This is a genomic window from Paracoccus sp. (in: a-proteobacteria), from assembly GCF_046289755.1.
Classification (GTDB): domain Bacteria; phylum Pseudomonadota; class Alphaproteobacteria; order Rhodobacterales; family Rhodobacteraceae; genus Paracoccus.
On sequence record NZ_JBKBVD010000027.1, the window covers coordinates 1 to 50,002 of the forward strand.

The 50,002-nt window shown below is 67.2% G+C and carries 50 protein-coding genes, 1 tRNA gene and 1 CRISPR repeat array; of the genes, 22 read left to right on the top strand and 29 right to left on the bottom strand.

Features of this window, described 5'->3' with window-relative positions; translation table 11 throughout:
* Positions 1 to 110 precede the first annotated feature (110 nt).
* Positions 111 to 1,991: direct repeats of the CRISPR family, unit length 32 nt; unit sequence GTTTCGATCCACGCCCCCGTGAAGGGGGCGAC.
* A 195-nt stretch (positions 1,992 to 2,186) separates the two neighbouring features.
* The 12 genes from cas2 to ACK41U_RS11325 form a co-directional block, all read right to left on the bottom strand.
* The gene (gene cas2, locus ACK41U_RS11270; RefSeq protein WP_409679912.1) at positions 2,187 to 2,477 is read right to left on the bottom strand and encodes a CRISPR-associated endonuclease Cas2; all 291 of its coding nucleotides are present in this window, start codon (positions 2,475 to 2,477) and stop codon (positions 2,187 to 2,189) included.
* A gap of 1 nt (position 2,478) precedes the next feature.
* A complete protein-coding gene (gene cas1c, locus ACK41U_RS11275; protein WP_409679915.1) occupies positions 2,479 to 3,513 on the bottom strand; it encodes a type I-C CRISPR-associated endonuclease Cas1c in 1,035 nt (344 codons plus the stop codon).
* A complete protein-coding gene (gene cas4, locus ACK41U_RS11280; RefSeq protein ID WP_409679918.1) occupies positions 3,510 to 4,145 on the bottom strand; it encodes a CRISPR-associated protein Cas4 in 636 nt (211 codons plus the stop codon). Before cas4 ends, cas1c begins: the two co-directional genes overlap by 4 nt.
* Before the next feature lie 2 nt (positions 4,146 to 4,147).
* A complete protein-coding gene (gene cas7c / locus ACK41U_RS11285) occupies positions 4,148 to 5,101 on the bottom strand; it encodes a type I-C CRISPR-associated protein Cas7/Csd2 (protein WP_409679921.1) in 954 nt (317 codons plus the stop codon).
* On the bottom strand, positions 5,098 to 6,825 hold the full coding sequence (gene cas8c, locus ACK41U_RS11290) for a type I-C CRISPR-associated protein Cas8c/Csd1 (RefSeq protein ID WP_409679924.1): 1,728 nt from the start codon (positions 6,823 to 6,825) through the stop codon (positions 5,098 to 5,100). Before cas8c ends, cas7c begins: the two co-directional genes overlap by 4 nt.
* Complete coding sequence (cas5c, locus tag ACK41U_RS11295; RefSeq protein ID WP_409679927.1) at positions 6,822 to 7,520, bottom strand: type I-C CRISPR-associated protein Cas5c; 699 nt, start codon at positions 7,518 to 7,520, stop codon at positions 6,822 to 6,824. The genes cas8c and cas5c overlap by 4 nt, the downstream gene beginning before the upstream one ends.
* A gap of 392 nt (positions 7,521 to 7,912) precedes the next feature.
* Positions 7,913 to 10,132, bottom strand: a complete 2,220-nt coding sequence (locus ACK41U_RS11300) for a CRISPR-associated endonuclease Cas3'' (protein WP_409679930.1) — start codon at positions 10,130 to 10,132, stop codon at positions 7,913 to 7,915.
* Positions 10,133 to 10,532: 400 nt separating this feature from the next.
* Positions 10,533 to 10,811 (bottom strand): cell division topological specificity factor MinE, encoded by a 279-nt coding sequence (gene minE / locus ACK41U_RS11305; RefSeq protein ID WP_409679933.1) that lies wholly within the window; start codon positions 10,809 to 10,811, stop codon positions 10,533 to 10,535.
* The gene (minD, locus tag ACK41U_RS11310; RefSeq protein WP_409679936.1) at positions 10,808 to 11,656 is read right to left on the bottom strand and encodes a septum site-determining protein MinD; all 849 of its coding nucleotides are present in this window, start codon (positions 11,654 to 11,656) and stop codon (positions 10,808 to 10,810) included. The genes minE and minD overlap by 4 nt, the downstream gene beginning before the upstream one ends.
* Entirely contained in the window at positions 11,653 to 12,378 is a 726-nt protein-coding gene (minC, locus tag ACK41U_RS11315) for a septum site-determining protein MinC (RefSeq protein ID WP_409679939.1), read from the bottom strand. The genes minD and minC overlap by 4 nt, the downstream gene beginning before the upstream one ends.
* Positions 12,379 to 12,642: 264 nt before the next feature.
* A tRNA-Glu gene (locus ACK41U_RS11320) sits at positions 12,643 to 12,717 on the bottom strand.
* A 410-nt stretch (positions 12,718 to 13,127) separates the two neighbouring features.
* Positions 13,128 to 13,442: a TIGR02300 family protein gene (locus ACK41U_RS11325; RefSeq protein ID WP_409679942.1), complete on the bottom strand. Its 315-nt coding sequence runs from the start codon at positions 13,440 to 13,442 to the stop codon at positions 13,128 to 13,130.
* A gap of 108 nt (positions 13,443 to 13,550) precedes the next feature.
* On the opposite strand from ACK41U_RS11325, the gene ACK41U_RS11330 reads away from it, so the two are divergent.
* Positions 13,551 to 14,237: a M48 family metallopeptidase gene (locus ACK41U_RS11330; protein ID WP_409679945.1), complete on the top strand. Its 687-nt coding sequence runs from the start codon at positions 13,551 to 13,553 to the stop codon at positions 14,235 to 14,237.
* A 33-nt stretch (positions 14,238 to 14,270) separates the two neighbouring features.
* Complete coding sequence (locus ACK41U_RS11335) at positions 14,271 to 14,930, top strand: GntR family transcriptional regulator (protein WP_409679948.1); 660 nt, start codon at positions 14,271 to 14,273, stop codon at positions 14,928 to 14,930.
* A 36-nt stretch (positions 14,931 to 14,966) separates the two neighbouring features.
* On the opposite strand, the gene ACK41U_RS11340 is transcribed toward ACK41U_RS11335, so the two are convergent.
* Together ACK41U_RS11340 and hemB are read right to left on the bottom strand one after the other, a co-directional pair.
* Positions 14,967 to 15,581, bottom strand: a complete 615-nt coding sequence (locus ACK41U_RS11340; RefSeq protein ID WP_409679950.1) for a YSC84-related protein — start codon at positions 15,579 to 15,581, stop codon at positions 14,967 to 14,969.
* Positions 15,582 to 15,648: 67 nt separating this feature from the next.
* Positions 15,649 to 16,647: a porphobilinogen synthase gene (hemB, locus tag ACK41U_RS11345; protein ID WP_409679953.1), complete on the bottom strand. Its 999-nt coding sequence runs from the start codon at positions 16,645 to 16,647 to the stop codon at positions 15,649 to 15,651.
* A 98-nt stretch (positions 16,648 to 16,745) separates the two neighbouring features.
* On the opposite strand from hemB, the gene ACK41U_RS11350 reads away from it, so the two are divergent.
* Together ACK41U_RS11350 and ACK41U_RS11355 are read left to right on the top strand one after the other, a co-directional pair.
* Positions 16,746 to 17,318, top strand: a complete 573-nt coding sequence (locus tag ACK41U_RS11350) for a hypothetical protein (protein ID WP_409679956.1) — start codon at positions 16,746 to 16,748, stop codon at positions 17,316 to 17,318.
* Positions 17,319 to 17,482: 164 nt separating this feature from the next.
* Complete coding sequence (locus tag ACK41U_RS11355) at positions 17,483 to 18,181, top strand: hypothetical protein (protein WP_409679959.1); 699 nt, start codon at positions 17,483 to 17,485, stop codon at positions 18,179 to 18,181.
* A 169-nt stretch (positions 18,182 to 18,350) separates the two neighbouring features.
* On the opposite strand, the gene hisH is transcribed toward ACK41U_RS11355, so the two are convergent.
* Together hisH and hisB are read right to left on the bottom strand one after the other, a co-directional pair.
* Positions 18,351 to 18,980 (bottom strand): imidazole glycerol phosphate synthase subunit HisH, encoded by a 630-nt coding sequence (gene hisH / locus ACK41U_RS11360; protein WP_409679961.1) that lies wholly within the window; start codon positions 18,978 to 18,980, stop codon positions 18,351 to 18,353.
* Positions 18,980 to 19,567 carry an imidazoleglycerol-phosphate dehydratase HisB gene (hisB, locus tag ACK41U_RS11365; RefSeq protein ID WP_409679964.1) on the bottom strand — a complete coding sequence of 196 codons (588 nt, stop codon included), beginning with the start codon at positions 19,565 to 19,567 and terminating at the stop codon, positions 18,980 to 18,982. Before hisB ends, hisH begins: the two co-directional genes overlap by 1 nt.
* A 301-nt stretch (positions 19,568 to 19,868) precedes the next feature.
* On the opposite strand from hisB, the gene ACK41U_RS11370 reads away from it, so the two are divergent.
* From ACK41U_RS11370 to zapA, 3 genes are all read left to right on the top strand, one after another.
* On the top strand, positions 19,869 to 21,524 hold the full coding sequence (locus ACK41U_RS11370; RefSeq protein ID WP_409680052.1) for a BCCT family transporter: 1,656 nt from the start codon (positions 19,869 to 19,871) through the stop codon (positions 21,522 to 21,524).
* A gap of 95 nt (positions 21,525 to 21,619) precedes the next feature.
* On the top strand, positions 21,620 to 22,108 hold the full coding sequence (locus tag ACK41U_RS11375) for a hypothetical protein (protein ID WP_409679967.1): 489 nt from the start codon (positions 21,620 to 21,622) through the stop codon (positions 22,106 to 22,108).
* 1 nt (position 22,109) lies between these two features.
* Positions 22,110 to 22,472 carry a cell division protein ZapA gene (gene zapA / locus ACK41U_RS11380; RefSeq protein ID WP_409679970.1) on the top strand — a complete coding sequence of 121 codons (363 nt, stop codon included), beginning with the start codon at positions 22,110 to 22,112 and terminating at the stop codon, positions 22,470 to 22,472.
* An 18-nt stretch (positions 22,473 to 22,490) separates the two neighbouring features.
* Here zapA and ACK41U_RS11385 read toward each other — a convergent pair whose 3' ends face one another.
* On the bottom strand, positions 22,491 to 23,264 hold the full coding sequence (locus ACK41U_RS11385) for an alpha/beta fold hydrolase (RefSeq protein ID WP_409679973.1): 774 nt from the start codon (positions 23,262 to 23,264) through the stop codon (positions 22,491 to 22,493).
* Between ACK41U_RS11385 and ACK41U_RS11390 the strand changes: the two genes are divergently transcribed.
* Both ACK41U_RS11390 and ACK41U_RS11395 read left to right on the top strand, forming a co-directional pair.
* Positions 23,250 to 23,717: a hypothetical protein gene (locus ACK41U_RS11390; RefSeq protein WP_409679976.1), complete on the top strand. Its 468-nt coding sequence runs from the start codon at positions 23,250 to 23,252 to the stop codon at positions 23,715 to 23,717. The genes ACK41U_RS11385 and ACK41U_RS11390 overlap by 15 nt on opposite strands.
* Before the next feature lie 115 nt (positions 23,718 to 23,832).
* Complete coding sequence (locus ACK41U_RS11395; RefSeq protein WP_409679979.1) at positions 23,833 to 25,020, top strand: MFS transporter; 1,188 nt, start codon at positions 23,833 to 23,835, stop codon at positions 25,018 to 25,020.
* On the opposite strand, the gene ACK41U_RS11400 is transcribed toward ACK41U_RS11395, so the two are convergent.
* On the bottom strand, positions 24,938 to 25,699 hold the full coding sequence (locus ACK41U_RS11400) for a DUF599 domain-containing protein (protein WP_409679982.1): 762 nt from the start codon (positions 25,697 to 25,699) through the stop codon (positions 24,938 to 24,940). The genes ACK41U_RS11395 and ACK41U_RS11400 overlap by 83 nt on opposite strands.
* A 105-nt stretch (positions 25,700 to 25,804) precedes the next feature.
* Here ACK41U_RS11400 and ACK41U_RS11405 point away from each other — a divergent pair, with 105 nt between their 5' ends.
* The 4 genes from ACK41U_RS11405 to ACK41U_RS11420 all read left to right on the top strand — a co-directional run bounded on the left by ACK41U_RS11405 (position 25,805) and on the right by ACK41U_RS11420 (position 30,194).
* Positions 25,805 to 27,277, top strand: coding sequence for an FAD-linked oxidase C-terminal domain-containing protein (locus tag ACK41U_RS11405; RefSeq protein ID WP_409679985.1), 1,473 nt, complete (start codon positions 25,805 to 25,807; stop codon positions 27,275 to 27,277).
* Positions 27,267 to 28,310: an FAD-binding protein gene (locus ACK41U_RS11410; RefSeq protein WP_409679988.1), complete on the top strand. Its 1,044-nt coding sequence runs from the start codon at positions 27,267 to 27,269 to the stop codon at positions 28,308 to 28,310. Before ACK41U_RS11405 ends, ACK41U_RS11410 begins: the two co-directional genes overlap by 11 nt.
* Positions 28,311 to 29,621 carry a glycolate oxidase subunit GlcF gene (glcF, locus tag ACK41U_RS11415; protein ID WP_409679991.1) on the top strand — a complete coding sequence of 437 codons (1,311 nt, stop codon included), beginning with the start codon at positions 28,311 to 28,313 and terminating at the stop codon, positions 29,619 to 29,621. It abuts the gene before it with no gap.
* A 120-nt stretch (positions 29,622 to 29,741) separates the two neighbouring features.
* Entirely contained in the window at positions 29,742 to 30,194 is a 453-nt protein-coding gene (locus ACK41U_RS11420) for an Hsp20 family protein (RefSeq protein ID WP_409679993.1), read from the top strand.
* Positions 30,195 to 30,320: 126 nt separating this feature from the next.
* Here ACK41U_RS11420 and recR read toward each other — a convergent pair whose 3' ends face one another.
* From recR to ACK41U_RS11440, 4 genes are all read right to left on the bottom strand, one after another.
* Complete coding sequence (recR, locus tag ACK41U_RS11425) at positions 30,321 to 30,920, bottom strand: recombination mediator RecR (RefSeq protein ID WP_409679996.1); 600 nt, start codon at positions 30,918 to 30,920, stop codon at positions 30,321 to 30,323.
* Positions 30,921 to 30,924: 4 nt separating this feature from the next.
* Positions 30,925 to 31,269 (bottom strand): YbaB/EbfC family nucleoid-associated protein, encoded by a 345-nt coding sequence (locus ACK41U_RS11430; protein ID WP_409679999.1) that lies wholly within the window; start codon positions 31,267 to 31,269, stop codon positions 30,925 to 30,927.
* 3 nt (positions 31,270 to 31,272) lie between these two features.
* Positions 31,273 to 33,063, bottom strand: coding sequence for a DNA polymerase III subunit gamma/tau (locus tag ACK41U_RS11435; RefSeq protein WP_409680002.1), 1,791 nt, complete (start codon positions 33,061 to 33,063; stop codon positions 31,273 to 31,275).
* 67 nt (positions 33,064 to 33,130) lie between these two features.
* Positions 33,131 to 33,625 carry a hypothetical protein gene (locus tag ACK41U_RS11440; RefSeq protein ID WP_409680005.1) on the bottom strand — a complete coding sequence of 165 codons (495 nt, stop codon included), beginning with the start codon at positions 33,623 to 33,625 and terminating at the stop codon, positions 33,131 to 33,133.
* Positions 33,626 to 33,740: 115 nt separating this feature from the next.
* Here ACK41U_RS11440 and ACK41U_RS11445 point away from each other — a divergent pair, with 115 nt between their 5' ends.
* Positions 33,741 to 34,151: a SufE family protein gene (locus ACK41U_RS11445; protein WP_409680008.1), complete on the top strand. Its 411-nt coding sequence runs from the start codon at positions 33,741 to 33,743 to the stop codon at positions 34,149 to 34,151.
* Here the strand turns inward: ACK41U_RS11445 and mnmA are convergent.
* A complete protein-coding gene (gene mnmA, locus ACK41U_RS11450; protein ID WP_409680055.1) occupies positions 34,123 to 35,265 on the bottom strand; it encodes a tRNA 2-thiouridine(34) synthase MnmA in 1,143 nt (380 codons plus the stop codon). The genes ACK41U_RS11445 and mnmA overlap by 29 nt on opposite strands.
* Before the next feature lie 206 nt (positions 35,266 to 35,471).
* On the opposite strand from mnmA, the gene ACK41U_RS11455 reads away from it, so the two are divergent.
* From ACK41U_RS11455 to recG, 4 genes are all read left to right on the top strand, one after another.
* Positions 35,472 to 35,756 carry a DUF1153 domain-containing protein gene (locus ACK41U_RS11455; protein ID WP_409680011.1) on the top strand — a complete coding sequence of 95 codons (285 nt, stop codon included), beginning with the start codon at positions 35,472 to 35,474 and terminating at the stop codon, positions 35,754 to 35,756.
* Between the two features lie 91 nt (positions 35,757 to 35,847).
* On the top strand, positions 35,848 to 36,558 hold the full coding sequence (gene ctrA, locus ACK41U_RS11460) for a response regulator transcription factor CtrA (protein WP_409680014.1): 711 nt from the start codon (positions 35,848 to 35,850) through the stop codon (positions 36,556 to 36,558).
* Positions 36,559 to 36,757: 199 nt separating this feature from the next.
* Positions 36,758 to 39,088: an NAD-dependent DNA ligase LigA gene (gene ligA / locus ACK41U_RS11465; RefSeq protein ID WP_409680017.1), complete on the top strand. Its 2,331-nt coding sequence runs from the start codon at positions 36,758 to 36,760 to the stop codon at positions 39,086 to 39,088.
* The gene (gene recG, locus ACK41U_RS11470; RefSeq protein ID WP_409680020.1) at positions 39,085 to 41,184 is read left to right on the top strand and encodes an ATP-dependent DNA helicase RecG; all 2,100 of its coding nucleotides are present in this window, start codon (positions 39,085 to 39,087) and stop codon (positions 41,182 to 41,184) included. Before ligA ends, recG begins: the two co-directional genes overlap by 4 nt.
* Positions 41,185 to 41,542: 358 nt before the next feature.
* Here recG and ACK41U_RS11475 read toward each other — a convergent pair whose 3' ends face one another.
* Complete coding sequence (locus ACK41U_RS11475; RefSeq protein ID WP_409680023.1) at positions 41,543 to 41,986, bottom strand: iron-sulfur cluster assembly scaffold protein; 444 nt, start codon at positions 41,984 to 41,986, stop codon at positions 41,543 to 41,545.
* Between the two features lie 61 nt (positions 41,987 to 42,047).
* Here ACK41U_RS11475 and hisI point away from each other — a divergent pair, with 61 nt between their 5' ends.
* Complete coding sequence (hisI, locus tag ACK41U_RS11480; RefSeq protein ID WP_409680026.1) at positions 42,048 to 42,404, top strand: phosphoribosyl-AMP cyclohydrolase; 357 nt, start codon at positions 42,048 to 42,050, stop codon at positions 42,402 to 42,404.
* Between the two features lie 63 nt (positions 42,405 to 42,467).
* Here hisI and gluQRS read toward each other — a convergent pair whose 3' ends face one another.
* The 5 genes from gluQRS to ACK41U_RS11505 all read right to left on the bottom strand — a co-directional run bounded on the left by gluQRS (position 42,468) and on the right by ACK41U_RS11505 (position 47,007).
* On the bottom strand, positions 42,468 to 43,307 hold the full coding sequence (gluQRS, locus tag ACK41U_RS11485) for a tRNA glutamyl-Q(34) synthetase GluQRS (RefSeq protein ID WP_409680028.1): 840 nt from the start codon (positions 43,305 to 43,307) through the stop codon (positions 42,468 to 42,470).
* Positions 43,289 to 44,626 carry a methylenetetrahydrofolate--tRNA-(uracil(54)-C(5))-methyltransferase (FADH(2)-oxidizing) TrmFO gene (trmFO, locus tag ACK41U_RS11490; RefSeq protein WP_409680031.1) on the bottom strand — a complete coding sequence of 446 codons (1,338 nt, stop codon included), beginning with the start codon at positions 44,624 to 44,626 and terminating at the stop codon, positions 43,289 to 43,291. The genes gluQRS and trmFO overlap by 19 nt, the downstream gene beginning before the upstream one ends.
* 137 nt (positions 44,627 to 44,763) lie before the next feature.
* Positions 44,764 to 45,390 (bottom strand): 50S ribosomal protein L25/general stress protein Ctc, encoded by a 627-nt coding sequence (locus ACK41U_RS11495; RefSeq protein WP_409680034.1) that lies wholly within the window; start codon positions 45,388 to 45,390, stop codon positions 44,764 to 44,766.
* A gap of 110 nt (positions 45,391 to 45,500) precedes the next feature.
* Positions 45,501 to 46,667, bottom strand: a complete 1,167-nt coding sequence (locus ACK41U_RS11500) for an L-lactate dehydrogenase (protein WP_409680037.1) — start codon at positions 46,665 to 46,667, stop codon at positions 45,501 to 45,503.
* 58 nt (positions 46,668 to 46,725) lie between these two features.
* A complete protein-coding gene (locus ACK41U_RS11505; RefSeq protein ID WP_409680040.1) occupies positions 46,726 to 47,007 on the bottom strand; it encodes a hypothetical protein in 282 nt (93 codons plus the stop codon).
* 85 nt (positions 47,008 to 47,092) lie between these two features.
* Here ACK41U_RS11505 and ACK41U_RS11510 point away from each other — a divergent pair, with 85 nt between their 5' ends.
* From ACK41U_RS11510 to ACK41U_RS11520, 3 genes are all read left to right on the top strand, one after another.
* Positions 47,093 to 47,677: a TetR family transcriptional regulator gene (locus tag ACK41U_RS11510; protein WP_409680043.1), complete on the top strand. Its 585-nt coding sequence runs from the start codon at positions 47,093 to 47,095 to the stop codon at positions 47,675 to 47,677.
* A gap of 67 nt (positions 47,678 to 47,744) precedes the next feature.
* A complete protein-coding gene (gene dnaG / locus ACK41U_RS11515; RefSeq protein ID WP_409680046.1) occupies positions 47,745 to 49,658 on the top strand; it encodes a DNA primase in 1,914 nt (637 codons plus the stop codon).
* A 160-nt stretch (positions 49,659 to 49,818) separates the two neighbouring features.
* Positions 49,819 to 50,002: RNA polymerase sigma factor region1.1 domain-containing protein (locus ACK41U_RS11520; RefSeq protein WP_409680049.1), on the top strand; the 184-nt coding region annotated here is incomplete at its 3' end.

Sequence of the window (50,002 nt, forward strand, 5' to 3'; positions counted from 1 at the left end):
AGCGCTTCTACAACCCGCGTAGACGGCATTCGAAACTGGGCTATCTCAGCCCCATGGAGTTCGAGACCCGCGCTATGCTAGCTGAACCCGCTGTCCACGAAACCGGCGGCAGCTCAGGCCACGCCCCCGTGAAGGGGGCGACCCCGACACGACCAGGGCATTGTTCAGGGCTTCCGTGTTTCGATCCACGCCCCCGTGAAGGGGGCGACGGAGGCGTGTTGAAAACGGTATCAACACCACGGGTTTCGATCCACGCCCCCGTGAAGGGGGCGACCATCCATGCCGGTATATTGCTCACGCAATTTAGCGTTTCGATCCACGCCCCCGTGAAGGGGGCGACGCGTGTCCCCCAATTGATGCACAGCATCCCAAAGTTTCGATCCACGCCCCCGTGAAGGGGGCGACCCGTCATGGTGCGCGCCGCGACTGCCCCGGCAGTGTTTCGATCCACGCCCCCGTGAAGGGGGCGACCACGGGGTTCCTTCCTTCCCCTCTTGTCGGTCGGGTTTCGATCCACGCCCCCGTGAAGGGGGCGACGGAGAAGCCGCAGGAGAGGTCACCGACCGGACGGTTTCGATCCACGCCCCCGTGAAGGGGGCGACTAGAGTTCACCAATGTTCACGGGGAACCACTGACGTTTCGATCCACGCCCCCGTGAAGGGGGCGACCTGATCGCAGGTCCGCAAATAGCGCTAATACGATGTTTCGATCCACGCCCCCGTGAAGGGGGCGACTGTCGGCAATACTGTGTTTGGTCAGGCTCTTGTTGTTTCGATCCACGCCCCCGTGAAGGGGGCGACGATGTCGGCGCGCGGCGTCTATGCCGTGGGTGAGTTTCGATCCACGCCCCCGTGAAGGGGGCGACTCGGATTGATCTATAACGATGACGGGCGGTTCATGTTTCGATCCACGCCCCCGTGAAGGGGGCGACATTTGTGGGTCAGGCATCACCGACCTGACGCGCTGTTTCGATCCACGCCCCCGTGAAGGGGGCGACATGCCAGCGTTCCAGCCACGCGGGTCCACGGGGATGTTTCGATCCACGCCCCCGTGAAGGGGGCGACGGCTTGAGGCGCTGCACAAAATCATCCAGCACCTGTTTCGATCCACGCCCCCGTGAAGGGGGCGACTCCGTCTGGCACTGCCCGAAGAGACGCTTCCAGAGTTTCGATCCACGCCCCCGTGAAGGGGGCGACTTCGACGGGGTGCCGTCTTTCTTGGGGGCGACAAGTTTCGATCCACGCCCCCGTGAAGGGGGCGACGCGGGGCCAATGAGTGCGACCGCTATGCGATCTGGTTTCGATCCACGCCCCCGTGAAGGGGGCGACGTGTATTCAGGGGCGTCCCACCATGGATAGAAGTGGTTTCGATCCACGCCCCCGTGAAGGGGGCGACATGCCTGCGTTCCAGCCGATACCAACGCCCGTGGCGTTTCGATCCACGCCCCCGTGAAGGGGGCGACGGTCCGACCCCCGCACGACTGCCGACCATGACGCGGTTTCGATCCACGCCCCCGTGAAGGGGGCGACGCGCGATCACAACCCCGCGCTGCTGCATTTGGTTGTTTCGATCCACGCCCCCGTGAAGGGGGCGACATGTAGGAAAAACTGATGCCGCTGGTGATCAGCGGTTTCGATCCACGCCCCCGTGAAGGGGGCGACGGGTCATAGATGCAGTGATCGGCGTTGGGCAGTCGTTTCGATCCACGCCCCCGTGAAGGGGGCGACCAGCGGCCATTGTCTGCGCCCCCACGTCTCTCGTTGTTTCGATCCACGCCCCCGTGAAGGGGGCGACGTCCAGCGTTACCTGGGTGGCTGAGGTGTAAGCCGTTTCGATCCACGCCCCCGTGAAGGGGGCGACAAGAGCCTGTTTGGTGGCCCGACGCATGAGCCTGTTTCGATCCACGCCCCCGTGAAGGGGGCGACCTCGCCCGGCGCGCAACCAGTCATAGAGCCAATTGTTTCGATCCACGCCCCCGTGAAGGGGGCGACTCCGGGGAGTATAAGATGTTTTGAGACATGCATAAATCCGCGTCGGTCTGCGGATGTGCCAAAATTATCAGCCCTCGGCAGTCCGTGACGCTGCAGCGACTGCGCTTGTTTAACGATTTCAAAGAGCTGTGAGATATGCGAACCTTGGCCGTATTCCAGCACGCTTGGGGTTCGCGCAAATCGGGCGGGCGGGTGTCAGATAATGAGCGGGCCGTTCAGGTCGGTTGCCGGTTTTGCACCGACATGTTCGATCTTGCGCGTCCAGTTCGCGCCCAGATAATAATACCGCAAGCTGTCATGGGATGGCTTGATGATCCCTTCCAGCCGCGCCTTCAGCCTGGTCCATTGCGCCGGATCCACCTCGATCTCGAAGACCGAGAACTGCACACGCTGGCCGAAATCCTCGCAGGCGCGGGCGACCTGGCGCAAGCGCTTTTTGCCGCCCTCCTCCAATGTGCTGACATCATAGGTGACCAGAACCAGCATCTCAGCTCCAGAACCACGGGGGATAGGCGTCGATGTCGCCGCGCAGATGGCGGGCCAGCATCTGCGCCTGAAGATAGGGGACAAGGCCGAAGGGGGCCTTTTCGGCCAGAAACGGGTGCAGGCGTTCCTCTTTCTTGCGCTCTTGCCAGGCGGTCAGGACCAGTTTGCGGGCATCATCGGTCAGCAGCACGGCGCCGCCCTCCATCTGGCGGAAATCGCCGGCGCGCAGCTGGCGGCGGTTGACCAGCGACAAGGCAAGACGGTCCGCCAGCGGCGCGCGCAGTTCCTCCATCAGATCCAGCGCCAGACTGGGGCGGCCGGGGCGGTCGCGATGCAGGAAGCCCACCGCAGGGTCCAGCCCCACCGCCTCGCAGGCAGAGCGGCAGTCATGGGTCAGCAGGGTGTAGAGGAAGGACAAGAGCGCGTTCATCGCATCCAGCGGCGGGCGGCGCGAGCGCCCGGTCCAGCGCAGCTCGGCATCCGGCGAGCGGATGAGATGGTCGAAGCCTGCGAAATAGAGGTTTGCGGCCTCACCTTCGGACCCGCGCATCTCGTCGACAGAGCGGTCCGACAGCTGGACCCGGCGCAGGATCATCGCCATGCGATCGCTTGCAGCCTCCAGCGCGGCCCGCGCCGCAGGGTCCATGTCCGAGCCGTAATCGCGCAGGCTGCGGCGGATCACGGCGCGCTGGTTGGCAACCTTGCCGATGACGATCGAGCGGACGATGTCCTCGGCGCTGTCGGCCAGCCGGTATTGCGCGCGGCGCAGCAGGACATTGCCCGAGACCGGGCCCTCGATCCGGGCCTGAAAGCGGCCGATCCGGTCCAGAAGGGCGATGGTGATGCCACGTTCGGCGCAGATGCCGATCAGCGCGGGCGAGATCAGGATCGGCCCGAAGGCCACCACCGAGGCCAGCATGTGCAGCGGCACCTGAGCCTTCGCCACGCCCTCGACCTCGGCCACCAGGGTTTCGCCGTCCTTCTTCAGCGCGGCGCCTTCGGTGGTGACATAGACCGTGTTCAGCAGCTTTTTCATGGCGCCTCCAAGGCCTTGGCCAGCATCCGGTCGCGCCATTGCCGCACCGGCCGGGCAAAGGTATCGGGGCGGCACAATTCCAGCAGGGAACAGGCGCGGCAGCGCGCGCGATGCGGGGTGGGCTTTGGGGTCTGGCGGCTGGCCAGCACGGCGGCAAGATCGGCGACGGTGGCTTCGGTCAGCGCGCGCAGATCCGCGTCGAACGGCACGGTCACCCGGCGCTTGGTCTGGGCATAGAACAGCGCGCCCATGGCGACGGGCTGGCCGGTCATCTCTTCCAGACACAGCGCCTGCGCACATAGCTGCACCTCGTCGGCGCGGTGCAGCTTGGGCTTGCCGCGCTTGTATTCGACCGGAAACGGCACATCGCCCTGAAACTCGACCAGATCGGCGATGCCGGTCAGGTTCAGCCGGGCCGAGGCCAGCGGCAGCGACAACACCCGCCGCACCCCACGCCCCTTGCGGCTGCCCCCCTTGTCGGCCACCGCGTGCAGAACGTCCCCCTCGGCGGTAAAGCGGTTCTCGGCCCAGAGCCGCTCCAGATGGATCAGCGCCGCCTGCCGCAGGCAATAGACCGCATGCTGCACCGCCGAGAGCGGGATCGGTTCCGTCTCGGCGGGCAGGGCGGGCATGGTCAGAGCAGTTCCAGGATGTCGACGCCCGCAGGCAGATCCGTGCGGTCGATGTCGATCATGTAATCGCTGAACCGCCGGGCCGGACGAAGGTTGCCAAGGCCCCGGTCGTCGACGGCGCGAAACTCGCCATCGACATTGCGACCGATTTTGACCCGGTCGAACAGCACATGCGCGGGGGCATTGCCAAGGGCATTGTCGTGACGAAAGACGATCAGCTTGCGCGTGGTCATCTCGCCCCGCGCGGCGGAACGGTCATGTTCGAACATGCTGGCCAGCGCCTCGAACAGCAGATCCAGATCGGCCTCGGAAAAGCCGGTGCGTTCGGCGAATTTGGCCGAGATGAAGCCATGGGCGACATACAGGCCATAGGGCACGATATGCTTGCGCCCCATGGTCCGGTTGTCGGTGCGGGTGTCGGTGTCCTCCGCCCCTTCGGCGCGCTTTTTCTGCTCGGCCTCGTTGGTGGCGGCCATCCGGGTGATCGAGATCTCGACCGGCAGCACCGGCTCGACCGAGTTTGCAAAGGTGATCTGCACCGGGCCCTTGACCTGACCGCAATTGATGCCGGTGGACATGACAGCCCCAAAGGTGCGCACGTCGAAGAAGTTCCGGCACATCCAGTCGCGCAGCGCCGTCGCCTCGGCATCATCCTTGGGGTTCAGCTTGGCCTCTTTCTTGCCGGTGCTTTCGCCGCGCAGGGCGATATAGGCCTGGCGGTGTTTTTCATTCAGGATCGAGCCTTCCTGAACATAAATGTGATGCCCCGCCTCGCCGGTGCGGGCCAGATCGACATAGTTACGGATTTTCCGTTTCAGGCTGACATCGGTGACCAGACCGTGGTTGGTTTCCGGGTCAAGGCGCGGCAGGTTGCCCGCATCTGGGTCGCCGTTGGGATTGCCATTGGTGACGTCGAAAACCAGCACGAAATCGTGGCGGCGGGAAAGCGTGGTCATGCGGTCACCTCGGGGCTTTTGTCGTCATGCTTGCGGAAAAAGTCGCTGCGCTGGTGGTAATAGCCAAGCCCGAACAGGGCCTGTTCGGCAGAGCTCAAGGACGCAGGGATCGGATCGTTGCCGGGCTCCATCAGATCGGTGATCGAGGTCAGCAGCTTTTCCAGATTGACCGCCCGTCCGGGCGACAGCTTGCGCAGCTTGGAAAAATGGTTCTGCGATCCCGCATCCAACGTGCGGTAAACCTTCTGTGGCGTGGCCGAGGCGGCGCCATAGAACTTGTCCTTGATGGTGGCATTCACGTTGCCGCCCAAGGCGGCGCGCTGCACCTCTTCATAGACGGCGAACAGCCGCCCGAGCATATAGCCCTTGTTGGTGTTGGCGGGATCGAGCGCCACGGGCGCCTCCTTTGAGTTGAAATTGCGGATAAGAACGGATTTCAGAATGCCTGCGCGCAGCGCGTTGACCTCGCCATCCGCGCGGATGCGCATCAGCGTGGTGGACAAAAGTGTCAGCGGATAGGCCCCCCCGGTCAGGATCGCGCGCATCCAGTCGCCCGCGATCAGGGGCGGCACATTTTCACGTTTGCCCTGCACGGCCAGTTCGATCAGATAGCGCCACAACGGCGGCCAGCCATTGCGGGGCGGCGGCAGCACGTCCGTATCGCTGAGATATCTTTGATAATTTTCGGTCAGTGTGCCGAAATCGCCGGTCCAGTAGAACCTGACCGAAAGACGTGCGGCATTGGGCGCCAGCCCCAGCACATAAAAGCGCACACCCTGCGACAGGCTGGGCAGGACCTCTGCAAGGCGGGATCCGGTGCGGATCGCCTCCAGCTTGTCGCCGACCTTGGCGGTTGCCAGACGGTCGTCGGCTGCGGGGTCGAAAAAGGCGCTGAAGATGCTCTCGGCCAGTTCCGCCGCCTCCGGGTCCGCATCCGCCCAGAACACCGTCGAGGCATCGCCGATCTGGATGCGGTGCGCCTTGTCGGCCAGAAAGCGGTTCAGCGCGGTGGTATAGGCAAAGGCTGTGGCCTCGGAGACCGGGGCGTTGTCGCCTTGATCATGGCCGTAGGAGGTAAAGGCATCGAGATTGAACGAGATCAGGCTGGCGCCTGAGGATTGTGCGCCCCAGACGCCTTTGATCGACGGGTGCAGCCGGGCCACCGGGCCGGAGGTTCCGGTCACAAGGCAGATCTGCGGGTCAGAGGCGGATGCCGCCCCGATCTGACCCCACAGCGCGCGGGCGGCGGGGCGGTCGTGCAGGAACGCGAATTCTCCGCTCAGGCGGAAAACGATGTTCTGGTCGCGGGCGTCTTCATCCCACAGGGGCGCGCCAAACGAGGCGGGCTCCCAGCTTTCCAGAAAGTGGCGCAAGGCCATCAGCCCGGCATCGGTGGTGCCGTCCAGCCATTCCAGATGCTTGTCGCGGAACTTCGCATGTTCCTCGGCGGTGCGCTTGCCCTCTGCTGCGGTCACACCAAGCACATAGGCCGATTTGTCCCACAGGAAATTCGGCGCGATCCCGGCGGTGCGCTTGACCGCCTGCGGCACCAACATCAACTTCGGGCTGCGCTTCTTGTCATCACCGCGCAGGTCGATGACCTCGGCCACAGAACCATCCGGGTTCAGCACCACGCAAAACCCGATCTTCTCGGTGGAGAACCCATAGGGCGGGGCGTCGGGCAGGCGGTCATAGGCGCGGGTGAGGGCGGCGAGCAGGCTCATCGTTTCACCTCCGCGCTGCCCGGCTGCGGCACCTCCATCACGCCATCGCGCAGGCTGGCGCGGAACAGCAGCGACGGGCGGCCGGGGGCGGCGTGGTCGATGTCCCACAGCATGAACCCCAGATCGCGCGGGGTGCCAAAGCCAAGGTCAGAGGTTTCCGCCTTGGGGTTGCGGGCGGGCAGGGCGGCGTCGGGGGGGATCAGCGCGAAATGTGCGGCGAATTCGCGGGTGCCCAGACAGGGCTGGTGAAAGCACTGACCCCTGGCCGCGCGACGGTTGAAAATGTCCAGATGCTTGCCCTCGGTCTCACCTGCCTCGGCCCGTGCGGTCAGCACGAAATGCGCCTCGATCACGTAAGCAGGTGCGACCAGCACGGTCGAGGCGCGCTGCTGGCGGTCCTCATCGACCAGCAGTTGCACGCCTTCCAGATCGCCCCGGTTCATCGCCCGCTTGAGGGTGCCCGCCGGGGCCTTGTGCCCCACCTCATTGCGGCGGATTGACTGAAAGCGGATGGGCTCCAGCACATGGATGCGGTCGATCACCCAGGTGATCGCAGGCTTCCAGTGGATCGCCTCAAGGATGCCGCGCGCGGCCGAGGGGGTCATCACATCATAGCTGTGGCGTTCGACCTTCAGCTCGGGGCGGGTGAACAGGCCATGCTGGCCCCAGACGTGCAGACGAATGCCAAATGCCATGTTATTCCTCGAAACTTTTTTCAGCCTATCGCGCGGCGAGTGTCGATCAAGCTGATTCTTGCCAAAGATGTTTTGTGTGGTGGCATGTGGTGCCCGCTATGACGGCGGGCACCATCTTTGCTGTAAAATCATCACCTAGGTTTCTATCCACGCCCACCGTGCAGGGGGGCGACCAGTTGAGGAAAATAGCTTTCCCGTCGGGCCGAGCGAAGTTTAAGGCAGCAGCCTCAGTATCAAGCGCAAGGCGAGCACTGATAGCTCCATCGTCAACTCCATCCAGCGTGGGAACTTGGGCGGGGGGATGTGCATGGTCTGCCTCTTCTTTCTCACCATGGAAAGATAGGTCGCTCACGACTGCGAGTCAACTCCTTCCTAGGAGATGAATTTATAACTCACCAGACCCCATCCCCCAGATACTCCGCATCCTCCCACCGCAACCCGCTGTCCTCGTGATAGAGCGACTCGGTCTTCAGCACACAGAACTGATCGCCGCGCAGATGAGGGGCGTGGAACCGGGCATGGCCGTTCTGAACCAGCAGGGCGCGCGCCCGTTCGGGCACCTGCACGGTATAGGGCTGCAAGGCGCGGGCGATGGGGCCGGAATGCAGGTTTTCCAGCCCGAGACGGGCGACTTCGGCCGCCGCGACGGGGTCGATGGCGATGATCACCGGCACCATGATGCTGTCGATCATGCGATAGTCTGCGGCGGTCGTGCGATACGGGAAATCGGTGCCGCCAGCGCCGAAAACGAACGCATCGACCATCTGCTGACCCATCCGTTCGGGGCCGCGGGTCCAGTAGACCTGTTCGAACCAGTCGCGGATCGCCTCGGGGGACAACAGATCCTCAAAGCGTCCGGCGGTGCTGCGCATGGCGGCGATCAGGGGTTTCAGCGGCGCGGGCACCGGCTGGCCCGGCGCCTCGAACACGGTCAGGGTGCTGTCCTTTAGCGCGCGCCGGCCCTCGCGGTTCACCCGGCCCGCCGATTGCACGATGCTGTCCAGCCCGGTCCCGGCCCGCCAGCCCTTTGGAAAGTCCACATCCACACCGGCCTCGATCAGGCTGGTGGCGATCAGGCGGCAGGGCGCGCCGTTCTGCAGCCGCTGGCGGATGTCGGCCAGGATGCGGCGGCGATGCGCGGGGTAGTGCCGGGTGGTCAGATGCACGGCCCCGTCCAGCCCCTCGGCCTGCACGGCCTGAAACAGCTCCAGCGCGTGTTTGCGGCTGTTCACGATCACCATGGCCTGCGGCGTGCCCTGCAAGGCACCGATCAGCGCGGCATCGTCCATCGCGCCGCCCTGCACGATCCGGGCGCGGCGCAGGCGGCGGGCCAAGGCCACCGGATCGGGGGCCAGCTCGCGCCCCTCCAGCGGCAGGCCCTGTGTCAGCTGGCGGCTGTCGAAGGCGGGCTGCGTGGCGGTGCACAGCACGACGCTGCAGCCATAAAGCCCGGCCAGCGTGTCGATCATCCGCAATGTCGGCAGCAGCAGGTCGCGCGGCAGGCTTTGCGCCTCGTCCAGCACGATCACCGATCCGGCGATGTTGTGCAGCTTTCGGCAGCGCGAGGGGCGGGCGGCGAACAGGCTTTCGAACAGCTGCACATTGGTGGTGACGACCAGCGGCGCGGCCCAGTCCTCCATCGCCAGAGCGGCCTTCTCGCGGCCCTCCTGACCCGTCTTGCGCGTGTCGATGGCCGAGTGATGCTCCAGCACGATATCGCCGAACAACTCGCGGAAGGCCTGCGCCGTCTGGTCGATGATCGAGGTATAGGGGATGGCATAGATGATCCGCCGATGCCCGTGCAGGGCCGCGTGATCCAGCGCAAATCCAAGGCTTGCCAGTGTCTTGCCGCCGCCGGTCGGCACGGTCAGGGTGAACAGTCCGGGCGCAAGTGCAGCCCTGGCGCGGATATGGCCCAGCACCCCGGCGCGCAGCTGGTTGAGGTCGGTGGTGGCCGTAAAGCCTGCCATGCGGGCGTCAAAGCGCGCCCGCAGATCGGGCAGCAGATCGGGCAAGGCGGGCCAGTCGCGATCGCGACTGCGACCCTCCAGCCGGTCATAAAAGCCCTCGGTGTCGCGGAAATCGGCATCCACCAGACAGGAAAAGGCCATCCGCCCGGCAACCGACAGATCGAACCCCGGCGGACCGTCCCGGCGCAGCTTGGCCATGATCTCGGGCAGCAGCGGTGCCAGATCCACCTGTGCGGCTGCGGTGACATCGGGCGGGATGGGGTCACGAAACCCGTCCAGCCGACGGGCCATGCTGGCCTCCGATCCCGCAGCATCGGGCAGCCCGGCGTGATGGCCAAGGATCGCATAGGCCAGCAACTGGGCCGCGACATGCTCGGCCCCTTTGGCGCGGTCGCGCAGCAGAACCGCCCCGGCGGTGGAATGATCCACGCTGTCGGTCGCTCCGCGCAGGCGCCGCTGGAACGCCGGATCGTGCTTGCCGAAATCGTGCCAGGCCCCGGCGAGGCGGGCGGTATGTTCCAGTCCGATCCGCGCCCCGCGCCCCGCCGCCAGATCTGCCGTTTCGCGCAAATGATCGGCAAGGGTTTGCCAATCGCTGTGATCATCGGGCGAGCCGGAATGGGCAAAAGGAGCGACTGTCATGCCTGCAATCCTGAATGGTTCAGTATGGTGCAAGCATCATTCATTCCCTGATGAGAAATCCACTGGAAATGATGGTCTTATTGACAATGCATGGTCTGCAAGCAGCCGTTTTGCGCACGCCTGTCTGGAAACGGGGCAGCATTGAGGATGTGACACCGGACACCTGAGCACAGCCAGATTATTGCGGTTGCTCGGCCCGGCTCTGTTCGTGTCCGCGCAGCCGAGCGTCCTGAACCAGATCATCCGCCTCGGCCCGGTCGCGCGGCGGAGCGAAGGCATGGCGCCGCGCGTTGGCCCGCTGGACCGGGGCGGTGGCATGGCGGGATCGCTTGAGGCCGCGATCAGGCACCCCGCCGCCGGTCGTCACACCCGTGGGCACGGGCGCGCGTTTCGGGTCTGATCAGCCCGCTTTCGACGGAGGGGCGCCAGGCAGTTCGATGTTGATCTCAAGGCTCGACATCTGATCGCCGCGCTCCATGCGGACTTCCACGTCCTGCTCACCGATCGGGACATGTTTGCGGATCGCCGCGACGATGTCGCGCTGCAGCATCGGCAGGTAGTCGGCTTCTGCGGACCCGCTGCTGCTGCGCTCGTGCGCCAGAAGGATCTGCAGCCGGTCCTTTGCCGTCTGCGCGGTCTTGGGCGGGTGCTTCTTGCGGGCAAAACCGAACAGGTTCATGACGCGCGCCCGAACAGACGTTGGAACAGGCCGGGACGGCGCTCGCCGGCGATGCGCATCTCGACCTGGGTGCCGGTCAGGCGCGACACGGCATCCTCATAGGCCTGCGCCGCAGCCGACGGCCCGTCCAGCGTGACGGGCGTGCCGACGTTCGAGGCCTTGAGGATCGCCTTGCTTTCGGGAACCACCCCCAGCAGGGGCACGGCCAGAATTTCCAGCACGTCATCGACCGTCATCATCTCGCCCTTGTCGACGCGCTCCTGATCATAGCGGGTGATCAGAACCTGCGCCTTGATCGGCTCGGCGCCTTCGGTCTCGGCCCGCTTGGTCTGGCTGCTCAGCAGGCCCAGCACCCGGTCGCTGTCGCGCACCGACGACACTTCGGGGTTGGTGACGACCACGGCCTCGTCGGCGAAATACATCGCCATCTGGGCGCCATGTTCGATCCCCGCGGGGCTGTCGCAGACGATATAGTCGAATTCGCCCTTCAGCTCGGCCAGCACTTTTTCGACGCCGTCCTTGGTCAGGGCGTCCTTGTCGCGGGTCTGCGAGGTCGGCAGGATCGACAGTGTGTCCAGCCGCTTGTCCTTGATCAGCGCCTGTTTCAGCCGCGCATCGCCCTGAATGACGTTGATGAAGTCAAAGACGACCCGGCGCTCGCAGCCCATGGTCATATCCAGATTGCGCAGGCCCACGTCGAAATCGACCACGACCGTCTTGAAGCCCTGCTTGGCCAGCCCCGCCGAGATCGCCGCGGAAGATGTCGTCTTGCCCACGCCCCCCTTGCCCGAGGTGATCACGATGACCCGCCCGAGGGGCGGATTGCTTTTGGGTTCTGTCGTCATGCGATCACCTCCATGCGAAGTTTTTCATCCTCCAGGTATATGTGCGTGCAGCGTTGGCGGGCGGCGTCCTCGATCGTCTCGCTGGTCTGGTAAAGTCCGGCGATGGCGACCAGTTCGGCGTTCAGGCTCTGGCAGAAGATATGCGCGTTCTCGTCGCCGTGGCAGCCCGCCATGGCACGGCCCAGCAGGCGGCCATAGACGTGGATGTTGCCTGCCGCGATCAGCTCTGCCCCCGAGGCGACCGAGCCGATGACGGTCAGATCGCCATGTTCGGCGACAACCATCTGGCCCGAACGGACGGGCGAGCGGATCACCTTGTTCTGCGCCGGGCGTGGCGCGGTCTTGGCGGCGGCTGTGGTGGCGGCGCGTGCAGGGCCGTGATCGCGGGGCACGGGCGCATCGCGGCCCGTGGTGACGGGGATCAGGCCGAGGGCTTGCAGCGCCGCTGCATCCATGCCGCGGGCGTTCTGCACGCCAAAGACCCGCAGCTGGCGCTGGCGCAGGTTCTCGACCAGATCGCGCATGCGCTCGGGGTCGGCAAAGGCGGGGGCATTGACGAGATCCAGCACCACAGGTGCGCCGGAAAAGAACTGCGGCGTCTTGCGCAGTTGTTCGTCCAGTTGGGCGTAGAACGGATCACCGGCCATTTCGGTGTCGATGCGAAGCGCCAGCGCAGTCAGAAAGCGACCGCGCACCTGAAACGCGGCGACGGTTGCCGGCATGGGATCATGCCGCGTCCGGGCGTACCGATCTGACACGTCGAAACTCTGCTCCTGCTCTGTGGCGGATGGCGACTCGGGGGCGCACCGCTCTTCTTGGATTCCCCTTTTTCACGAACCGGCGCCCGGCGAAAGGGGCCGTGGGCGTTTTCAGCAGGAACCTGCCGCTCTGTGGGGGTTTTGGGCTTTCGGCATGGGGAAATGGCCCAGGCTCCAAGGAACGCAGCGGGAAATCGCCACGCGCAAGTCATTGAAAGAAAGGAAAAATGGCAGCCCGTAGGGGAATCGAACCCCTCTTTCCAGGTTGAAAACCTGGCGTCCTAACCGATAGACGAACGGGCCACTTTTTCAGCGCTGCCAGTCTTCCCGGCGGCGTGAGGCGGGTTCTAGGCAAAGCCGTCGGGTGCTGCAAGTGGAAAAAACGCCCGTCGGTGAAAATTCTGAATGTCGGGCGCGGCGATGGGGGGCACCGCATGTACACCGGCTGTGCACCGCGCGTACACCGGCTGTACACAGCACCGGAAGGCAGGCGGTGTGGCGGTGAGGGGCCTGCGGTGGACACCGCACCGCGCGCATGGATTTCAACAGATCGGGGTGGTCCTGCCCAATGGCATCGGGAAGAGGCCGGGGCGCGCATGACAGGGCCGGGGGCGCAAAGGGCTGGGCGCGCAAAGGGCTGGGCGCGCAAAGGGCTGGGCGCGCAAAGGGGGGCAAAAGAAAAGGGCCGCGCTGGTGGCGCGGCCCTTTGACGGTCAGTCTTCGTCGTCGCTGGCGACATCGGCGATGTCGTCAAGCGACACATCGCCGTCGTCATCGTCTTCTTCCAGCAGATCATCGTCGAGTTCGGCGGCATCGTCGACGATGTCTTCCTCGTCATCGACAACATCTTCATCGTCGCGCGCTGCGGTCTTTTCAGCGACCAGAGCCTTGCCGCGCCCATCGTTCATGCTTTCCATCGTAAAGCTGTTCCCGCAGGCCGGGCAGGTCATGGGATCATTGCGCAGATCGTAAAAGCGCGTGGCGCAGGACGGGCACAGGCGTTTCGTGCCCCATTCCTCTTTGGGCATGGTCATCTCCTTCAGCCGCGATTAGGGGAAATCGGGCGACCCCGTGCCACAGTGGCAAAGTGGTGTCAAAGACTTTATCTGGCAGGCTATGTCAACCAAGGCAAGAGCGTGGAGAGAAGCTTTACCATCGAAGAGGGGCTGACCGTGCGTCTCAGACGCTCGGACCGGGCGCGGCGGATGATCCTGCGCGTCCCGCGCGAGGGGGGTGCGGCGGTGCTGACGCTGCCTGCACGGGTGCCGCTGGCCGAGGGGATGGCCTTTGCGCAGGCCCGAAGCGACTGGCTGCGGCAGGCGATGGCGCGCAGGCCCGAGGTGCAGACCGTGCAGCCCGGCGCCCTGCTGCCGGTCGAGGGGCAGGCGCTGTGCGTCACGCCCGCGGCGGTGCGCATGGTGCAGATGTCACCCGGCGCGCTGCTGATCCCCGAGGGGCGGCCCGCGGGTGCGGTGGTCGCGGTATGGTTGCGCCATCTGGCGGCGACCCGTCTGCGCGCGGCCTGCGACCGCCATGCCGGGGCGCTGGGGCGCAGTTGGCGGGCGATGGCGCTGCGCGACACGCGGTCGCGCTGGGGCAGCTGCACTCATGACGGGCGGCTGATGTTCTCGTGGCGGCTGGCGATGGCCCCGCCCGAGGTGCTGGACTATGTGGCGGCCCACGAGGTCGCGCATCTGGCGCATATGGACCACTCGCCCCGGTTCTGGGCCACGGTCGAGGCGCTGCTGCCCGGTCATGCGCCGCAACGCGCCTGGCTGAAGGCCCATGGCGGCAGCCTGATGCTGTGGCAATTCCGCGATTGACGCGGCCCGCATTTGTGATCACAGCATGCCGTCATGACAGTGACACCTTCGCGCCCCGCCGATCCTGCCGCCCATGAACGCCTCTATCGGGGGCTGCGTTCCCGGATCATGCTGGGCGAGGTGCCGCCGGGCAAGGCGATGACCCTGCGCGGGATCGCGCAGGAATATCACTTGTCGATGACCCCCGCGCGCGAGGCGGTGCGGCGGCTGGTGGCCGAGGGGGCGCTGACGCTGTCAGGTTCGGGCCGGGTGGCGACGCCGGAACTGTCGGATGAGCGGATCGAGGAGCTGGCCGCGCTGCGCGCCCTGATCGAGCCGGAGCTGGCGGCCCGCGCCCTGCCGCGCGCGCATTTCGCGCTGATCGACCGGCTGACGGTGATGAACGGGCAGATCGCCGATGCGGTCGAGCGTCACGATGCGGTCGGCTATATCCGCTGTAATCTGGATTTCCACCGGATGCTGTATCTGCGTGCGCAGGCGCCCGCGATGCTGGCCATGCTGGAGACGATCTGGCTGCAGCTGGGGCCGACGATGCGGGCGCTGTACGGGCGCGTGAAAAGGAATGAACCGCCGCGCCATCACCGGATGATTCTGGCGGCGCTGCGCGCGGGGGACGAACCTGCGCTGCGGCTGGCGGTGCGGGCCGATGTGACGCATGGTCTGCGCCATCTGACCGGGCCCGCCGCCTCTTAGGGCCTGCGGCCTCTTAGGGCACGCAGCCGCGCAGGATCAGCCGGGGGGCAGGCCGGTGCCGCCAAAGCGGACATTGGCAAGCGTCGAGGGGATGACGCGGGAATATTTCGTGCCCTCGATCGCGGCACCGGCCATCAGGCCCGCCTGACCGAAGATCATCGCCACGATCGGGAACTGGGCGCTGAACGTATCGGTGCCCACCGACATGCCGCCCGCCGGGATCGCATAGAAGGCGCCCGCGCCCGCGACCCAGCCCGGCGCGCCCCGGAAGGCCGCCAGCGATTCGTCGGTCTGGAAGATCAGCACATGCGCATATTGCTGCGCGCCCGCCTGAAAGCCCACGGTGGCGCGGGTGGCCGAATAGTAATCGACCGTCTGCCCGCCGATGCGCAGCGCGCCCTGACCGTAAGCGCCGCCAAAGCCAAGCGCAGCCTCGGTCATCAGCGGCATGTACAGCACGCCGCGCGCCTGTTCGATCAGCGGCGCCGCCGCCGGATAGCTGCCGGTCAGAAACTGATGGGTCTGATCGACGCGCGCATCCAGCTGCGCCGCCGCATTGCTGCCGACCGCATTGGTGCAGCCTGCCAGCATCAGCGAGGCCGCGCCGCCCGCCAGAAGATTCCGGCGGGTCAGGATATTGGAATTGCTCATCTGTCGCCTCGTGTGGTTGGTCAGGGCTCTCACCGGCCCGTTGGCGGGCATGATAGCCCCGCGCGGGCTATCGCGCCAGCATCTCGGCCACGGTGGGCGCGAAATAGCTGAGCACCCCGTCGCAGCCTGCCCGGCGGAAGCCCAGCAGGCTTTCCAGCATCGCCTCGCGCGACAGCCAGCCGTTGCGGATGGCGCCTTCCAGCATCGCGTATTCGCCGCTGACCTGATAGGCGAATGTCGGCGCGCCGAACTCGTCTTTCACCGCGCGGCAGATGTCCAGATAGGGCATGCCCGGCTTGACCATGACCATATCCGCGCCCTCGGCCAGATCGCGGGCGACGCAGCGGATCGCCTCGCCGCGATTGGCGGGGTTGATCTGATAGGTTTTCTTGTCGCCCACCAGCCGCCCCGAGGCGCCCACCGCATCGCGGAACGGGCCGTAAAAGGCGGAGGCGAATTTGGCCGCGTAGGACAGGATCGAGACATGTTTGTGGCCCTCGGCCTCCAGCGCGCGGCGCAGGGCGCCGATGCGGCCGTCCATCATGTCCGAGGGGCCCAGCACATCGGCGCCGCATTCGGCCTGCACCAGCGCCATGCGGACCAGCGCCTCGATGGTTTCGTCGTTCAGGATCTCTCCGTTCACGACCAGCCCGTCATGGCCGTTGGCGTTATAGGGGTCCAGCGCGATGTCGGTCATCACCACCAGATCGGGCGCGACCTCCTTGACGGCGCGGATGGCGCGGTTGCCGATATTGTCGGGGTCCCAGGCGCGGGCGCAATCGTCGGTGCGCAGGGCCTGATCGGAATGGGGAAAGATGCAGATGGCGGGGATGTTCAGCCGCGCCGCGCGTTCGGCGGCACGCTTCGCGCCGTCCAGCGTCAGCCGTTCGACGCCGGGCATCGAGGCGATCTCTCCGTCGGCGCCCGGGACTTCGGTCACGAAGATGGGCCAGATCAGGTTGGCGGGGGTCAGGCTGGTCTCGGCCACCATGGCGCGGATATTGGCGGTGCGGCGCAGGCGGCGCAGGCGGGTGGCGGGGAAGGGGGCGATGATCGGGCTGGCCATGGGGCCTCCTGTCTGGCTGGGTTGCGGCGTGAGGGCGGCTTTCCCTTCGCCGAAACCCGTTCTAAGGTCAGCGGCAGCCAAGAACAAGGAACCACCCCTTGCCGCCATTCGACAGCCTGATCGGGGTGCTTTCCAGCCGGTCCTTCAGCACGATCTGGTTCTGGCTGGCCCTGATCGGCATGTGGTCGGCGGCAGGCCGCACCGTGCTGGGCGTGCCCGCCGAGGTGCTGACCCGCGCCCGCACAGCCATCCGGCGCGGCGAGGCCGAGGGCGCCCCCGTCATCACGCTGCTGGACTGGCTGTCGCTGACCCTGCCGCGCTGGCGCCTTGGGCCGCGCGAGGGGGCGATCTTTCTGGCCGTGACCAGCTTTCTGCTGACCTCGCTGGCGATCATGGGGTTCGGCTTCGGGCTGGAGCTGGCACAGGCGCTGACGCTGGTGGGGTTGCCGTTCTGGCTGCTGTTCTGGATGCGGGTCAGGCTGGCCCGGCGTCTGGTGCCGCTGCTGGCCGCCGCGCAGGAGGGGCAGACCCCGCTGGCCGAGGCGGCGGCGGGCACGCTGCGGCACATGACCCGCCACCGGCTGTGGGTCACGCTGCTGTCGATGGCCGCCGTGCTGGTCACGCTGCTCTGGGGGATGCTGTGGGTCCTGCTGCACCCGTTCGGCATCTGACCGCCGCGAGGCGGTCGCAGGGTGACGGGCGATGTGTCCGGCCCGGATGAGGGGATGAGGGGGGAGAGGATCAAAGTGGACTGATGCGTTGTGAGGGCGTGCATGCAAAATCGAATGCAGCACCCGGTTCTGATTCCCGAGTTATCGCCCGATAGTTGACTGGATTGGAGATTCTTGTGACAGATGTTCACCTTCAGCGATTTGACGATACCGTCGACCGCATTGATCGGCAGCAAGCCTTTGGTTTATCTTGCTATGCCTTTCTTTCGGGGATTGTGGACAATTCAGGTCGTCAGGCGAAATATAGAAACAGCTATGCCGGGCATGCTCTGGATCTTTGTATCCGCAGCGTACAATCTGGTTTAATTCTCTTTTGTAGTCGCCACTGGGACGCAAATGATGACTGCCAATCCATTCCTGCCGCAAAAGCTAATGCTGAGCGCGCTTTGGATGAAATAGTTTGCAGGCATCGCGAGTACTTCGCGGCGAACAGTATCCAGCGAGATGCCCATGATTTCTATAGCTACTTTAATGAGCTATCCTCGGAAATTGAAAGTGTCGGGGCATCTCCAACTCGGAGTCAAATCCGAGTTCTTCGGACTGAGTATTACGCCCATTTGATCACAAACAGTAAGGACCGAGACAGAGCCTTACGTGAGCATCCTTCCTTCGATATGGATGGCCTGACCATCAACTCACTCCTTGATTTTTCAAGACAGACAATCGAATTGAGTAATCGCTTTCTGTACCTGAAACAAAGGCAGTCCCAGAAGTTTGATGAGCGGGTGGCTCTGCTGTCAGGATACTATGACAAGTTCTGGGATAACTTGCCAATATTCTCAGAAATTGAGCACCTACCATGAGCGGTCACCGCCAAAGTCCGCTTGGTCCCGCAATGCTGCCCCTCGGCCGCCTCCTGCCAAATAAATCCGATGACCAGCCAGCGCACTGCTGCTGTGAAATCGGGACAGCACCTTGCCTTTTCCATCGGCCCCCGCCCAGAGGCGTGGCGGACGCGGCGCTGGGCGGGGGCTATGGGGTCCAGCGCAGGAAGTTGGCGATCAGGCGCAGGCCGATGGTCTGGGATTTTTCCGGGTGGAACTGGGTGCCGATGAGGTTGTCGCGGCCCACGACGGCGGTGACCGGGCCGCCGTAATCGACATGGGCCAGAAGATGCGCCGGATCGGCGGTCTGGAACTGCCAGCTGTGCACGAAATAGGCGTGATCGCCGGTGGCGATGCCCTCCAGCACCGGGTGGGGGTGGTCGATGACCAGATCGTTCCAGCCCATATGCGGCACCTTGAGGCCGGGGGCGGTGATCGGGCGGATCTCGCCGCCGATCCAGTTCAGGCCGGGGGTTTCGCGGTATTCATGCCCGGTCGTGGCCAGCATCTGCATGCCGACGCAGATGCCCATGAAGGGCACGCCGCGGGTCAGCACGGCATGGTGCAGCGCCTCGGCCATGCCGTCGACCTCGCCCAGGGCCGCGCGGCAGGCGGGAAAGGCGCCGTCGCCCGGCAGCACGATGCGGTCGGCGCGCGCGGCCAGATCGGGGTCCGAGGTCACCACCACCTCGGCGCCCGTCTCGCGGCCCATCAGCTGGAACGCCTTTTCCGCCGAATGCAGGTTGCCGCTGTCGTAATCGACCAGCACCACGCGCATCACAGCGCGCCCTTGGTCGAGGGCAGCACGCCCGCCATGCGCGGGTCAGGCTCGACCGCCTCGCGCAGGGCGCGGGCCACGGATTTGAAGGCGGCCTCGGCGATGTGGTGGCTGTTCATGCCGTGGATGCGGTCGATATGCAGGGTGATGCCGCCATGGGTGGACAGGGCCTGAAAGAACTCGCGCACCAGTTCGGTGTCGAATGTGCCGATCTTTTCGGACGGGAAATCGACGTTCCAGACCAGATAGGGCCGCGCGCACAGGTCCAGCGCGCAGCGGACCAGCGTGTCGTCCATCGCCAGCAGGAAGCTGCCATAGCGGCGGATGCCCTTCTTGTCGCCAAGGGCCGCGACGAGGGCCTGACCGAGGGCGATGCCGGTATCCTCGACCGTGTGGTGGTCGTCGATATGCAGGTCGCCATCCGCGCGGATGGTCATGTCGATCAGCGAGTGCCGCGACAGCTGGTCCAGCATGTGATCGAAGAACCCCACGCCCGTCTTGTTGTCATAGACCCCGGTGCCGTCGAGGTTCAGCGTGACCTCGATCCGGGTTTCCGAGGTGCTGCGGGTGATCGTCGCCTGGCGCATGGGATGTCCTTCCTGCTTGCCGCGCCTTATAGGCGGCGGCGGCGCGCAGGCCAAGATGGCGCCGCGATCTGTCTGATCATCCGGTGCGAAAACCGGGCCCTGCCGCTGCCGGTGGGCATTCTGGTCCCGCCATGCAATAACATCATCGTTACCAAGGCAGGTTCCTGCCAGGGGTCTGCGGACCTGACCCCGAAACCGCCTCATATGAGAAAGGGACAGGATGTCACAAAATCCCCCCAAAAAACCCGGCTCCAAAGGGTATCCCGGTCGTCCGGGCGACCCCCGGCGCGAACAACAGGCGCTGGCCGGGCGCCACGATCCCGAACCCGATCCCGGTGTCGAGCCACTGCCCGAACCCGAGGGTGTGACCGAGATCATCGAGACCGACTATACCATCGGTCAGGACAATATCGAGCGCAGCGGGCTGGTGCCGTTCGACATTCACAACCCGGTCTTTGGCATCTCGGCTGTGGCCGTGGTGCTGTTCACGGTGGTCACGCTGCTGTTTCCGGCCCAGCTTGAGCCGGTCTTTTCCGGTCTGCGCAACACGCTGACCTCGCAACTGGACTGGTTCTTCCTGCTGGCGGGCAATGTGTTCGTGCTGCTGTGCCTGGCGCTGATCGTGTCGCCGCTTGGGTCGATCCGGCTTGGTGGCCCCGATTCCAGTGCGGATTTCAGCCTGACCGGCTGGTTTGCGATGCTGTTTGCGGCGGGCATGGGCATCGGGCTGATGTTTTATGGCGTCAGCGAGCCTCTGGGCCATTTCGAGGCCGCGCTGGCCGGGACGGCATCGGAGGGCGGTGCGCGCACGGACTGGGCGCCTCTGGGCGGTGCGGCAGGTGATGCCGTGGCGGCCGAGCGGCTGGCGATGGCGGCGACGATCTTTCATTGGGGGCTGCACCCCTGGGCGATCTATGCCGTGGTGGCGCTGGCGCTGGCGCTGTTTTCCTACAACAAGGGCCTGCCGCTGACGCTGCGGTCGGTCTTTTATCCGATCTTCGGCGAGCGGATCTGGGGCTGGCCGGGCCATGTCATCGACATTCTGGCGGTGCTGGCGACGATCTTCGGTCTGGCGACATCGCTGGGGCTGGGGGCCGAACAGGCGACTGCCGGGCTGGCCTTTCTGTTCGGGGCCGAGAACAGCGACCTGCTGAAGGTCGGGCTGATCGTGGCGATCACCTGCGTTGCGGGCATCTCGGTCATGCTGGGGGTCGAAAAGGGCGTCAAGCGCCTGTCCGAGGTGAACATGGTTCTGGCGCTGGTGCTGCTGGGCTTTGTCATTCTGGTCGGGCCGACGCTGGCCATCATCACCGGGTTCTTCACCAATCTGGGCGGCTATCTGCGCGAACTGGTGCCGCTGTCGAACCCGTTCGGGCGCGATGACGACAACTTCCGTCAGGGCTGGACGGCGTTCTACTGGGCGTGGTGGATCAGCTGGTCGCCCTTTGTCGGCATGTTCATTGCCCGCGTCTCGCGCGGGCGGACCGTGCGGCAGTTGCTGACCGCGGTGCTGATCGTGCCCTCGCTGATCTCGGTTCTGTGGATGACGGCGCTTGGCGGCACCGCGATCTCGCTGACCGAGGGCGGCTTTGGCGGCATTCTGGCCGCACCGCTCGAATTGCAGCTGTTCGAGATGCTGGGCGCATTGCCGCTGGCCTCGATCACCTCGCTGGTGGGGATCGTGCTGGTGATCGTGTTCTTCGTGACCTCGTCGGACAGCGGCTCGCTGGTGATCGACACGATTGCGGCAGGCGGCAAGGTCAATGCGCCGGTGCCGCAGCGCATCTTCTGGGTGGGCATCGAAGGCGCTGTTGCCATTGCCCTTTTGCTGGGCGGCGGGCTGGTCGCGCTGCAGGCGATGGCGGTCTCGACCGGGTTGCCGTTCACGATTGTGCTGCTGGGGGCCTGCTATGCGATCGTGCGCGGGCTGATGGCCGAGCGGCGCGAACTGTCCTGAAAATGGCGTCTGGCCGGGCTTTGGCCCGGCCACGCTTGTATTGCAGGTCCGTGTCATGCGAAAACCGGGGCAGACAGCAACGGAAAACGGGCCTCATGACCGAGATCACAGCCAGCGAACGCAGGCTCAGCGCCGCGCTTGACCGCATCGACCGGGTGCTGGAGGCGGGAACGCAGCCCGCCGCTGCGCCTTTGCCTGACACCGGGTCTGCCGCCGACCGCGACGCCTTGCAGGCCAGCGCCGACGCGCTGGCGCAGGCCCTGGCCGAGGCCCGCGACCGGCAGCGTCAAAGCGCCGAAGAGGCCGCGCGCCTGTCCGCCGCCAACGAAGATCTGGCCGCCGCCAACCGCCTGCTGATCGAGGCGCGCGACACCGGCGGCATCACCGGTGACGAGGTGGCGCAGGCGCTGGAGGCCGAGATTGCCGCCCTGCGCGCCGCCCGTGCCGCCGAGATGGCGCAGATGGGCGACATCATGGCTGAACTGGAACGTCTGCTGGCGCCGGAGGCCGAGGCTGAGGCTGGTGCTGGTGCGGATGACGCGGATGGCGCCGGGCCTGATGCGCCCCTGAACGGAGATCGCTGACATGGCCGAGGTCGAATTCACCATCGGGCACAAGGAATACCGCGTCGGTGCCGCCGAGGGGCAGGAACGCATGGTCGAACGTGCCGCCCAGCTTCTGGATGCCGAGGCGCAGTCGATTCTGGAACAGGCGGGGCGGATGCCTGAACCGCGCCTGCTGCTGATGGCGGCGCTGATGCTGGCCGACCGCTATGCCACCGTCGAAGAGCGGGCCGAGCGGGCCGAGCGTCACGTCGCCCGGCTTCAGGCCAACCCGCCGCGGGTCGAGGTGCCGGTGATCCCCGCCGACCTGAAAGAGGCGATGGCCGAACTGGCCGCGCGCGCCGAATCGCTGGCCGACCGGCTGGAAGATCAGCAACAGGGCTGAGGCGCGGGGAGGGGGCTTTCAGCCCTCGCCCAGAAAGACCGCCAGCGTTTCGGCCACGGCTTCGGGCGCATCGGCATGCAGCCAGTGGCCCGCGTCCTTCAGCGTCACGATCCGCGCCTGCGGGAAAGAGCGGCGCAGCGCGGCCTCGCCCGCATCGGTGACGTAATCCGACCGCGCGCCGCGCAGGGCCATGACCGGGCCGGTGAAGGCGCCCTCGGGCAGACCATCCGGCCAGCCGGTGATGTCCGGCATGTGCTGGCGCAGCGCGGGCAGGTTCAGCCGCCAGCGGGCGGGCTGCGATTTCAGATCGAGGCTTTGCAGCAGGAAGGCCCGCGTGCCGGGGTCGGGCACGGTCCCGCTCAGGGCGCGGTCGGCATCGCTGCGGCGGGTGAGGCTGGGCAGGTCCAGCGCCTCCATCGCGTCGATATGGCCGGACTGGTCGTGGTCATAGGCCAGCGGCGCGATGTCCATCACCACCAGCTTGCGGATCAGGTCGGGACGGGTCAGCGCCAGCACCATCGCGGCCTTGCCGCCCATGGAGTGGCCGACCAGATCGACGCGCCCGCCCAGAGCGGCGATCAGTTCGGCCAGATCCCCGGCCAGCGCGGGATATGAGGCATCCGCGTCCTGCGGGCTGTCGCCATGATTGCGCAGATCGACGCTGACGGTGCGGCGCGTCTGCGCCAGACGGCGGGCCTGTGCGCCCAGATTGCGGCCCTGACCGAACAGGCCATGGACCAGCAACACGGGCAGACCCTGATCGGGACCGGTGACGGTGTGATTGAGCTTCATGGCCGCAGGTTACGGTGTCTGGCGCGCCGCCGCCATCCCGTCTATTCTGCCGCCATGACCCGCGAGACGCGCAGCTTTGAAGATATTCGCCAGATGGCCGACGACGTGGCCGATCTGATGGCCTCGCGGCTTGGCGGCGCCGGACGGGCCGAGCGTCCGACGCTGGAGCAGATGCTGCGCCGCCGGGGGGCCGCCCTGCCGGGCCGGCTGCGCAAACAGGCCGCGCGTCTGGCGCGGGCCGACCGGCTGGCCTGTCAGCCGCGCATCGCCCGGCAACTGCCGCTGGCCGATCTGACCCGCGCCCATGCCGCGCTGAGCGCGCATCTGAAGCCTCTGGGCGAGATCAGCCGCTTTCAGGGCCGGGTGACCGGTCTGGCCGCGCGGCTGGCGCTGGCCCTGCTGATGATCGGGGCAGTCACGGTCTGGCTGATGGTGCAGCGCGGCCACATCTGAGGCATTGCAGGCTGTGCAACCCTGCCTGCCACCCGGCGGGCCTTGCCAAGTCGCGGCCAAGCTGGTGTCAGGGCGGGACATGCCCCTCCCCACCGACCCCGCGACAGGACAGCCCATGACCCAGACCCGCGATCTGCGCGCCGCCATTCTTGCGCTGGCGCTTGGCGCCTTTGCCATTGGCACGTCCGAATTTGCGGCCATGGGGCTGCTGCCCTTCTTCGCCGCCGACCTGCTGCTGACCGAGCCGCAGGCGGGCCATGTCATCAGCGCCTATGCGTTGGGCGTGGTGATCGGCGCGCCGCTGACCTCGCTGATGGGGGCGCGGCTGCCCCGGCGGCGGTTTCTGGCGGCGCTGATGGCCTATTACGGGCTGATGAACCTGATCGCGGCGGGGATGCCGGGCTTTGCCTCGCTGACCGCGACGCGGTTTCTGGCCGGGCTGCCGCATGGCGGCTTTCTGGGCGTCGCGATGCTGTATGCCGCTGATGCGCTGCCGCAGGGCCAGCGGGCGCGGGGGGCGGCACAGGTCATCATGGGGCTGACGGTGGCCAATATCGTGGGCGTGCCGCTGGCCGGATGGATGGGGCAGACGATCGGCTGGCGCTGGGGCTTTGCGATGCCGGGACTGCTGGCGCTGGCCTCGGCCGTGGCGATCCTGCGGGTGGCGCCGCGCGTGGGCGGCAACCCTCATGCGCGCCCGTGGGACGAGCTGGCGGCCCTGCGCAATCCGCGCGTGCTGTGGACGCTGGCGGTCAGCGCCATCGGCTTTGGCGGGCTGTTTTCGGTCTATGCCTTCCTGACGGCGGCGATTCTGGCGACCACCGATGCGCCGGGCTATGTCATCCCGCTGGCGCTGGCGATGTTCGGCGTGGGCGGCACTTTGGGGACATGGGGCGCCGGGCGCTATACCGAGCGGCTGGGCACCGAGCGTGCGGCCTATGTCAGCCTTGCGGCCATGGCCGTGACGCAGGGCTTTGCGGCGCTGGTGGTGGGCAACTGGCCGCTGATGGTGGTGTCGTCCTTCCTGATCGCGGCGGGGGCGGGGCTGGTGATCCCGCTGCAGACGCGGCTGATGGATGTGGCGGGATCGGCGCAGAACATGGCCGCCGCGATGAACCACGCGGCCTTTAACGCGGCCAATGCGATCGGCCCGCTGCTGGCGGGCTTAGCGCTGGCGGCGGGCTGGGGCTGGCGCGCGCCGGGTCTGGTGGGCATGGGCCTTACGGCTGCGGGGGCTGTCGTTCTGACAATCTCTGTCTGGCAGGATCGGACAGCTCGGGCGCGGGCAGCGACCGCAGGATAACCTGCCGCGAGGTCGAGGCAAACTCGCGCCGCCAGGTCACGAGCAGCACGACCGCCGTGCCCGCCATCAGCCCGTAGGGCCCCGCCAGCCATGTCAGCGAGGCCAGCGCGAAATAGACGCTGCGCAGCCCGGCATTGAAGTTGCGCGCGGCCGTGATGTTCAGGTCGGCGGCCTGCATGGCGCGCTGAAGGGCGGTCGGATCGTCGGGCCGGTTGGGCACCGAGGCCATCATGATCGCGCAATAGCCAAACAGCCGGTGCGCCCAGACGAATTTCAGGAAGGCGTTGACAATAAAGAACATCGTCACCAGCAGCCGCATCTCGTAGCCGGTGCTGGCAAGCTCTTCGATCTCGAATTCGCGCGCGATGCCGCGCAACCGCTCGCCATTGCCGATCAGGGCCAGCAGACCGCCGGTGGCGATCATGCAGGCGCTGGCGAAAAACGCCGTCCCCTCGCGCAGGCTGGCCAGAATATTGCCGTCAAAGATGCGGTTGTCGCGCCCGACGAACTGGCGCATCCACTCGCGCCGGAACCGCACCATCAGCACCGAGACCGAGGGCCGCCCGACCGGGGGCCGCTCGGTCACCCAGCCGATGCCCAGCCACGCGACAAACAGCAGCGCGACCGCGATCAGGTCGGGCAGGGACAGGCGGGCGGACAAAAGCGTTTCCAGGGTCATGGGCCTGTTCTAGGCTCCGGTCGCGCGCCTTGAAAGGAAAACCCGCAGCCCCTATCGTCGCAATGTCCGCACCCGGCCCTGCGGACATGAGGGAGGAGACCGGCCATGATCCAACTGCCCCCGCCCGATGCAGGCGTGCTGTCGCGGCGCGCAGACATCGTCGCCGCCCTGCGCGCGGAACTGCCCGGCGCCGTCATCGACGATCCCGCCGAAACGCGGGCCTATGAATGCGACGCGCTGTCGGCCTATCGCTGCGCGCCGCTGGCGGTGGCGCTGCCGCGCTCGACCGATGAGGTGTCGCGCCTGCTGCGGCTGTGCCACGATCTGCGCGTGCCGGTGGTGCCGCGCGGCGCGGGCACCAGCCTTGCGGGCGGCTCGATGCCCACATCGGACGCGGTGGTGATCGGTCTGTCGCGGATGACCGAAGTGCTGGAGATCGCGCCTGAAGATCGCATGATCCGGGTGCAGGCGGGGCGCACGAACCTGTCCGTGTCGGGCGCGGTCGATCATCTGGGGTTCTTCTATGCGCCCGACCCCTCCAGCCAGCTGGCCTGCGCCATCGGCGGCAATATCGCGATGAATTCGGGCGGCGCGCATTGCCTGAAATACGGCGTCACCACGAACAACCTGCTGGGCGTGACGCTGGTGCTGATGGATGGCAGCGTGGTCGAACTGGGCGGCCCGATGGGCGAGGCGCCGGGCCTCGATCTGCTGGGCGTCGTCTGCGGGTCCGAGGGGCAGCTGGGCATCGTGACCGAGGCCACGCTGCGCATCCTGCCCAAGCCTGCGGGCGCGCGCCCGGTGCTGGTGGCCTTTGATGCGGCAGAAACCGCAGGCGCCTGCGTCGCGGCGATCATCCGCGCCGGCGTGCTGCCGGTCGCGATCGAGTTCATGGACCGCCCCTGCATCCGCGCGACCGAGGCGCATTCCGGCGCGGGCTATCCCGATTGCGCAGCGCTGCTGATCATCGAGGTCGAGGGCACGCCCCCCGAAATCGACGAACAGCTGGCCCTGATCCGCGCCATCGCGATGCGCTTTGATCCGGTCGAATTCCGCGAAAGCCGGTCCGATGACGAATCGCGCCGCATCTGGCTGGGCCGCAAATCGGCCTTTGGCGCGATGGGGCAGCTGGGCGATTACATCTGTCTGGACGGCACGATCCCCGTCTCGTCCCTGCCTTTGGTGCTGGCGCGGATCGGCGAGTTGTCGCGCGATTACGGGCTGGCCGTGGCCAATGTGTTCCATGCGGGCGACGGCAATATGCACCCGCTGATCATCTATGACGCCAACACGCCCGGCGATCTGGACCGGGCCGAGGCGCTTGGCGCCGACATCCTGCGGCTCTGCGTCGATATGGGCGGCTGCCTGACCGGCGAACATGGTGTGGGCATCGAAAAGCGCGACCTGATGACGGCGCAGTTCGACCCCCCGGACCTCGAGGCGCAGATGCGGGTCAAGGACGCCTTTGACCCGCATTGGCTGCTGAACGCGGCCAAGGTCTTTCCGCTGCACATCTCGGCTTCGCGCCGCGAGCGCCGCCTGAACCGGCCCCTGAATGACCGGCCCGATGCGGCCTGAGACCGAGGCCGATCTGGCCCGCATCATCCGCGCGGCGCGCGCGCCCCTGCGGATCACCGGCGGCGCCACCCGCCGCTGGCCGGGCGAGGGCAGGGGCGAGGTGCTCGACATCACCGGCCTCAGCGGCGTGACGCTCTATGAACCCGAGGCGCTGACCCTGACAGTGCGCGCGGGCACGCCGCTGGACGTGGTGCAGCAGACGCTGGCGGCCGAGGGCCAGATGCTGGGGTTCGAGCCGCCGGGCGATCCCGGCTCGACCATGGGCGGGGTGGTGGCGACCAATGCCTCGGGGCCGCGCCGGGTGCAGCTGGGGGCCGCGCGCGACGCGCTGATCGGGCTGCGCATGATCGACGGGCAGGGCAATCTCATCCGCAATGGCGGGCGGGTGATGAAGAACGTGACCGGCTATGATCTGGTCAAGCTGATGGCGGGCAGCCGCGGACGGCTGGGCGTGCTGACCGAACTGACCTTCCGCACCGCCCCGCTCCCCCCCGTCCGCGCCACCCTGTGCCTGCCCGATCTGGACGCCCCCGCCGCGATCCCGGCGCTGACCCTCGCCCTGTCCGGCGCCTTCGATGTGGCGGGCGCCGCATGGTCGCCCCGGCACGGCGCCCTGATCCGCCTCGAAGGGCTGGCCGGTTCCGTGGCCGGACGCGCGACCGCCCTCAGCGACCGCCTGTCCCGCTTCGGCACGCTCACCCGCCGCGACGACGATCCATGGCCATGTCTTCTTCATCCAAATATCCACGATCCCGCCCTCGACACCTGGCGCATCATCTGCCGCCCCAGCGCCGCCACAGCCCTGCTGACCCATCTGCCCGAACCGCTGCTGCTGGACTGGGGCGGCGCGCTGATCCATATCGCCCTGCCCGCAGGCGAGCTGCCGCCTCTGCCCCCCTTCGCGGGCCATGCCCGGCGCATCACCGGGGCCATCCCGGCCGTCCTCCCCGCCCCCGACCCGGTCACCGCCCGGCTGGAGCGCGACCTGCGCGCAGGCTTTGACCCGCGCGGTATCTTTCAGGGGGATGACTGAATGCAGACCCGTTTCACGCCCGATCAACTGACCGACCCGCTGACCGCCCGCAGCAACAGGATCCTGCGGAACTGCGTGCATTGCGGCTTTTGCACCGCGACCTGCCCGACCTATCAGGTGCTGGGCGACGAGTTGGACAGCCCCCGGGGCCGCATCTATCTGATCAAGGACATGCTGGAATCCGGGCGCCCCGCCGATGCGCGCACCGTCACTCATATCGACCGCTGCCTCGGCTGTCTGTCCTGCATGACGACCTGCCCCTCGGGCGTGCATTACGCCCATCTGCTGGAACATGCCCGCGAGCATATCGAGGCGACATATCGCAGGCCCTGGCGCGACCGGGCGCTGCGCTGGCTGCTGAAGGCGGTGCTGCCTTATCCGCGCCGCTTCCGGCTGGCGCTGCTGGGGGCAAAGATCGGGCGGCCCTTTGCGGGCCTGATCCCCGACCTGCGGTTGCGCGCCATGCTGGCGATGGCGCCCGCGCAGATCCCTCCGGTCAGCCGCCACGATGACGGCCAGAGTTTTGCCGCCCTCGGCCCCCAAAGGGCGCGGGTGGTGCTGATGATCGGCTGCGCGCAGCGGGCGCTGAACACCGACATCAACGACGCCACCATCCGGCTGCTGCGCCGGGCGGGCTGCGAGGTGGTGATCCCGCAGGCCTTCGGCTGCTGTGGCGCGCTGACGCTGCACATGGGCGATGAGGCTGACGGCAAGGCGCGGGCGCGCGACAGCATCGCGCGGCTGCTGGCCGCCGAGGCCGGGGGGGCGGTCGATGCCATCATCATCAACACCTCGGGCTGCGGCACCACGATCAAGGATTACGGCCATCTGTTCGCGGGCGATCCGCTGGAGCCGCAGGCGCGGCGGGTGGCCGCGCTGACCCGCGATGTCAGCGAGTTTCTGGACAGCCTTGGCCTGCCCGCGCGTGCCCGGCCCGAGGGCGCGGGCCTGCGGGTGGCCTATCATTCCGCTTGTTCGCTGCAGCATGGCCAGCGGGTGCGCAGCGCGCCCAGGGATCTGCTGACCCGCGCCGGGTTCGAGGTGGTCGAGCCCGCGGATGCGCATCTCTGCTGCGGTTCGGCGGGGACCTACAACCTGCTGCAGCCCGAACTGTCATCCCAGCTGAAATCGCGCAAGGTCGCGACGCTGGAGGCGGTGGCGCCGCAGGTGATTGCGGCGGGCAATATCGGCTGCATGATGCAGATCGGCGGCGGCACCGCGATCCCGGTCGTGCATACGGTCGAACTGCTGGACTGGGCGACCGGCGGGCCGACACCGCCCGCGCTGAATCCGGTCGCGGAAGGGTCTTGAACGCCGTCCCGATGCGCCTAAATCTGGAATTGCCGGTGGCCATGATGGCATCGGCAGGATCGCCCGCCCGGATCATCGGGGGGCAACCCAGTTCACATCGCTTGAATGAGGATGAGACCCATGCGCAATTTTGACCTGACCCCGCTTTACCGTGCCTCGGTCGGCTTTGACCGGCTGGCCGATGTGATGGACCGCGCCATGTCGGCGGACATCGCCGCCCCGACCTATCCGCCCTATAATATAGAGAAGACCGGCGACGATACCTATCGCATCTCGATCGCCGTGGCCGGGTTTTCGGCCGACGATCTGTCGGTCGAGATCCGCGATGGCGCCGTGATCGTCTCGGCCCGCAAGGCCGAGGATGAGGATGGCCGCAGCTATCTGCATCGCGGCATCGCCACCCGCGCCTTTGAGCGCAAGTTCACGCTGGCCGATCATGTCCGCGTCGAAGGGGCGAGCCATCTCGACGGGATGCTGCATATTGATCTGCTGCGCGAGATCCCCGAGGCGCTGAAGCCGCGCCGCATCGACATCGCGAAATCCGCGCCGAAGGTCGAGACGCTGGACGCCTGAGTGGTGTAGCGTCTTTGCGTCCCGCGACCGCCGGGGGGCCAGCCCCCCGGACCCCCCGGGATATTTGATGACCAAAGCAAAGCAGGGCCGTATCGGAATGCGGCCCTGTCTGTCGTTTTGGCGACCTCAGAAGCGGCGGCGGGCGCGCAGGGCGGCGGTGATGGTGCCGTCGTCGAGATAGTCCAGCTCGCCGCCGACCGGAACGCCCTGGGCCAGGCCGGTGACGGCCACGTCCGAGCCGTCCAGCGCATCGGCGATGTAATGGGCGGTGGTCTGGCCGTCGACGGTGGCGTTGAGCGCCAGGATCACTTCGGAGATGCGTTCGGTGCGGATGCGGTCGAGCAATGTCGGGATGCCCAGATCTTCGGGGCCGACCTCGTCCAGCGCCGACAGGGTGCCGCCCAGCACGTGATAGCGGCCGCGAAAGGCGCGGCCGCGTTCCAGCGCCCAGAGGTCGGCCACGTCCTGGACCACGCAGATCTCGCCAGTGGCGCGGGCCGGGTCGGCGCAGATCGCACAGAGGTCGCGGTCGGTGATATTGCCGCAGCTGAGGCATTCGCGTGACGCGAGCGCCACCCGGTCCAGCAGCTGCGCAAGCTGGGTCATCTGGCTGCCGCGTTTGCGGATCAGCTGCAGCACGATGCGCCGGGCCGATCGCGGGCCCAGACCCGGCAGCCGGGCCAGAAGCGCGATCAGCGTCTGGATGTCATCCGCGCCCTCGGACATGCGCCTAGAAGGGCAGGTTCATGCCCGCAGGCAGGCCCAGCCCCTCGGTCATGCGGGCCATTTCGGATTTCATCCGGTCTTCGGCCATGCGCTGCGCCTCTTTGATGGCGGCGAGGATCAGGTCCTCGACCACCTCTTTTTCCGAGGGCACGAAGATCGAGGGGTCGATTTCCAGCGCCGTCAGCTCGCCTTTGGCGGTGCAGGTCGCGCGCACGAGGCCCGCGCCCGACACGCCGGTGACGGTGATGCGGGACATCTCTTCCTGCATCTGCGCCATCTTTTCCTGCATGTCCTTGGCGGCTTTCATCATCTTGGCCATGTCGCCAATGCCGCCCAAACCCTTGATCATCGCTTAATCCTCATCTTCGAACGGGTCCCATTCCTCGACCTCGGCCACCGGGCCCTGGGTGTCGTCATGGGGGTTGGCCGCGCCATCGGGCGCCTCGGGCAGATCGGCCGGGGGCGTGGCGCGGGTGATGCTGGTCAGGCGGGCGCCGGGGAAGGCGGCCAGCACATGCTGCACGAGGGGCAGGGTCATCGCGCGGTCGCGGGCGGCCTGCGCCTCGGCCTCGCGGGTTTCGGTGAGGGTGGGGGCGCCGCCGGAACTGGTCAGGGTCACGGCCCAACGCTGGCCGCCGGTCCAGCCGCGCAGCCGTTCGGCCAGCCTTTGCGCCAGATCGGGCGGCGCGTTGTGGCGCGGCTCGAACTCGATCCGGCCGGGGCTGTAGCGGACCAGCGCGACATGGCGTTCGACCATCACCAGCAGCGTCATGTCGCGCATGCGGGCGATCAGCTCGATCACCGAGGCGAAATCGGGATAGCCCTCAAGCAGGTCGGGCGAGACGGCCAGCGCGGTTGCAGCGCCTGTGGCGGCTCCGGAGGCGGCGACAGGCGCGGGGCGGGCGCGGCGCATCTGGGGGGCGGTTGCGGCGGGGGCCGCGCCCTGCGCTGCCGGGCCGCGTGCGAAGTCGCCCGCGCTCTGGGCCTGCTGGACGCGGCGGATCAGCGCCTCGGGGTCGGGCAGATCGGCCACATGGGTCAGCCGGATCACCGCCATTTCGGCGGCCATCATGGCATTGGGCGCCGCCGAGACCTCGTCCAGCGCCTTGAGCAGCATCTGCCACATGCGCGACAGCACCCGCATCGGCAGCCGTTCGGACAGATCGCGGCCCCGCAGGCGTTCGTCGGGGGCGACCGTGGGGTCGTCCAGCGCGTCGGGGGTGATCTTGGCGACCGAGATCCAGTGCGTCACATCGGCCAGATCGCGCAGCACCGCCACCGGGTCGGCGCCATCGGCATACTGGCCCTGCAATTCCGTCAGCGCCGCCGCCGCATCGCCGCGCAGGACCATCTCGAACAGGTCGATGACCCGGCCCCGGTCGGCCAGACCCAGCATGGCGCGGACCTGATCGGCCGTCGTCTCACCGGCGCCGTGGCTGATCGACTGGTCCAGAAGCGAGGTCGCGTCGCGGGCCGAGCCTTCGGCGGCGCGCACGATCAGCGCCAGCGCGTCGGCGGTGATCGCGGCGCCTTCGGTGGCCGCGATCCGTTCCAGCAGGGCGATCATCACCTCGGGTTCGATCCGGCGCAGGTCAAAGCGCTGGCAGCGCGACAGGACGGTGACCGGCACCTTGCGGATTTCCGTGGTGGCAAAGATGAATTTGACGTGGGGGGGCGGTTCTTCCAGCGTCTTGAGCAGCGCGTTGAACGCGCTGGTCGACAGCATGTGAACCTCGTCGATGATGTAGATCTTGTAGCGCGCCGAGGCCGCGCGATAGTGGACCGATTCGATGATCTCGCGGATGTCGCCGACGCCGGTGCGCGAGGCGGCGTCCATCTCCATCACGTCGACATGGCGGCCCTCGGTGATCGCCACGCAATGTTCGCAGACCCCGCAGGGTTCGGTCGTGGGGCCGCCCGCGCCGTCGGGGCCGATGCAGTTCAGGCCCTTGGCGATGATGCGGGCGGTGGTGGTCTTGCCGGTGCCACGGATGCCGGTCATCACGAAGGCCTGCGCGATGCGGTCGGCGGCAAAGGCGTTTTTCAGCGTCCGGACCATGGCGTCCTGACCGACCAGATCCGCAAAGGTCTCGGGCCGGTATTTGCGGGCCAGAACCTGATATGTCGCTTGTGTCTCGCTCATCCGGGTCACCCGTTCCTGACGCGCCACCTTAGCCGCCGGCGGGGGCGGCAGCAACCGCGTGCCGTCGTCAGCGGCGCAGGGTCAGAACGCGGTCGGCGCCCGAAATCTCGATCGCGGAGATGCGGCGCAGCTGGGCAAAGCTGACCGGGCGGGCCACCGTGATCGTGTCGGCCGCCGGATCGGCGCGCAGGCCCGCCGCCGCACTGCCGGGTTCGGGCGGCACCGCGACAAAGCGCAGCCGCAGCACGCCGTCGGCATCGGGGGCAAGGCGCCCGCCGGGCTGCGGGCGTTCGGTGATCAGCGCCGCCGAGTGATAGCCCTTGACCGGGCCAAAGCCGCGCACGACCAGCAGGCGGCCCTCGGGCAGGGGTTGCCAGCCGGCCCCCAGCAGCATCGGCACCGCCGGGCGCGCATCGAGGCTGCGCCAGCCGCCCTCGGGTTCGATCGAGACCGGCGCGCGGGAGGCCGAGCCCCGGAACGGGTTGAGGCCGCTGTCACCCAGACGACCGCAGCCCGCGACGGCCAGCGTGGCGATCAGAAGCGAGATGGTCAGTCTGGTCATGGCGGCATCCCTTGTCGTGCTGCTGCAATGCTTAGGCGAAACGGGGCGCGCGGAAAAGCCTCTTTGACCTTGGCCCGCGCCCGCGCTACCCCTGCGCCCGCAACAGGAGAGTGCCATGACCACCGAAGCCTTCGACGAGATCGCGGAAACCTTCGATTTCCTCGATGACTGGGAAGAGCGTTACCGCCATGTCATCGAACTGGGCCGCGCGATGGCGCCGATGGACCCGGCGCTGCAGGTGCCCGCCACCAAAGTCGAGGGCTGCGCCAGTCAGGTCTGGATCATGCCCCGGATCGAGGATGGCCGCTTTGGCTTTCAGGGCGACAGCGATGCGCTGATTGTGCGCGGGCTGATCGCGGTGCTGCATGCGCTGTATTCCGGCCTGCCGGTGGCGCAGGTGGAACAGGTCGATGCGCAGGCCGCGCTGGCGCGGCTGGGTCTGGACGAGCATCTGTCGGCGCAGCGGTCGAACGGGGTGCGCGCGATGGTGGGCCGGATCAGGCAGCTGGCCGCCGACGCAGGCTGATCCAGCCGCCGCCCAGCACGCGGGTGCCGCCCGCCTCGTAGAACACGCAGGCCTGTCCGGGGCTGACGCCCTCTTCGGGGTCCAGCAGCTCGACCTCGGCCCGGCCCCCCGGCAGGGCGCGCAGGATCGCGGGCCGGGGCGGACGGGTCGAGCGGATGCGGACCATGCAGGGGGTTTCACCCGCCAGCGGCTGATCGCCCAGCCAGTTCACCTCGGTCACATTCACCAGCGTCGTGGCCAGCGCCGCTTTCGGGCCCACGACCACGCGGCGGGTCTGGGGCTCCAGCCGCAGCACGTAAAGCGGATCGCCCAGACCGCCGATGCCCAGCCCGCGCCGCTGCCCGATCGTGTAGTGGATCACGCCGCGATGCTGGCCCAGCACGTTCCCCTCAAGGTCCACGATCTCGCCCGGATCGGCAGCGCCGGGGCGCAGCTTTTCGATGACCGCGGCGTAATCGCCATTGGGCACAAAGCAGATGTCCTGACTGTCGGGCTTGTCGGCCACGACCAGCCCGTATTCGGCGGCCAGCGCCCGCGTCTCGGCCTTGCTGGGCAGGTGGCCCAACGGAAAGCGCAGGAAATCCAGCTGCTCCTGCGTGGTCGAGAACAGGAAATAGCTTTGATCGCGCACCGGGTCGGCGGCCATGTGCAGCTCGGCCTTCTGGGCGCCATCCTTGCGCTGGATATAATGGCCGGTCGCCATGCAGTCGGCGTCCAGATCGCGCGCGGTCTGCAGCAGGTCGCGGAACTTCACCCGCTCATTGCAGCGGATGCAGGGCACCGGGGTCGCGCCCGCCAGATAGGCATCGGCGAATTCGTCGATCACCGATTCACGGAACTTGTTTTCGTAATCAAGGACATAGTGCGGAAATCCCATCCGCTCCGCCACCCGGCGGGCGTCGTGAATGTCCTGCCCCGCACAGCAGGCGCCCTTTTTCGCCAGTGCCGCACCATGATCGTACAGCTGCAAGGTGACGCCGATCACGTCATAGCCCTGCTCTTTCAGTTGTGCCGCCACGACAGAGCTGTCCACGCCGCCCGACATCGCGACGACCACGCGCGTCTGCGCGGGCGGTTTGGCAAAGCCAAGGCTGTTGAGGTCATCGGCGCCCATGGGCGCGTCAGTCAGGGCAGTCAGTGTCATGGACGGTCTCCGGGGTGCCGCCCGGATGCGGGGCGGCAGGAAGGGCGGCAGGATCCGTCAAAATATAAGCAAATGCCCGGCAATCTCAAGGCGGGCGGGGCGGGAAATGCCCTTCGGGTTAACCCGGGATCAAACCTGCTCTGCCAATCTGGCGCCATGATCAAAGGACAGGTGGAATGTTCGTGAAAAAGAGCAGTGGCCCCCGGACCGTGACCTTGCCGGACGGACGCATCCTGACGGTTGCCGACCTGCCGCCCGCAGAGACGCGTTGGGTTGCCAGCCGGAAAGAGGTTGTGGTGCTGGCGGTGACGCATGGCCTGATCGGGCGTGACGAGGCGTTGCGGCGCTATGGCCTGTCCGACGAAGAGTTCGCAGGGTGGTGCGAGGCGGTCGCACGGCATGGCAAGCGCGCCCTCAAGGTCACAGCGATTCAGAAATTCAGACAACCCAAGGTTGATTGAGGTCGCGCGATTCTGCATAGGTAACACCATATTAACCTGTTGGGGCGATGGTTCGCTCAGGACCACTGCGAATCGAGGGGACATTTGTTAAATGCGCATTCTTTTGGTGGAAGATGACCCCAGCACAGCCCGCGCGATCGAGCTGATGCTGACGGCGGCCAGTTACAATGTCTTTCGCACCGATATGGGCGAAGAGGGGATCGACCTTGCCAAATTGTACGATTACGATCTGATCCTGCTGGATCTGGACCTGCCCGACATGCACGGGATGGAGGTTCTGCGCCATCTGCGGCTGGCCCGCATCGACACGCCGATCCTGATCCTGACCGGCTCGGACGACACCGAAAGCAAGCTGCGCGGCTTTGGCTTCGGCGCGGACGATTACATGACCAAGCCCTTCAACCGCGACGAACTGCAGGCCCGCATTCAGGCGATCATCCGACGCTCGAAGGGGCACAGTCAGGCGCTGATCCGCACGGGTGAGATGGTGGTCAATCTTGACGCGCGCTCGGTCGAGGTGGCGGGCAGGCCGGTGAACCTGACCGGCAAGGAATACCAGATTCTGGAACTGCTCAGCCTGCGCAAGGGCACGACGCTGACCAAAGAGATGTTTCTGAACCATCTCTATGGCGGCATGGATGAGCCGGAACTGAAAATCATCGACGTGTTCATCTGCAAGCTGCGCAAGAAGCTGTCCGAGGCGCTTGGTGGCGAAAATCACATCGAAACTGTCTGGGGACGCGGCTATGTGCTGCGCGATCCCGGCCCCGTGCAGGACGAGCGTCTGGCGCTTGGCGCCTGAGCGGCGGATTTTGCGGCGACCATACGGCGCGCTTTGGCCTGCGCCGGGAAGGCCGCGCTGAGGTTCTTCCGCTGGCCGGATCGTCATCTGCGCTCTGATCTGCCGCAGTGCTGGAACTTGTCCCCGGCTTGGGCGATACCCATGCGCAACGCGCGGACCATCGGGCCTGCGCCATCACGATGCGCAACGGGAGAGCGGCATGACGCGCAGGGGCAAGGACGCGACAGGCGAAATGGCGAACGGGGCCGCCGGTGTGGATCAGGGCGGGGCATCGCCGGACCGGGCATCGCCGGAGCGGGGATTGCCGGACCGGGGCCGGGCGCAGGACGAGATTGCAGACCTGTCGGCCCGGATCGCTGCGGCGGATACGGCCTATCACAGATTTGACGCGCCCCGGATCGCGGATGCAGATTACGATGCGCTGAAAGCACGGCTTCGGGCGCTGGAATCGGCCTTCCCGGATCTGGCCGCGTCTGACAGCCCGACGCGCCGTGTCGGGGCCAGCCCGGCTGAGGGGTTTGGCAAGATCGTTCACGCGCAGCGCATGATGTCGCTGGAAAACGCCTTTGATGCGCAGGATGTGACGGATTTCATGTCCCGCATCCGCAGCTTTCTGAACCTGAGGCCCACGCAGCCACTGGCCATGACTGCCGAACCGAAAATCGACGGGCTGTCGCTGTCGCTGCGCTACGAGCGCGGCGAACTGATACAGGCGGCCACGCGGGGCGACGGTGCGGTGGGCGAGAATGTCACCGCCAATGCCCGCACCATCGCCGATATTCCGCAGGTGCTGACCGGCGATGTGCCCGACATCCTTGAGGTGCGCGGCGAGGTCTATATGGCGCATGACGATTTCGCGGCGCTGAACGCCTCGGGCGAGGGGCGCGTCTTTGCCAATCCGCGCAATGCGGCGGCGGGCTCGTTGCGCCAGATCGACCCGGCTGTGACCGCGCGCCGGCCGCTGCGCTTTTTCGCCTATGGCTGGGGCGAGGTTTCGGCGCCGCTGGCCGTCACCCAGTCGGGCGCGGTGGCGCGGCTGGCGGAGCTGGGGTTTCAGACCAACCCGCTGATGCGCCCGTGCGCGGATGCCGATGCGATGCTGGCCACCTGGGCCGCGATCGAGCAGCAGCGCGCGACGCTTGGCTATGACATCGACGGCGTGGTCTACAAGGTCGATGACCTTGGCTATCAGGCGCGTCTGGGCTTTCGCGCGACCACGCCCCGATGGGCTCTGGCGCATAAATTCCCGGCAGAAACCGCCTGGACCCGGCTTGAGAAGATCGAGATTCAGGTGGGCCGCACCGGCGCGCTGTCCCCCGTCGCGCGGCTGGAGCCGGTGACGGTGGGCGGGGTCGTCGTCTCGAACGCGACCCTGCACAATGAGGATTACATCGCCGGTCGCGACAGCACTGGCGACCCGATCCGCGACGGGCGCGACATCCGCGAGGGCGACTGGGTGCAGGTCTATCGCGCGGGCGATGTGATCCCCAAGATTGCCGATGTCGACCTGTCGCGGCGCCCTGCGGACAGCCGGGTCTATTCCTTTCCGACGGTCTGCCCCGATTGCGGGTCCGAGGCGATCCGCGAGCCGGGCGATTCGGCGCGCCGCTGCACCGGCGGGCTGGTCTGTCCCGCGCAGGCCATTGAGAAGCTGAAGCATTTTGTCGGACGGTCGGCCTTTGACATCGACGGTCTGGGCGCAAAACAGATCGAGATGTTCTTTGCCGATGAGGTGCTGCCCATCCGCGAACCGGCGCATATCTTCACGCTTGCGGCGCGGGACGCGGCGCAGCTGACCAGGCTGAAGAACCGCGACGGCTTTGGCGAACGTTCGGTCGAAAAGCTGTTCGCGGCGATCGAGGACAAGCGGCGTATCCCCCTGGCGCGGCTGATCTTTGCGCTTGGCATCCGGCATGTGGGCGAGGTGGCCGCCGCGACGCTGGCGCGCCATTTCGGGACATGGGACGCGCTGGTCGCGGCGCTGGATGCGGCGGGCCCGGCAGCCCATCGCCATATCGTCGCCGAAGAGGCCGTGATGCAGGAACGCGCCGAGGCGTCGGAGCAGGGGCGGCGCGCGCGGCTGAAAGAGACGCGCGACCGGGTCTGGGCCGAGGATCCGCCCCCCGCCGGGGCCCGCGCCGCGTGGGAGGATCTGGTCAGCATCGACGGCATCGGCGAGGTGCTGGCGGGCTCGCTGGTGACGGCCTTCGGACAGTCTGCGGAACGGGCGGGGATCGACCGGCTGCGGGACCAGCTTGAGGAGGTTCTGCCGCATGAGGTCGCGGCCTCGGCCCAGACCGCGGTGACCGGCAAGACGCTGGTGTTTACCGGCACGCTGGAGCGGATGACGCGGGCCGAGGCCAAGGCGCGGGCCGAGGCGATGGGCGCCAAGGTCGCGGGCTCGGTCAGCGCAAAGACGGATCTGCTGATCGCCGGGCCGGGTGCGGGGTCAAAGGCTGCCAAGGCTGCGGCGCTTGGTGTCGAGGTCATCGACGAGGATGCGTGGATGCGTCTTGCGGGGGCCGAATGACCGAGGGCCGAGGCCGCCCGCCCGCGCTGTTTCCGCTGTTTGCGGGGATCGACACCTTGCCCGGCATCGGCCCCAAAGGCCGCGCCGCGCTGGAGCAGATGGGCATCACCCGGCCGCGCGATCTGATCTTTACCCTGCCCGCCAGCGGCATCACCCGCCGCCGCATCACCCGGATTGCCGATGCCCGGCCGCCCGAAACCGTGACCCTGACGGTCACCGTGACTCGGCACCACGCGCCCGCGACCCGCACACGGCCATGGCGCGTCCATTGCACCGATGCGGCGGGCGGCGATCTGACGCTGGTCTTCTTTCGCGCGCGGGGCGACTGGATCGAAAGCCAGCTGCCCATCGGCGCGCGCCGCGTTCTCAGCGGCAAGGTCGAGCTGTTCGACGGGCTCGCACAGATGGTCCATCCCGACCATATCCTGCCCGAGGACGAGGCGCCGCCCTCGGATTTCGAGCCTGTCTATCCGCTGTCTGCCGGGCTGACGCAAAAGACCATGGCCCGCGCGGTCGAGGCGGCGATGGCGCGGCTGCCTTACATGGACGAGTGGATCGATCCGCAGCTGCTGGCCACGCGGGGATGGCCGGGCTTTGCCGATGCGGTGGCGCAGGCTCATGCGCCGGGGGCGCCGCGCGATCTGTCGCCGGATGGTCCGGTGCGGGCGCGGCTGGCCTATGACGAATTTCTGGCCCATCAGATGACGCTGGCGCTGGTGCGGCGGGAAAAGCGACGGCTCAAGGGGCGGCCCAGTGCGGGCGACGGGCGGCTGCGGGCAAGCGTTCTGGCCAGCCTGCCCTGGCCGCCGACCGGCGCGCAGACCCGCGCGGTCGCGGAGATCGCCGCCGATATGACCAGCGACCGGCGCATGAACCGGCTGCTGCAGGGCGATGTGGGCGCGGGCAAGACGCTGGTGGCGCTGATGGCGGCGCTGGTCGCGGTCGAGGCGGGGGGGCAGGCCGTGCTGATGGCGCCCACCGAGATCCTCGCGCGCCAGCATGCCCGCGCGCTGGAGCCTCTGGCCCGCGCGGCGGGGGTGCGGCTGGCGGCGCTGACCGGGCGCGACAAGGGCGACCTGCGTGCGCAGATCCTGACCGATCTGGCGGGGGGGGACATTCAGATCCTGGTCGGCACCCATGCGGTGTTTCAGAAGGATGTCGCATTTCACGACCTGCGGCTGGCGATCATCGACGAACAGCACCGCTTTGGCGTGGCGCAGCGGCTGGAACTGTCGGCCAAGGGCGATGCGCCGCCCGACATGCTGATCATGACCGCGACGCCGATCCCGCGATCGCTGGCGCTGACCCAATATGGCGATCTGGACCTGTCGGTGCTGGATGAAAAGCCGCCCGGACGCCAGCCGGTCACCACGGTGATGATCGGCGATCACCGTCTTGACGAGGTGGTCGCGCGGCTGGATGCGGCGCTGGCGCGGGGCGCGCGGGCCTATTGGGTCTGCCCGCTGGTCGATGAAAGCGAGGTCAGCGATCTGACGGCGGCCGAGGCGCGGTTTACCATGCTGCGGGCGCGGTTTGGCGAGCGGGTGCGGCTGATCCATGGCCAGATGCCGCCCGATCAGCGCGACGCGGCGATGGCGGATTTCGCCTCGGGGCAGGCGCAGATTCTGGTGGCGACGACGGTGATCGAGGTGGGCGTCGATGTGCCCGAAGCCACGATCATGGTGATCGAGCGGGCCGAGAGTTTCGGTCTGGCGCAGCTGCATCAGCTGCGCGGGCGGGTCGGGCGCGGGCAGGGGGCCTCGACCTGTCTGCTGATGTATCACGCGCCGCTGAACGAGACCGGCACCCGCCGCCTGACCACCCTGCGCGACACCGAGGACGGGTTCCGCATCGCCGAGGTCGATCTGGAGATGCGCGGGGCGGGCGATGTGATCGGCACAGCGCAGTCGGGCCTGCCGCGGTTCCGGGTCGGCGATCTGGAACATCAGGCGGGGCTGATGGCGGTGGCCCGCAACGATGCGCGCGCGCTGCTGGAACGCGACCCGGTGCTGGAGACGGCGCGGGGGCGGGCGGTGCGGCTGCTGATGTGGCTGATGCAACAGGACCAGTCGATCCGGCTGATCAATGTCGGCTGAGATGGGATGTTCTTAAAAAGTTCTTTACCGAATCGGAGCAATATGAGAACAAAGCAGCAACAGAGAGGAGTTGCTGCCATGACCCGAGATTTTCTGTGCGATTTCATTGGCGTCACCGCGCTGGCCGTCACGACGACGGTGGTGCTGTGGCTGCCCGCCATTCTTCAGCCCTGAGGGTCTGATCCCAGTTCTGCCCCCCCAGTTCTGCCCCCGCGTTGCAGGGCGCGGCGTCCGCCTGTGCGCCGCCCCATCACTGAGAGCACGCGCAACTTGACCGGCCCCTTTGCGGGCCGGTTTTTTTATGGGCAGGTTTGCATGGGCAAGCGCGTGTCTGGCGGCAAACGTCAGTCGGCAAACGTCAGGCGGCGGCGAGCGCCTGGTCCATAGCCTCCAGCGTCGCGTCCCAGGCCAGCAGGATCGAGGCGTGGCGGTTGGGATAGTCGCGCGCGGGCAGCAGGGCCTCCAGCTCGGCAAAGGGCGGCGGCGGGGGCGGGGCGGCGTCTTTCAGCATCGCGCGCAGCGCCTCGCGCGTGGCGGCGATCCGGGCGCGGTCGCAGCCGATCACCGCGCCGCCCAGCACGGCGGCCGAGGCCTGACCCAGCGCGCAGGCCCGCACCTCTTGCGCGAAACCGCTGATGCGGTCGCCGTCCAGCGTCACCTCGACCGAGACCGACGATCCGCATTGCGGCGACCGGCGCGACGCGCGACCGTCAGGCGCAGGCAGGCGGCCCGGATGCGGGATATTGGTCGTCAGCGCAAGAATCCGGCGCGAATAAAGCTGCATGAGGTCGCTGTCGGCCATGGTCTTTCCTCGCATGCGGGCTTTGGTCTAGATAGGGGGCCGCCCTGCGAAAGGAAACAGGATGTTCGACCCTCTCAGCCTCAAATACGATGCCAGCGGTCTGGTTCCCGCGATCGCGCAGGATGCCGCGACCGGCGAGGTGCTGATGATGGCATGGATGAATGCCGAGGCCATAGCCCGCACGCTGGAGACGGGGCGGGTGACCTATTGGTCGCGGTCGCGCCAGAGTTTCTGGGTCAAGGGCGAAAGCTCGGGGCATGTGCAGGAGCTGGTCGAGATGCGGGTGGATTGCGACCGCGATTGCCTGCTGGTGCTGGTCCGGCAGACGGGGCCTGCCTGCCACACGAACCGGCGGAGTTGTTTTTACACCGCGCTGCGCGAGGGGGCCGAGGTCGTGATCATGGATCCGATGGCGTAGGGGGCGCTGCCCCCCGTCGCGTTCCGCGCCGCCCCCCGGGATATTTCCGGACCAATGCAGGGGTCAGAACCCGGTCATGCGGCGGATGTCGGCGGGGGTGGCGCCCGCGTCGCGGGAGTGGCGCAGCGCGCGGGCGTCGTCGCGTTTGGCGAGGCGTTTGCCTGCGTCGTCGCGGATCAGGCGGTGGTGCAGATAGGCGGGGGTGGGCAGGTCCAGCAGGCGTTGCAGCAGGATATGGATGAAGGTTGCGTCAAAGAGGTCCTGGCCGCGGGTGACCAGGGTGACGCCTTGGGCGGCGTCATCGACCACCACCGCCAGATGATAGGATGTGCCCATGCCGCGCCGGGACAGGATGACGTCGCCGATCCGGTCGCGGAACTGCCGGCGCGTCAGGCTGTGGTCCTGGCCGGGCAGGATGGCGCGGTCGCGGAAGCTGATCGTGCCGGTGTTCAGCGCATCGAAGGCGCGGGCGGCGTCGAGGCGGATGACGTCATCGGGGCCTGCGTCGTGCATGCTGCGGGTGCGGCAGGTTCCCGGATAAATCAGGCCGTCCGGCCCGGCGGGGGGGGCGCCCTCTTGCGGGGCGGACAGGGCGGCGCGGATGTCGCCGCGTTTGCAGCGGCAGGGATAGGTCAGGGGGGCGAGCCGGTCCAGCGCCGCCTGATAGGCGGGCAGACGGTCGGACTGGCGCAGGACCGGCTGATCCCAGTCGAGGCCCAGCCATGCGAGGTCGTCGTAGATGGCAGCCTCGAATTCGGGGCGGCAGCGGTCGCGGTCGATATCCTCGATCCGCAGCAGGAAGCGGTCGCCCGCAGCGGCGGCGGTCAGGGCCGAGAAGGCGTGGCCCAGATGCAGGAGCCCGGTGGGCGAGGGGGCAAAGCGGGTTACTGTGCGGCCAGCCATGCGCCGAAATCATCCTTGGCCCGCTGGGTATAGGCGGGATAGCGGTCCTTGCGGCCCCGGCGCCCGCTGCGCGCCTCGTCCAGCGGCGGGAAGAGGCCGAAATTGACGTTCATCGGCTGGAAGGTCTTTGCCTCGGCGCCGCCGGTGATGTGGTTGACCAGCGCGCCCATCGCCGTGGTGAAAGGCGGCGGCGGCAGGTCGCGGCCAAGGGCCTGCGCCGCGGCCATGCGGCCCGCCAGCAGGCCCATGGCCGAGCTTTCGACATAGCCCTCGACCCCGGTGACCTGACCGGCAAAGCGCAGATTGGGCCGCAGTCGCAGGCGCATGCGGTCATCCAGCAACGTCGGCGAGTTGAGGAAGCTGTTGCGGTGGATGCCGCCCAGCCGGGCAAAGCTGGCATTCTGCAGGCCGGGGATCATGCGGAACACCTGCGTCTGTGCGCCATATTTCATCTTGGTCTGGAAGCCCACGATATTATACAGCGTGCCCAGAGCGTTATCGCGGCGAAGCTGCACCACGGCATAGGCTTTTTCTTCAGGCTTGTGGGTGTTGGTCAGGCCCACCGGCTTCATCGGGCCGTGGCGCAGGGTTTCGCGGCCGCGCTCGGCCATGACTTCGATCGGCAGGCAGCCGTCGAAATAGCCTGCGGTCTCGCCCTCGTGGAATTCGGTCTTGTCGGCGGCCAGCAGCGCGTCGATGAAGGCCTCGTATTCCGGCCTGGTCATCGGGCAGTTGATATAGGCCTTCTGCTCGGCCAGCGTCTCGCCCTTGTCATAGCGGCTTTGTTCCCAGGCCACCGACATGTCGATGGTTTCGGCATGCACGATGGGGGCGATGGCGTCGAAGAAGGCCAGCGCCTCGGTGCCGGTCACGCCGCGGATCGCATGGGCCAGCGCGTCCGAGGTCAGCGGCCCGGTCGCCACGATCCAGTTGCCGTCGGTGGGCAGTTCGGTGATCTCGCCCGGCTCGATCCGGATCAGCGGCTCGGCGCGCAGGGTTTCGGTGACGGCGGCCGAGAACGCCTCTCGGTCAACGGCCAGCGCGCCGCCTGCGGGCAGGCGGTGCCGGTCGGCCATCGCCATGATCAGCCCGCCCGCCGTCCGCATCTCCCAATGCAGCTGGCCGACCGCGTTCATCACATCGTCGTCCGAGCGGAAGCTGTTGGAACAGACCATTTCGGCGCAGTCGCCGGTCTTGTGGGCGAAGGTTTCGACCTGGGGGCGCATCTCGTGCAGCACCACGGGCACGCCGGCGCGGGTGATCTGCCAGGCGGCCTCTGATCCGGCCAGTCCGGCGCCGATGATGTGGACGGGTTCCATGGCGGTCTTCCTGTTCTGGTCTGTCCGGGTCGTGTTGATCGGGGCTAGCAAGGCGGGGGCTAGCAAGGCGGGCGCGAAATGAAAAGGGCGGCGCCTGTGGCACCGCCCCCTTGTCGGATGCGACCGAGGCGTGCGGATCAGTCCGCAGCAGCCTCTTCGGTCGCGCCTTCTGCTTCGCTGTCGTCCGAGCGCAGCGCCGAGGGGGCTGCGATATTGGCGATCACGAAGTTGCGGTCGATGGTGGCTTTCGCGCCTTCGGGCAGTTTCACATCGTCGATGTGGATCGTGGCGCCGACATCCAGACCTGCCAGATCGACGGTGATGTGATCGGGGATCTCGCCCGCGGTCACGACCAGCTCGACCTCGTTACGCACTGTCACCAGCGTGCCGCCGCGCTTGAGGCCGGGGCACGTGTCCTGATTGACGAACTCGACCGGGATGAACAGGTTCACCTTCGAGGTGCGGCGCAGACGCATGAAGTCGATATGGATCGGCAGATCCCTGACGACATCTTTCTGCACGGCGCGGCAGATGACGCGCACATCGTCCTGACCGTCGACCTTCAGGTTCCACAGCGTGGACATGAAGCGGCCTGCACGCAGTTGCGTCAGCAGTTTGTTGAAGTCGAACTGGATCGAGATGGGGTCTTTGTTGTCCCCATAGACGATGCCTGGCACCTTGCCGTCGCGGCGAGCTTGGCGGGCGGCCCCCTTGCCTGTCCCCGCGCGCGGCTCGGCCACCAGATCCGGGATCTCTTTGGCCATGATTTTATTCCTATCAGTTGTTGACGACGCCGTCCTCCAAGGGTGCACGGCGACAGATCGTGGCCCATAGCCCATGTCGGGCGGTTTGTGAAGGCCCATTCGGGGCTGTGTCAGAGCCCGTATTCGGTCTCGAACCCCTGCGGCAGCAGCAGATGCTCGCGCCCGATCGCGCCCAGCTGGCGTTCGCCGCACAGGGCCATGGTGGTGTCCAGTTCCCTGGCGATGATCTCCAGCGCGCGGGTCACGCCCGCCTCGCCCATGGCGCCCAGACCGTGCAGCCATGCCCGCCCGATCCAGGTCGCATCCGCGCCCAAAGCCAGCGCCTTGAGCACGTCCTGACCGCTGCGGATGCCGCTGTCCATGTGGATCTCGACCCGGTCGCCCACCGCCCGCACGATATGGGGCAGCATGCGGATCGAGGACAGCGCCCCGTCCAGTTGCCGCCCGCCATGGTTGCTGACCACGATGGCATCGGCGCCGAAATCGGCGGCGATGCGGGCGTCTTCGGGGTCAAGGATGCCCTTGAGGATCAGCTTGCCGCCCCACATGTCGCGGATGGCGGCGATCTTGTCCCAGTCCAGCCGGTCGTCGAACTGCTCGGCGGTCCAGCTCATCAGTGACCGCGTGTCCCCGACGCCTTTGGCATGGCCCACGATATTGCCAAAGCCGCGCCGTTTGGTCTGAAGCATCTTCAGGCCCCAGCGCCAGCGCGTCGCCAGATCCAGCATCACCGGCAGCGTCATCTTGGGCGGCGCCGACAGCCCGTTTTTCAGATCCTTGTGCCGCTGCCCTAGGATCTGCAGATCCAGCGTCAGCACCAGCGCGCTGCATCTGGCGGCCCTGGCGCGTTCGATGATGGCGGCCAGAAACTCCTGATCCTTCATCACATACAGCTGGAACATGAAGGGCGCGGTGGTGTGCGCCGCGACATCCTCGATCGAACAGATCGACATGGTGGACAGGCAGAAGGGCACGCCGAATTTTTCCGCAGCCCGCGCCGCCAGAATCTCGCCATCCGCATGCTGCATCCCGGTCAGCCCGACCGGCGCCAGACCCACCGGCATGGTCACCGGCATCCCCACCATCTGCCCCGCGACCGAGCGCGCGGACATGTCCACGGCCACCTTCTGACGCAGCCGGATGCGGGCGAAATCGGACGTGTTCTCGCGAAAGGTCTGTTCGGTATAGCTGCCCGATTCCGCATAGTCGTAAAACATCTTCGGCGTGCGCGCGCGGTGCAGCGTCTTGAGATCCTCGATGCAGGTGATCACGGGCATGGGCGGCCTCTCTTGGCGTTGGTCAGTTTTCTTTACCAGTCGCCACCGGGCTGCGCAATCACGAGGCGGCCCTGTCCAGACGCGCCCGTGTCGCAGGCTCGATGACCGGCGCGCGCAGCCCGCCCGCGCGCCGGCGCAGCGCCTCGGCGCGGGCGCTGGTGGCGGCCTCGGTCCGGGCGGCATCGGCGGGCGTGCGGGCAGCCGTGGCATGGGCGGGCAGCACAGGCTCGGCCAGAACCTCGGCGGTGGGCCGCAGCGCGGGATATTCGGCGGCGTCGGGCGCACAGGCGGCCAGCAGAACCAGCGCCAGCAGGGCGGGCAGGGGGCGATCTCTTGTCATGGCGGCAGGTTACGCCCACCGCCCCGGCGCGGCAACGCCCAGCTTCGCGGCTTTCCCCCCGGCGCGCCCGGCGCTAAGAACGGGCATGGCCCGCACCCAAGGTTCCCGCGCCGGGATCACCGGCCCCCTGCTTCGCGACGAGGCCCGCCGCCTGTTCGCGCGGCAGGGCTATGCCGCCGTGTCGATGCGCCAGATCGCGGCGGCGGTGGGGGTGCAGGCAGGCGCGCTGTACGCCTATACGCCCGACAAGCAGGCGCTGCTTTTCGATCTGCTGGACAGCCATATGCAGGATCTGCTGGCGGCCTGGCAGGACGATCCGCAGGCCGACCCGCTGGCGCGGCTGGAGCGTTTCGTGCGCTTTCATATCGGCTTCAGCCTTGATCATCCCGACGCGGTGTTCCTGTCCTATATGGAGCTGCGCAACCTCACGCCCGAGAATTTCGCCCGCATCGCGGCATTGCGCGACCGCTATGAATCGGCGCTGGAAGCCATCCTGCGCGCAGGCATCGCCCGCGGCGCGATGCGGATCGAGGATGCGCGCCTGACCACGCTGGCGCTGATCGCCATGCTGACCGGGGTGACCAACTGGTACCGCGAGGGCGGCCGCCTCGACCGGACCCGCATCGCCCAGCTTTACTGGGGCCTTGCCCGTCGCGCAGTCGGCGCCTGAATGTCTTCGTTGAGCAGATAGCCATCCCCGCTTGCCGCCCCGCGCGCCATGCCGGATAATCGCGCCCATGTCATTGCCCCCCGGTTTTCTTGATGAGATTCGCAACCGCGTCCCGATCAGCCGCGTGATCGGGAAAAAGGTCACATGGGATCTGCGCAAATCGAATCAGGGGCGGGGGGACTGGTGGGCGCCATGCCCGTTCCATCAGGAAAAATCCGCCAGCTTTCACTGCGACGACCAGAAGGGTTACTACTACTGCTTCGGCTGCCACGCCAAAGGCGACGCCGTGACCTTCCTGCGCGAACATGACGGGATGGAGTTCATCGAGGCCGTCAAGCACCTCGCCGCCGAGGCGGGGCTGACCATGCCCGAACCCGACCCCCGCGCCCGCGAACGCAGCGACCTGCGCACCAAACTGCTGGATGTGACCGAAGCCGCCTGCCGCTGGTTCCGCCTGCAGCTGCAGACCGCCCCCGCCGCCGAGGCGCGCGATTACCTCAGCCGCCGTGGCCTTGATGCCGCCGCGCTGGAGCGGTTCGAGATCGGCTTTGCCCCCGACGCCCGCCACGCCCTGACCGGCGCGCTGCGCGAAAAGGGCTTTGACGAGGCGCAGATCGTCGAATCGGGCATGTCCGCGAAACCCGAGGGCGGCGGCGCGGCCTATGACCGCTTCCGGGGCCGCATCATCTTTCCGATCCGCGACGGGCAGGGCCGCTGCATCGGTTTTGGTGGCCGGGCGATGGACCCGAATGCGCGGGCGAAATACCTCAACAGCCCGGAAACGCCGCTGTTCGACAAGGGTCGCAACCTCTATCACCTCGCCCCCGCCCGTGCGGCGGTGGCCAAGGGCCAGCCGCTGATCGTGGCCGAGGGCTATATGGACGTGATCGCGCTGGCCCGCGCCGGGTTCGGGGGCGCGGTGGCCCCCCTTGGCACCGCGATTACCGAGGAACAGCTGCGCCTGATGTGGCGGGTCTCGCCCGAACCGGTGATCGCGCTGGATGGCGACGCGGCGGGCCAGCGCGCGGCGCAGCGGCTGATTGATCTGGCGCTGCCGCTGACCGGGGCGGGGCAGGCGCTGCGCTTTGTGATCCTGCCTGCGGGGCAGGACCCTGACGACCTGATCCGCGCCGCAGGCCCCGGCGCCATGCGGGCGCTGCTGGATCAGGCGCGCCCGCTGGTCGATCTGCTCTGGGCGCGCGAGGTCGAGGGGCAGGTCTTTGACAGCCCTGAACGCAAGGCCGCGCTGGACCGGCGGCTGGCCGAGGCGGTCGGGCGTATCCCCGATGAGCTGACCCGCAACCACTATACGGAAGAGCTGCGCCGCAAGCAGTGGGAACTGTTCGCCGGGGCCAAACGCAAGCCGCAATCGCGGCCCGGTGCTGCGGGCGCCCGCAATCCCGCCTGGCGCGGTGGGGCGGGGTCATCCGCGCGCGTCCAGAACCTGCCCATCGCCACACCGATGCCCGATGCGGGTGAGGATCTGCTGGAAGGCGCCGTGCTGCTGATCTGCGCGCTGCGCCCGGCCTGCACCGCCGCCATCGAATCGCGGCTGGAACGGATGCTGCCGCGCGATGCCGGTCGCGCCGCCCTGCTGCACGATCTGCTGACTGGTGCGGCCAGCGATGAGGGGGCGCGCGCCCTTGACAGGCTGAGGCGCGACGCCCATCTGGGGCTGACCCCGGCCGTGATCGAACAGCAGCAGGATGAGGCCGCCGCCACCATGCTGTGCAACCTTCTCGACCGGCTGGAGGCGCAGCGCGCGGCTTCCACCGAGATGGCCCGCGCCGAGACCGAAATTCAGGGCGAGGCCGATGAGGGCCTGACCTGGCGCATCAGCCAGATCGCCCGTGCCCGCCACCGCGCCGAACGTCCCGAGATCGAGACGACCGGCGATCTGAACGAAGACCGCGACGCGCTGTCGGCCCAGCTGTCAGGCTGGCTTTCAGGCCAGATCTGGCGCAAGCCGCCGCGTCGCTAGGACCAGTCTGCAAGGGCCGCGAATCGCTGCGCGGCCCTTGCGAATCATCAACCCGCCGTGGCCTTTGAATCGGCTGCGAAGCAGGATACAAACGTCTGAATTTTGCCCCGATTCGGGTTGCCCGCGAATCGTTGCCGGAACTGCTGAGAAGGAGCCTTTGATGGCCGCCAAGGACGACGAGCACGACAAGACCGAGCGCGACGACAACGCCCACACGCTGGACATGAGCCAGGCGGCGGTCAAGAAGATGATCGCCGAGGCGCGCGAGCGGGGCTATATCACCTATGATCAGCTGAACACCGTCCTGCCGCCCGAGCAGGTCAGCAGCGAGCAGATCGAAGACG

What these genes read in the sequence shown, in the direction of transcription:
- cas2 (WP_409679912.1), bottom strand. Translation starts at nt 2,477, where the DNA reads ATGCTGGTTCTGGTCACCTATGATGTCAGCACATTGGAGGAGGGCGGC.
- cas1c (WP_409679915.1), bottom strand. Translation starts at nt 3,513, where the DNA reads ATGAAAAAGCTGCTGAACACGGTCTATGTCACCACCGAAGGCGCCGCG.
- cas4 (WP_409679918.1), bottom strand. Translation starts at nt 4,145, where the DNA reads ATGCCCGCCCTGCCCGCCGAGACGGAACCGATCCCGCTCTCGGCGGTG.
- cas7c (WP_409679921.1), bottom strand. Translation starts at nt 5,101, where the DNA reads ATGACCACGCTTTCCCGCCGCCACGATTTCGTGCTGGTTTTCGACGTC.
- cas8c (WP_409679924.1), bottom strand. Translation starts at nt 6,825, where the DNA reads ATGAGCCTGCTCGCCGCCCTCACCCGCGCCTATGACCGCCTGCCCGAC.
- cas5c (WP_409679927.1), bottom strand. Translation starts at nt 7,520, where the DNA reads ATGGCATTTGGCATTCGTCTGCACGTCTGGGGCCAGCATGGCCTGTTC.
- ACK41U_RS11300 (WP_409679930.1), bottom strand. Translation starts at nt 10,132, where the DNA reads ATGACAGTCGCTCCTTTTGCCCATTCCGGCTCGCCCGATGATCACAGC.
- minE (WP_409679933.1), bottom strand. Translation starts at nt 10,811, where the DNA reads ATGAACCTGTTCGGTTTTGCCCGCAAGAAGCACCCGCCCAAGACCGCG.
- minD (WP_409679936.1), bottom strand. Translation starts at nt 11,656, where the DNA reads ATGACGACAGAACCCAAAAGCAATCCGCCCCTCGGGCGGGTCATCGTG.
- minC (WP_409679939.1), bottom strand. Translation starts at nt 12,378, where the DNA reads ATGCCGGCAACCGTCGCCGCGTTTCAGGTGCGCGGTCGCTTTCTGACT.
- ACK41U_RS11325 (WP_409679942.1), bottom strand. Translation starts at nt 13,442, where the DNA reads ATGCCCAAAGAGGAATGGGGCACGAAACGCCTGTGCCCGTCCTGCGCC.
- ACK41U_RS11335 (WP_409679948.1), top strand. Translation starts at nt 14,271, where the DNA reads ATGACAGTGACACCTTCGCGCCCCGCCGATCCTGCCGCCCATGAACGC.
- ACK41U_RS11340 (WP_409679950.1), bottom strand. Translation starts at nt 15,581, where the DNA reads ATGAGCAATTCCAATATCCTGACCCGCCGGAATCTTCTGGCGGGCGGC.
- hemB (WP_409679953.1), bottom strand. Translation starts at nt 16,647, where the DNA reads ATGGCCAGCCCGATCATCGCCCCCTTCCCCGCCACCCGCCTGCGCCGC.
- hisH (WP_409679961.1), bottom strand. Translation starts at nt 18,980, where the DNA reads ATGCGCGTGGTGCTGGTCGATTACGACAGCGGCAACCTGCATTCGGCG.
- hisB (WP_409679964.1), bottom strand. Translation starts at nt 19,567, where the DNA reads ATGCGCCAGGCGACGATCACCCGCAGCACCTCGGAAACCCGGATCGAG.
- ACK41U_RS11375 (WP_409679967.1), top strand. Translation starts at nt 21,620, where the DNA reads ATGACCGAGATCACAGCCAGCGAACGCAGGCTCAGCGCCGCGCTTGAC.
- zapA (WP_409679970.1), top strand. Translation starts at nt 22,110, where the DNA reads ATGGCCGAGGTCGAATTCACCATCGGGCACAAGGAATACCGCGTCGGT.
- ACK41U_RS11385 (WP_409679973.1), bottom strand. Translation starts at nt 23,264, where the DNA reads ATGAAGCTCAATCACACCGTCACCGGTCCCGATCAGGGTCTGCCCGTG.
- ACK41U_RS11395 (WP_409679979.1), top strand. Translation starts at nt 23,833, where the DNA reads ATGACCCAGACCCGCGATCTGCGCGCCGCCATTCTTGCGCTGGCGCTT.
- ACK41U_RS11400 (WP_409679982.1), bottom strand. Translation starts at nt 25,699, where the DNA reads ATGACCCTGGAAACGCTTTTGTCCGCCCGCCTGTCCCTGCCCGACCTG.
- ACK41U_RS11405 (WP_409679985.1), top strand. Translation starts at nt 25,805, where the DNA reads ATGATCCAACTGCCCCCGCCCGATGCAGGCGTGCTGTCGCGGCGCGCA.
- ACK41U_RS11410 (WP_409679988.1), top strand. Translation starts at nt 27,267, where the DNA reads ATGCGGCCTGAGACCGAGGCCGATCTGGCCCGCATCATCCGCGCGGCG.
- glcF (WP_409679991.1), top strand. Translation starts at nt 28,311, where the DNA reads ATGCAGACCCGTTTCACGCCCGATCAACTGACCGACCCGCTGACCGCC.
- ACK41U_RS11420 (WP_409679993.1), top strand. Translation starts at nt 29,742, where the DNA reads ATGCGCAATTTTGACCTGACCCCGCTTTACCGTGCCTCGGTCGGCTTT.
- recR (WP_409679996.1), bottom strand. Translation starts at nt 30,920, where the DNA reads ATGTCCGAGGGCGCGGATGACATCCAGACGCTGATCGCGCTTCTGGCC.
- ACK41U_RS11430 (WP_409679999.1), bottom strand. Translation starts at nt 31,269, where the DNA reads ATGATCAAGGGTTTGGGCGGCATTGGCGACATGGCCAAGATGATGAAA.
- ACK41U_RS11435 (WP_409680002.1), bottom strand. Translation starts at nt 33,063, where the DNA reads ATGAGCGAGACACAAGCGACATATCAGGTTCTGGCCCGCAAATACCGG.
- ACK41U_RS11440 (WP_409680005.1), bottom strand. Translation starts at nt 33,625, where the DNA reads ATGACCAGACTGACCATCTCGCTTCTGATCGCCACGCTGGCCGTCGCG.
- ACK41U_RS11445 (WP_409680008.1), top strand. Translation starts at nt 33,741, where the DNA reads ATGACCACCGAAGCCTTCGACGAGATCGCGGAAACCTTCGATTTCCTC.
- mnmA (WP_409680055.1), bottom strand. Translation starts at nt 35,265, where the DNA reads ATGGGCGCCGATGACCTCAACAGCCTTGGCTTTGCCAAACCGCCCGCG.
- ACK41U_RS11455 (WP_409680011.1), top strand. Translation starts at nt 35,472, where the DNA reads ATGTTCGTGAAAAAGAGCAGTGGCCCCCGGACCGTGACCTTGCCGGAC.
- ctrA (WP_409680014.1), top strand. Translation starts at nt 35,848, where the DNA reads ATGCGCATTCTTTTGGTGGAAGATGACCCCAGCACAGCCCGCGCGATC.
- ligA (WP_409680017.1), top strand. Translation starts at nt 36,758, where the DNA reads ATGACGCGCAGGGGCAAGGACGCGACAGGCGAAATGGCGAACGGGGCC.
- recG (WP_409680020.1), top strand. Translation starts at nt 39,085, where the DNA reads ATGACCGAGGGCCGAGGCCGCCCGCCCGCGCTGTTTCCGCTGTTTGCG.
- ACK41U_RS11475 (WP_409680023.1), bottom strand. Translation starts at nt 41,986, where the DNA reads ATGGCCGACAGCGACCTCATGCAGCTTTATTCGCGCCGGATTCTTGCG.
- hisI (WP_409680026.1), top strand. Translation starts at nt 42,048, where the DNA reads ATGTTCGACCCTCTCAGCCTCAAATACGATGCCAGCGGTCTGGTTCCC.
- gluQRS (WP_409680028.1), bottom strand. Translation starts at nt 43,307, where the DNA reads ATGGCTGGCCGCACAGTAACCCGCTTTGCCCCCTCGCCCACCGGGCTC.
- trmFO (WP_409680031.1), bottom strand. Translation starts at nt 44,626, where the DNA reads ATGGAACCCGTCCACATCATCGGCGCCGGACTGGCCGGATCAGAGGCC.
- ACK41U_RS11495 (WP_409680034.1), bottom strand. Translation starts at nt 45,390, where the DNA reads ATGGCCAAAGAGATCCCGGATCTGGTGGCCGAGCCGCGCGCGGGGACA.
- ACK41U_RS11500 (WP_409680037.1), bottom strand. Translation starts at nt 46,667, where the DNA reads ATGCCCGTGATCACCTGCATCGAGGATCTCAAGACGCTGCACCGCGCG.
- ACK41U_RS11505 (WP_409680040.1), bottom strand. Translation starts at nt 47,007, where the DNA reads ATGACAAGAGATCGCCCCCTGCCCGCCCTGCTGGCGCTGGTTCTGCTG.
- ACK41U_RS11510 (WP_409680043.1), top strand. Translation starts at nt 47,093, where the DNA reads ATGGCCCGCACCCAAGGTTCCCGCGCCGGGATCACCGGCCCCCTGCTT.
- dnaG (WP_409680046.1), top strand. Translation starts at nt 47,745, where the DNA reads ATGTCATTGCCCCCCGGTTTTCTTGATGAGATTCGCAACCGCGTCCCG.